56 protein-coding genes and 1 pseudogene (2 of these 57 running past the window's edge) are annotated in these 56,904 nt (G+C 55.0%); 29 read left to right on the forward strand and 28 right to left on the reverse strand.

The window, feature by feature from the left end; genetic code table 11:
* Window positions 1-182, forward strand: partial view of a bifunctional nicotinamidase/pyrazinamidase gene (pncA, locus tag SPH27_RS05650; protein WP_182071143.1) — the 3' end only. It extends 460 nt beyond the left edge of the window; only the last 182 of its 642 coding nucleotides appear in the window; its start codon lies beyond the left edge, outside the window; it ends in the stop codon at window positions 180-182.
* Between the two features lie 45 nt (window positions 183-227).
* Here the strand turns inward: pncA and SPH27_RS05655 are convergent, their stop codons facing one another.
* Together SPH27_RS05655 and msrB are read right to left on the reverse strand one after the other, a co-directional pair.
* Window positions 228-491 (reverse strand): YeaC family protein, encoded by a 264-nt coding sequence (locus tag SPH27_RS05655; protein WP_196238666.1) that lies wholly within the window; start codon window positions 489-491, stop codon window positions 228-230.
* Between the two features lie 56 nt (window positions 492-547).
* Complete coding sequence (msrB, locus tag SPH27_RS05660) at window positions 548-961, reverse strand: peptide-methionine (R)-S-oxide reductase MsrB (protein ID WP_008500710.1); 414 nt, start codon at window positions 959-961, stop codon at window positions 548-550.
* 340 nt (window positions 962-1,301) lie between these two features.
* Between msrB and gapA the strand changes: the two genes are divergently transcribed.
* The gene (gene gapA / locus SPH27_RS05665; RefSeq protein ID WP_023311257.1) at window positions 1,302-2,297 is read left to right on the forward strand and encodes a glyceraldehyde-3-phosphate dehydrogenase; all 996 of its coding nucleotides are present in this window, start codon (window positions 1,302-1,304) and stop codon (window positions 2,295-2,297) included.
* 74 nt (window positions 2,298-2,371) lie between these two features.
* Window positions 2,372-3,256 carry a D-hexose-6-phosphate mutarotase gene (locus tag SPH27_RS05670; RefSeq protein ID WP_182071142.1) on the forward strand — a complete coding sequence of 295 codons (885 nt, stop codon included), beginning with the start codon at window positions 2,372-2,374 and terminating at the stop codon, window positions 3,254-3,256.
* 78 nt (window positions 3,257-3,334) lie between these two features.
* Here the strand turns inward: SPH27_RS05670 and SPH27_RS05675 are convergent, their stop codons facing one another.
* A complete protein-coding gene (locus SPH27_RS05675) occupies window positions 3,335-4,081 on the reverse strand; it encodes a MipA/OmpV family protein (protein ID WP_032657936.1) in 747 nt (248 codons plus the stop codon).
* A gap of 431 nt (window positions 4,082-4,512) precedes the next feature.
* Here SPH27_RS05675 and yeaG point away from each other — a divergent pair, with 431 nt between their 5' ends.
* The 3 genes from yeaG (at window position 4,513) to SPH27_RS05690 (ending at window position 8,406) form a co-directional block, all read left to right on the forward strand.
* Window positions 4,513-6,447 (forward strand): protein kinase YeaG, encoded by a 1,935-nt coding sequence (yeaG, locus tag SPH27_RS05680; RefSeq protein ID WP_008500713.1) that lies wholly within the window; start codon window positions 4,513-4,515, stop codon window positions 6,445-6,447.
* 75 nt (window positions 6,448-6,522) lie between these two features.
* Window positions 6,523-7,806, forward strand: coding sequence for a YeaH/YhbH family protein (locus SPH27_RS05685; RefSeq protein WP_032651499.1), 1,284 nt, complete (start codon window positions 6,523-6,525; stop codon window positions 7,804-7,806).
* A 99-nt stretch (window positions 7,807-7,905) separates the two neighbouring features.
* Window positions 7,906-8,406 (forward strand): YbaK/prolyl-tRNA synthetase associated domain-containing protein, encoded by a 501-nt coding sequence (locus tag SPH27_RS05690; protein WP_023335328.1) that lies wholly within the window; start codon window positions 7,906-7,908, stop codon window positions 8,404-8,406.
* 21 nt (window positions 8,407-8,427) lie between these two features.
* On the opposite strand, the gene yoaI is transcribed toward SPH27_RS05690, so the two are convergent.
* Window positions 8,428-8,532 carry a small membrane protein YoaI gene (yoaI, locus tag SPH27_RS05695; protein ID WP_087822389.1) on the reverse strand — a complete coding sequence of 35 codons (105 nt, stop codon included), beginning with the start codon at window positions 8,530-8,532 and terminating at the stop codon, window positions 8,428-8,430.
* 146 nt (window positions 8,533-8,678) lie between these two features.
* Here yoaI and SPH27_RS05700 point away from each other — a divergent pair, with 146 nt between their 5' ends.
* Window positions 8,679-9,125 carry a DUF441 domain-containing protein gene (locus tag SPH27_RS05700; RefSeq protein ID WP_024908579.1) on the forward strand — a complete coding sequence of 149 codons (447 nt, stop codon included), beginning with the start codon at window positions 8,679-8,681 and terminating at the stop codon, window positions 9,123-9,125.
* Here the strand turns inward: SPH27_RS05700 and SPH27_RS05705 are convergent.
* The gene (locus SPH27_RS05705; RefSeq protein WP_047061599.1) at window positions 9,109-9,900 is read right to left on the reverse strand and encodes an AraC family transcriptional regulator; all 792 of its coding nucleotides are present in this window, start codon (window positions 9,898-9,900) and stop codon (window positions 9,109-9,111) included. The two genes, SPH27_RS05700 and SPH27_RS05705, sit on opposite strands and share 17 nt — an antisense overlap.
* Before the next feature lie 99 nt (window positions 9,901-9,999).
* Between SPH27_RS05705 and SPH27_RS05710 the strand changes: the two genes are divergently transcribed.
* Window positions 10,000-11,187, forward strand: coding sequence for a CynX/NimT family MFS transporter (locus SPH27_RS05710; protein WP_048975693.1), 1,188 nt, complete (start codon window positions 10,000-10,002; stop codon window positions 11,185-11,187).
* Window positions 11,188-11,219: 32 nt separating this feature from the next.
* Here SPH27_RS05710 and SPH27_RS05715 read toward each other — a convergent pair whose 3' ends face one another.
* Window positions 11,220-11,927 carry a CTP synthase gene (locus SPH27_RS05715; RefSeq protein ID WP_048975694.1) on the reverse strand — a complete coding sequence of 236 codons (708 nt, stop codon included), beginning with the start codon at window positions 11,925-11,927 and terminating at the stop codon, window positions 11,220-11,222.
* A gap of 101 nt (window positions 11,928-12,028) precedes the next feature.
* Here SPH27_RS05715 and SPH27_RS05720 point away from each other — a divergent pair, with 101 nt between their 5' ends.
* Window positions 12,029-12,373: a DUF488 domain-containing protein gene (locus SPH27_RS05720; protein WP_096151194.1), complete on the forward strand. Its 345-nt coding sequence runs from the start codon at window positions 12,029-12,031 to the stop codon at window positions 12,371-12,373.
* Here SPH27_RS05720 and SPH27_RS05725 read toward each other — a convergent pair whose 3' ends face one another.
* Both SPH27_RS05725 and SPH27_RS05730 read right to left on the reverse strand, forming a co-directional pair.
* Window positions 12,374-12,679 (reverse strand): hypothetical protein, encoded by a 306-nt coding sequence (locus SPH27_RS05725; RefSeq protein WP_023311247.1) that lies wholly within the window; start codon window positions 12,677-12,679, stop codon window positions 12,374-12,376.
* Window positions 12,680-12,759: 80 nt separating this feature from the next.
* Window positions 12,760-13,014: a DUF333 domain-containing protein gene (locus tag SPH27_RS05730; RefSeq protein WP_069302658.1), complete on the reverse strand. Its 255-nt coding sequence runs from the start codon at window positions 13,012-13,014 to the stop codon at window positions 12,760-12,762.
* Window positions 13,015-13,324: 310 nt separating this feature from the next.
* Between SPH27_RS05730 and SPH27_RS05735 the strand changes: the two genes are divergently transcribed.
* On the forward strand, window positions 13,325-14,353 hold the full coding sequence (locus SPH27_RS05735; RefSeq protein ID WP_182071283.1) for a sensor domain-containing diguanylate cyclase: 1,029 nt from the start codon (window positions 13,325-13,327) through the stop codon (window positions 14,351-14,353).
* Window positions 14,354-14,398: 45 nt separating this feature from the next.
* Window positions 14,399-14,497 (forward strand): YoaK family small membrane protein, encoded by a 99-nt coding sequence (locus SPH27_RS05740; protein WP_029739841.1) that lies wholly within the window; start codon window positions 14,399-14,401, stop codon window positions 14,495-14,497.
* A gap of 130 nt (window positions 14,498-14,627) precedes the next feature.
* On the opposite strand, the gene SPH27_RS05745 is transcribed toward SPH27_RS05740, so the two are convergent.
* The 3 genes from SPH27_RS05745 to SPH27_RS05755 form a co-directional block, all read right to left on the reverse strand.
* Window positions 14,628-14,876: a GlsB/YeaQ/YmgE family stress response membrane protein gene (locus SPH27_RS05745; RefSeq protein ID WP_006174788.1), complete on the reverse strand. Its 249-nt coding sequence runs from the start codon at window positions 14,874-14,876 to the stop codon at window positions 14,628-14,630.
* A 285-nt stretch (window positions 14,877-15,161) separates the two neighbouring features.
* Window positions 15,162-16,646 carry a diguanylate cyclase gene (locus SPH27_RS05750; RefSeq protein ID WP_404995702.1) on the reverse strand — a complete coding sequence of 495 codons (1,485 nt, stop codon included), beginning with the start codon at window positions 16,644-16,646 and terminating at the stop codon, window positions 15,162-15,164.
* A 113-nt stretch (window positions 16,647-16,759) separates the two neighbouring features.
* On the reverse strand, window positions 16,760-18,280 hold the full coding sequence (locus SPH27_RS05755; RefSeq protein WP_182071141.1) for a cyclic diguanylate phosphodiesterase: 1,521 nt from the start codon (window positions 18,278-18,280) through the stop codon (window positions 16,760-16,762).
* Between the two features lie 235 nt (window positions 18,281-18,515).
* On the opposite strand from SPH27_RS05755, the gene SPH27_RS05760 reads away from it, so the two are divergent.
* Complete coding sequence (locus SPH27_RS05760) at window positions 18,516-20,015, forward strand: cyclic diguanylate phosphodiesterase (protein WP_182071140.1); 1,500 nt, start codon at window positions 18,516-18,518, stop codon at window positions 20,013-20,015.
* Between the two features lie 290 nt (window positions 20,016-20,305).
* On the opposite strand, the gene SPH27_RS05765 is transcribed toward SPH27_RS05760, so the two are convergent.
* The 3 genes from SPH27_RS05765 to icd form a co-directional block, all read right to left on the reverse strand.
* On the reverse strand, window positions 20,306-20,551 hold the full coding sequence (locus tag SPH27_RS05765; protein ID WP_058840812.1) for a DUF2543 family protein: 246 nt from the start codon (window positions 20,549-20,551) through the stop codon (window positions 20,306-20,308).
* 74 nt (window positions 20,552-20,625) lie between these two features.
* Window positions 20,626-20,973, reverse strand: a complete 348-nt coding sequence (locus SPH27_RS05770; RefSeq protein WP_047061595.1) for a DUF1304 domain-containing protein — start codon at window positions 20,971-20,973, stop codon at window positions 20,626-20,628.
* A gap of 77 nt (window positions 20,974-21,050) precedes the next feature.
* A complete protein-coding gene (gene icd, locus SPH27_RS05775) occupies window positions 21,051-22,301 on the reverse strand; it encodes an NADP-dependent isocitrate dehydrogenase (RefSeq protein WP_032657958.1) in 1,251 nt (416 codons plus the stop codon).
* A 117-nt stretch (window positions 22,302-22,418) separates the two neighbouring features.
* Between icd and rluE the strand changes: the two genes are divergently transcribed.
* From rluE to SPH27_RS05815, 8 genes are all read left to right on the forward strand, one after another.
* Window positions 22,419-23,072: a 23S rRNA pseudouridine(2457) synthase RluE gene (rluE, locus tag SPH27_RS05780; protein WP_182071139.1), complete on the forward strand. Its 654-nt coding sequence runs from the start codon at window positions 22,419-22,421 to the stop codon at window positions 23,070-23,072.
* Between the two features lie 9 nt (window positions 23,073-23,081).
* Complete coding sequence (locus SPH27_RS05785; RefSeq protein WP_182071138.1) at window positions 23,082-23,555, forward strand: NUDIX hydrolase; 474 nt, start codon at window positions 23,082-23,084, stop codon at window positions 23,553-23,555.
* Between the two features lie 40 nt (window positions 23,556-23,595).
* Entirely contained in the window at window positions 23,596-24,708 is a 1,113-nt protein-coding gene (gene mnmA, locus SPH27_RS05790; RefSeq protein WP_032657963.1) for a tRNA 2-thiouridine(34) synthase MnmA, read from the forward strand.
* Window positions 24,709-24,734: 26 nt separating this feature from the next.
* Entirely contained in the window at window positions 24,735-25,364 is a 630-nt protein-coding gene (gene hflD, locus SPH27_RS05795; RefSeq protein ID WP_013097081.1) for a high frequency lysogenization protein HflD, read from the forward strand.
* A 19-nt stretch (window positions 25,365-25,383) separates the two neighbouring features.
* Window positions 25,384-26,754 carry an adenylosuccinate lyase gene (gene purB, locus SPH27_RS05800; protein ID WP_322435616.1) on the forward strand — a complete coding sequence of 457 codons (1,371 nt, stop codon included), beginning with the start codon at window positions 25,384-25,386 and terminating at the stop codon, window positions 26,752-26,754.
* A 123-nt stretch (window positions 26,755-26,877) separates the two neighbouring features.
* On the forward strand, window positions 26,878-27,549 hold the full coding sequence (gene phoP, locus SPH27_RS05805) for a two-component system response regulator PhoP (RefSeq protein WP_028019015.1): 672 nt from the start codon (window positions 26,878-26,880) through the stop codon (window positions 27,547-27,549).
* Window positions 27,550-29,013 carry a two-component system sensor histidine kinase PhoQ gene (phoQ, locus tag SPH27_RS05810; protein ID WP_033145232.1) on the forward strand — a complete coding sequence of 488 codons (1,464 nt, stop codon included), beginning with the start codon at window positions 27,550-27,552 and terminating at the stop codon, window positions 29,011-29,013.
* A gap of 92 nt (window positions 29,014-29,105) precedes the next feature.
* Window positions 29,106-30,227, forward strand: coding sequence for a cupin domain-containing protein (locus tag SPH27_RS05815; protein WP_048975705.1), 1,122 nt, complete (start codon window positions 29,106-29,108; stop codon window positions 30,225-30,227).
* Between the two features lie 41 nt (window positions 30,228-30,268).
* Here SPH27_RS05815 and pepT read toward each other — a convergent pair whose 3' ends face one another.
* The gene (pepT, locus tag SPH27_RS05820; protein WP_032665021.1) at window positions 30,269-31,492 is read right to left on the reverse strand and encodes a peptidase T; all 1,224 of its coding nucleotides are present in this window, start codon (window positions 31,490-31,492) and stop codon (window positions 30,269-30,271) included.
* Window positions 31,493-31,729: 237 nt separating this feature from the next.
* Between pepT and potA the strand changes: the two genes are divergently transcribed.
* From potA to potD, 4 genes are read left to right on the forward strand one after another with little or no spacing between them, the layout of a single operon-like run.
* Window positions 31,730-32,878, forward strand: coding sequence for a spermidine/putrescine ABC transporter ATP-binding protein PotA (potA, locus tag SPH27_RS05825; protein WP_172421426.1), 1,149 nt, complete (start codon window positions 31,730-31,732; stop codon window positions 32,876-32,878).
* Window positions 32,862-33,719, forward strand: a complete 858-nt coding sequence (potB, locus tag SPH27_RS05830) for a spermidine/putrescine ABC transporter permease PotB (RefSeq protein WP_182072550.1) — start codon at window positions 32,862-32,864, stop codon at window positions 33,717-33,719. Before potA ends, potB begins: the two co-directional genes overlap by 17 nt.
* A complete protein-coding gene (gene potC, locus SPH27_RS05835; protein WP_047061589.1) occupies window positions 33,716-34,507 on the forward strand; it encodes a spermidine/putrescine ABC transporter permease PotC in 792 nt (263 codons plus the stop codon). The genes potB and potC overlap by 4 nt, the downstream gene beginning before the upstream one ends.
* Entirely contained in the window at window positions 34,504-35,538 is a 1,035-nt protein-coding gene (gene potD / locus SPH27_RS05840; protein ID WP_182072548.1) for a spermidine/putrescine ABC transporter substrate-binding protein PotD, read from the forward strand. The genes potC and potD overlap by 4 nt, the downstream gene beginning before the upstream one ends.
* Before the next feature lie 46 nt (window positions 35,539-35,584).
* Here the strand turns inward: potD and SPH27_RS05845 are convergent, their stop codons facing one another.
* Entirely contained in the window at window positions 35,585-36,814 is a 1,230-nt protein-coding gene (locus SPH27_RS05845; RefSeq protein ID WP_182072546.1) for an EAL and HDOD domain-containing protein, read from the reverse strand.
* 236 nt (window positions 36,815-37,050) lie between these two features.
* Here SPH27_RS05845 and SPH27_RS05850 point away from each other — a divergent pair, with 236 nt between their 5' ends.
* Window positions 37,051-38,982, forward strand: coding sequence for a methyl-accepting chemotaxis protein (locus tag SPH27_RS05850; protein ID WP_039261923.1), 1,932 nt, complete (start codon window positions 37,051-37,053; stop codon window positions 38,980-38,982).
* Between the two features lie 45 nt (window positions 38,983-39,027).
* On the opposite strand, the gene cobB is transcribed toward SPH27_RS05850, so the two are convergent.
* Genes cobB through lolC form a run of 5 tightly spaced genes read right to left on the reverse strand, consistent with a single transcriptional unit; the run spans window position 39,028 to window position 43,966 of the window.
* Entirely contained in the window at window positions 39,028-39,849 is an 822-nt protein-coding gene (cobB, locus tag SPH27_RS05855; RefSeq protein WP_045888802.1) for a Sir2 family NAD+-dependent deacetylase, read from the reverse strand.
* Window positions 39,850-39,863: 14 nt separating this feature from the next.
* Window positions 39,864-40,775 carry an N-acetylglucosamine kinase gene (gene nagK, locus SPH27_RS05860; RefSeq protein ID WP_048979230.1) on the reverse strand — a complete coding sequence of 304 codons (912 nt, stop codon included), beginning with the start codon at window positions 40,773-40,775 and terminating at the stop codon, window positions 39,864-39,866.
* A 53-nt stretch (window positions 40,776-40,828) separates the two neighbouring features.
* Entirely contained in the window at window positions 40,829-42,073 is a 1,245-nt protein-coding gene (gene lolE, locus SPH27_RS05865) for a lipoprotein-releasing ABC transporter permease subunit LolE (protein WP_182072544.1), read from the reverse strand.
* Window positions 42,073-42,774, reverse strand: a complete 702-nt coding sequence (lolD, locus tag SPH27_RS05870; protein WP_008500772.1) for a lipoprotein-releasing ABC transporter ATP-binding protein LolD — start codon at window positions 42,772-42,774, stop codon at window positions 42,073-42,075. Before lolD ends, lolE begins: the two co-directional genes overlap by 1 nt.
* Window positions 42,767-43,966 carry a lipoprotein-releasing ABC transporter permease subunit LolC gene (gene lolC / locus SPH27_RS05875; protein ID WP_032668182.1) on the reverse strand — a complete coding sequence of 400 codons (1,200 nt, stop codon included), beginning with the start codon at window positions 43,964-43,966 and terminating at the stop codon, window positions 42,767-42,769. Before lolC ends, lolD begins: the two co-directional genes overlap by 8 nt.
* A gap of 256 nt (window positions 43,967-44,222) precedes the next feature.
* On the opposite strand from lolC, the gene SPH27_RS05880 reads away from it, so the two are divergent.
* The 3 genes and pseudogenes from SPH27_RS05880 (at window position 44,223) to ldtC (ending at window position 50,516) form a co-directional block, all read left to right on the forward strand.
* The gene (locus tag SPH27_RS05880; RefSeq protein ID WP_182072542.1) at window positions 44,223-45,296 is read left to right on the forward strand and encodes an acyltransferase family protein; all 1,074 of its coding nucleotides are present in this window, start codon (window positions 44,223-44,225) and stop codon (window positions 45,294-45,296) included.
* A 149-nt stretch (window positions 45,297-45,445) separates the two neighbouring features.
* Complete coding sequence (gene mfd, locus SPH27_RS05885; RefSeq protein WP_023311167.1) at window positions 45,446-48,892, forward strand: transcription-repair coupling factor; 3,447 nt, start codon at window positions 45,446-45,448, stop codon at window positions 48,890-48,892.
* A 657-nt stretch (window positions 48,893-49,549) separates the two neighbouring features.
* Window positions 49,550-50,516 (forward strand): annotated as a pseudogene (gene ldtC / locus SPH27_RS05890) (L,D-transpeptidase LdtC).
* Between the two features lie 75 nt (window positions 50,517-50,591).
* On the opposite strand, the gene bhsA reads toward ldtC, so the two are convergent.
* Entirely contained in the window at window positions 50,592-50,849 is a 258-nt protein-coding gene (gene bhsA, locus SPH27_RS05895) for a multiple stress resistance protein BhsA (RefSeq protein ID WP_023616599.1), read from the reverse strand.
* 244 nt (window positions 50,850-51,093) lie between these two features.
* On the opposite strand from bhsA, the gene SPH27_RS05900 reads away from it, so the two are divergent.
* On the forward strand, window positions 51,094-51,729 hold the full coding sequence (locus tag SPH27_RS05900; RefSeq protein WP_029739866.1) for a TetR/AcrR family transcriptional regulator: 636 nt from the start codon (window positions 51,094-51,096) through the stop codon (window positions 51,727-51,729).
* Window positions 51,730-51,789: 60 nt separating this feature from the next.
* Here SPH27_RS05900 and SPH27_RS05905 read toward each other — a convergent pair whose 3' ends face one another.
* From SPH27_RS05905 to lpoB, 6 genes are all read right to left on the reverse strand, one after another.
* Complete coding sequence (locus SPH27_RS05905) at window positions 51,790-52,329, reverse strand: glycine zipper 2TM domain-containing protein (protein ID WP_008500779.1); 540 nt, start codon at window positions 52,327-52,329, stop codon at window positions 51,790-51,792.
* 193 nt (window positions 52,330-52,522) lie between these two features.
* Entirely contained in the window at window positions 52,523-53,827 is a 1,305-nt protein-coding gene (locus SPH27_RS05910) for an NAD(P)/FAD-dependent oxidoreductase (protein ID WP_023335290.1), read from the reverse strand.
* Between the two features lie 238 nt (window positions 53,828-54,065).
* A complete protein-coding gene (gene ycfP / locus SPH27_RS05915; RefSeq protein ID WP_008500781.1) occupies window positions 54,066-54,608 on the reverse strand; it encodes an alpha/beta hydrolase YcfP in 543 nt (180 codons plus the stop codon).
* Window positions 54,609-54,642: 34 nt separating this feature from the next.
* On the reverse strand, window positions 54,643-55,668 hold the full coding sequence (gene nagZ, locus SPH27_RS05920) for a beta-N-acetylhexosaminidase (RefSeq protein ID WP_182072587.1): 1,026 nt from the start codon (window positions 55,666-55,668) through the stop codon (window positions 54,643-54,645).
* Window positions 55,669-55,679: 11 nt separating this feature from the next.
* Window positions 55,680-56,504 carry a thiamine kinase gene (thiK, locus tag SPH27_RS05925; protein ID WP_182072540.1) on the reverse strand — a complete coding sequence of 275 codons (825 nt, stop codon included), beginning with the start codon at window positions 56,502-56,504 and terminating at the stop codon, window positions 55,680-55,682.
* Window positions 56,485-56,904, reverse strand: the 3' portion of a protein-coding gene (gene lpoB / locus SPH27_RS05930; RefSeq protein WP_023311160.1) for a penicillin-binding protein activator LpoB. It continues 228 nt past the right edge of the window; the window shows 420 of its 648 coding nt (coding positions 229-648); its start codon lies beyond the right edge, outside the window — the gene reads right to left on this strand; its stop codon occupies window positions 56,485-56,487. The genes thiK and lpoB overlap by 20 nt, the downstream gene beginning before the upstream one ends.

Consider the following 56,904-nt stretch of genomic DNA (forward strand, 5'->3'; position numbering starts at 1 on the left):
ATTACTGCGTGAAGTTTACCGTGCTGGACGCGCTCCAGTTGGGGTATACCGTCAACGTCATCACCGACGGCTGCCGCGGGGTGAACATTCACCCGCAGGACAGCGCTCAGGCGTTTATGGATATGGCTGCGGAAGGCGCAACGCTGTATACGCTCGAAGACTGGCTGGAAACGCAGGCGTAGTCTTTTACGCCCTCTCCCTGTGGGAGAGGGTATCAACCTGCACCGTTATTGCATTTTCATCGTCGCAATCGGCTTCGGCGTGATGCCAAAGTCTTCTTTAAGCTCGCGCTTGCTCTTCATGACCATCTGGCCTTTGGTGTCGATCGTCATGTGCTGCGCGTCGGTGTTATTGCGCGCCTGCCACAGCATCACCAGCTGCAAACTGTTCTCTTTTTGCTCCGGCGTCAGCGCAACGCCGTCGGGCCATTTTCCCAGTTCTACGGCGGTCACCAGACGCTGATAAATCTCCGGCGTCATGCCGCTAATCATGTCATCAATATTCACTCTCGCGCCCTTTCAAAGGAATAATTTGCTGAATCGTTTTTTCAACCCTTAATCTGGTCACCGTTTTCATCATCGGTGAAGCTCATTGAGGCTGAATTTACGCAGAAACGCTCGCCCGTAGGCTGGGGGCCATCCGGGAAGACGTGCCCAAGGTGCGCATCGCAGTTGCCGCAGCGAATTTCCGTACGCACCATGCCGTGCGACGAGTCGGTCAGGTAGCGGATGGCCTCATCGCTCACCGGCTCGTAGAAACTCGGCCAGCCGCAGCCAGAATCAAATTTCGTTTGTGAATTGAACAGAGGCGCATCGCAGACCAGGCAGTGGTAGACGCCGTCTCGCTTGTTGTGCAGTAAACGCCCGGTGAACGGCGGTTCCGTTCCGTGATTCTGCGTCACGTAAAACTGCATTTCTGTGAGGTTTTTTTTCAAATCGTCAGGGTTACGTTGGTTCGACATATGCTTACATCTCGCTGTAGAAACAGACATCTTTCAACCCGGATTCTAACAAAACATTAACACCCTTGCGTGCACTTTTGATCTAAACTTATGTGTCGCAAATAAGCGGTCAGGCAATTGTGATCACGTTCACATTTTTATCCTGAGAGGACTTTAAAATCCCGGCTCAGCCCCCATATGGGTGCAAGCTCAAAGGGAAAGTGAGGCGAGTCAGTCGCACAAACGTTAGTCACAGGATTGATTTGTCGCAATGATTGACACGATTCCGCTTGACGCTGCGTAAGGTTTTTGTAATTTTACAGGCAACCTTTTATTCACTAACAAATAGCTGGTGGAATATATGACTATCAAAGTAGGTATCAACGGTTTTGGCCGTATCGGCCGTATTGTTTTCCGTGCTGCTCAGAAACGTTCTGACATCGAAATCGTTGGTATCAACGATCTCCTGGACGCTGAATACATGGCGTACATGCTGAAGTACGACTCAACTCACGGTCGTTTCGACGGCACCGTTGAAGTGAAAGACGGCCACCTGGTTGTTAATGGCAAAACCATCCGCGTTACTGCTGAAAAAGACCCAGCTAACCTGAAATGGAACGAAATCGGTGTTGACGTTGTTGCTGAAGCAACTGGTATCTTCCTGACCGACGAAACTGCGCGTAAACACATCACCGCTGGTGCGAAGAAAGTTGTTCTGACTGGTCCTTCCAAAGACAACACCCCAATGTTCGTTCGTGGTGCAAACTTCGAAACTTACGCTGGCCAGGATATCGTGTCTAACGCATCCTGCACCACCAACTGCCTGGCACCGCTGGCTAAAGTTATCAACGACAACTTCGGCATCATCGAAGGTCTGATGACTACCGTTCACGCGACTACCGCTACTCAGAAAACCGTTGATGGCCCGTCTCACAAAGACTGGCGCGGCGGCCGTGGCGCGGCTCAGAACATCATCCCATCCTCTACCGGTGCTGCTAAAGCTGTAGGTAAAGTACTGCCAGAACTGAATGGCAAACTGACTGGTATGGCGTTCCGCGTTCCAACTCCTAACGTATCCGTTGTTGACCTGACCGTTCGTCTGGAAAAAGCTGCTTCTTATGAAGAAATTAAGAAAGCAATCAAAGCTGCTTCCGAAGGCGCAATGAAAGGCGTTCTGGGCTACACCGAAGACGACGTTGTATCTACCGATTTCAACGGCGAAATCTGCACTTCAGTATTCGATGCTAAAGCAGGTATCGCACTGAACGACAACTTCGTGAAACTGGTTTCCTGGTACGACAACGAAACTGGCTACTCTAACAAAGTACTGGACCTGATCGCTCACATCTCCAAATAAGTTGAGATGAGTGTTTGATCCAAAAAGGCGACTTCGGTCGCCTTTTTTATTGTTTTTAGACAGAGGATTGCTTAATGACTAATAAAATTTTTGCACTTCCGGTAGTCGAACAACTTACCCCTGTGCTCTCCCGCCGTCAGATTGACGGCGCTGATGTCATCGTCGTTGACCACCCACGCGTTAAAGCGTCCGTAGCGCTCAACGGCGCCCACCTGCTCTCCTGGAAACCGGAAGGTGAAGCAGAAGGCTTATGGCTGAGCGATGCGACCTCCTTCAAAAAAGGGGCCGCAATCCGCGGTGGCGTACCGATCTGCTGGCCGTGGTTCGGCCCGTCCGCACAGCCGGGTTTGCCGTCTCACGGTTTTGCCCGCAACCAGCAGTGGACGCTGAAAGCGCATAACGAAGATGACAACGGCACAGTGCTGACCTTTGAGCTGCAGGCTAATGATGAAACCCGCGCCCTCTGGCCGCACGATTTCACCCTGTATGCTCGCTTCAAGCTGGGTAAAACCTGTGAAATCGAACTGGAAGCTCACGGCGAGTTCGAAACCACCTCTGCCCTGCACACCTATTTCAACGTGGGTGATATCAGCGCAGTGAAGGTGAGCGGGCTGGGCGATACCTATATCGACAAAGTGGATAACGCGAAAGAAGGCAAACTGAGCGACGGCGTTCAGGCATTCCCTGACCGTACCGACCGCGTTTACCTGCACCCGGAAGCGTGCAGCGTGATCCACGACGGCGCCCTGAACCGCGGCATTGAAGTGGTCCATCATCATCACAGCGACGTGGTGGGCTGGAACCCGGGCCCTGCGCTGTCCGTCAGCATGGCCGACATGACGGATGATGGCTACAAAACGTTTGTCTGCGTGGAAACCGCTTGCGTGAGCAACCCGCAAAAAGCGAGTGAGGAAAAACCGTCTCGTTTAGGGCAGACGATTCGCATTGTTAAGCGATAAATTCACTGCACCACGCTAAAGCAAACGGGGCGCAAGCGCCCCGTTTTGATGCAAAGATTGCACTGAATTAATGCACAATCAGAACTTGTAGCTCACGCCCACAGAGAAGATGCCTGCCCAGGACTTATCGACCATCGGGCTATCCTTCACTTCGTCGCTCAGACGCTCATAGCGGCCGGTACCGTACACGCTCCAGTCACCGAGGAAGTTGTAGCTCGCGGTCAGCTCCAGGTAAGGATCCCAGCCGTCATCTGCACTGTAGCTTTTCAGACCACTGCGGCGGGACTCATTTTTAGAGACGCCGTAATAGTAGTCGTTGTAGTTCTCGCTGTTGTACTGCACACCGATACCCGGCGTCAGGGTGAGCCCGCCGTTGGTGTAGCGGTACAACCACGCCAGATCCCAGATAAAGCCGTTGCTGTTATCCAGCGTGTCACCCGCCAGTGCCGTACGCAGGAAGCCATACTCGGTGTTATGTACATAAGAAAGCCCGGCCATCATGGTGCTTTTACGCTTGTCGAGCTGGCGAAGCGCATGGCTGTCGCTGTCACCCGGCTTGAAGTGCGTTGGATCGTAGTAGGCCATGATGGAAAGCTTATCGGCCTTATCGTTCCAGAGATAGTAGCCGCCGCCGAGCCCGCGGAACCAGACGTTGTCGCCTTCATAGGTGATAACGGGAACAGGATAAACATCACGGTCATACTGTTTATACGGGCTGTTAATGACGCCAACACCCGCGCCAACCGTCCACTGACTTTCCGCCTGCGCGGTGTTCACTGCGGTCGCGGCAAGGATGCCTAATGCCAGAAGTTTGAGTTTGGTCACAATCCATTCTTTCCTGTAGTCAAATAATCAGCGGATGAAGTGTAACCGCCATTCCCGTACATCCCAAAATTTTTTGCCTGCTAATCAGTCTGATTAACCCGTTATTTTTAACTTTTCAGATGACAACACGCTTTCATTTATATGACCACTGAATGAAAAACGTGCATTTGTCTTATAACGACAGTGGAAATTTTTGGATGAGTTATTGATATGTCATTGAAAGTAGATTTTCTGGGCATGCAAGTTTTGCAAATGCCATCTACGCTTTAATTAAAGAAGAGTTTTCCTGAACACCCTGCGGTTCTTAGCGTCTGACCTGGCACACAGGTTGCTGCTCTGGCAGTGAGGTGCGAGAGATTCTCTTCCGGGAGCCTCCACTACTCATACGAACGGCTCTTATCCTGTGCTAAAAAACGAAAGGACGGCATGCCATGAATATATTCGATCACTATCGCCAGCGCTATGAAGCTGCCAAGGACGAAGAGTTCACACTGCAGGAGTTTCTTACCATCTGTCGGCAAGATCGCAGTGCCTATGCCAATGCGGCAGAACGGCTATTGATGGCTATTGGTGAGCCAAACATGGTTGACACTGCCCTGGAGCCTCGGCTTTCCCGTCTCTTTTCGAACCGGGTGGTCGCCCGATACCCGGCGTTTGAAGAGTTCTATGGTATGGAAGATGCCATCGAACAGATTGTCTCCTATCTGAAGCATGCCGCTCAGGGTCTGGAAGAGAAGAAACAGATCCTCTATTTACTCGGCCCGGTGGGGGGCGGTAAATCCTCGCTGGCTGAACGCCTGAAGTCGCTGATGCAGCGCGTTCCTATCTATGTGCTGAGCGCCAACGGTGAACGCAGCCCGGTGAACGACCATCCGCTGTGCCTGTTCAATCCGCAGGAAGACGCGCAGATTCTGGATAAAGAGTATGGCATCCCGCGTCGCTACCTCGGCACCATCATGTCGCCGTGGGCGGCAAAACGCCTGCACGAGTTTGGTGGCGACATCACCAAATTCCGCGTGGTGAAGGTCTGGCCGTCTATCCTTGAGCAGATCGCCATCGCCAAAACAGAACCGGGTGATGAGAACAACCAGGATATCTCGGCGCTGGTGGGTAAAGTCGATATCCGTAAGCTGGAAAACTTCGCGCAAAACGATCCGGATGCCTACGGTTACTCAGGCGCGCTGTGCCGTGCGAACCAGGGGATTATGGAATTCGTCGAGATGTTTAAAGCACCGATTAAAGTGCTGCATCCTCTGCTGACGGCTACCCAGGAAGGCAACTACAACGGGACGGAAGGTATCTCCGCCCTGCCGTTTAACGGGATTATTCTCGCCCACTCGAACGAATCTGAATGGGTGACCTTCCGTAATAACAAAAACAATGAGGCCTTCCTTGACCGCGTGTACATCGTCAAGGTGCCTTATTGCCTGCGGATCTCCGAAGAGATCAAAATTTACGAGAAACTGCTTAACCACAGCGAGCTGGTGCACGCTCCTTGCGCACCGGGAACGCTGGAAACACTGTCGCGCTTCTCCATCCTTTCGCGTCTGAAAGAGCCGGAAAACTCCAGCATCTATTCGAAAATGCGCGTCTATGACGGTGAAAGCCTGAAAGATACCGACCCGAAAGCGAAGTCGTATCAGGAATACCGCGACTATGCCGGGGTTGATGAGGGGATGAACGGTCTGTCCACGCGCTTCGCGTTTAAGATCCTCTCCCGCGTCTTTAACTTCGACCATGCGGAAGTGGCGGCCAACCCGGTTCATCTGTTCTACGTGCTGGAGCAGCAAATCGAACGCGAGCAGTTCCCGCAGGAGCAGGCTGAACGCTACCTTGAGTTCCTCAAAGGTTACCTGATCCCGAAATACGCCGAGTTCATTGGCAAAGAGATCCAGACGGCCTACCTGGAATCCTATTCAGAATACGGGCAGAACATTTTCGACCGTTATGTCACCTATGCTGACTTCTGGATCCAGGATCAGGAGTACCGGGACCCGGATACCGGCCAGCTGTTTGACCGTGAATCCCTGAACGCGGAGCTGGAAAAAATCGAGAAGCCTGCCGGGATCAGCAACCCGAAAGACTTCCGTAACGAGATTGTGAACTTCGTCCTGCGCGCCAGAGCGCATAACAACGGGCGCAATCCGAACTGGACCAGCTACGAGAAACTGCGCACGGTCATTGAGAAGAAAATGTTCTCCAATACCGAAGAGCTGCTGCCGGTGATCTCGTTTAACGCCAAAACCTCAACCGATGAGCAGAAAAAACACGACGACTTTGTCGACCGTATGATGGAAAAAGGCTACACCCGCAAGCAGGTCCGTCTGCTCTGCGAATGGTATCTGCGCGTGCGTAAATCGTCTTAAAAACAAGTGCCCGGTGGCGGTTAGCGCTGACCGGGCCTACAAAATGCAAGTTGGCAAATGCAGTACGGGGGGTATATGACCTGGTTTATTGACCGGCGTCTTAACGGCAAAAACAAGAGCACGGTGAACCGCCAGCGCTTCTTGCGTCGTTATAAAGCGCAAATTAAACAGTCTATCTCCGAGGCCATCAACAAACGCTCGGTGACCGACGTCGACAGCGGCGAGTCTGTCTCCATCCCCACCGATGACATCAGCGAACCGATGTTTCATCAGGGGCGAGGCGGCCTGCGCCATCGCGTACATCCAGGTAATGACCACTTCGTTCAGAACGACAGAATTGAGCGTCCTCAGGGCGGCGGCGGTGGTTCAGGAAGCGGTCAGGGACAGGCCAGCCAGGACGGTGAAGGTCAGGACGAATTTGTCTTCCAGATTTCGAAAGACGAATATCTCGACCTGCTGTTTGAAGACCTGGCGCTGCCGAATCTGAAAAAGAATCAGCATCGTCAGCTTAATGAATACAAAACCCATCGCGCGGGCTATACCGCCAACGGCGTGCCCGCCAATATCAGCGTCGTGCGTTCGTTGCAGAATTCGCTGGCGCGACGAACGGCCATGACGGCGGGCAAACGGCGCGAACTGCGCGAGCTGGAGAGCAGCCTGAAGGTCGTGGAAAACACGGAACCGGCGCAACTGCTGGAAGAGGAGCGTCTGCGTAAAGAGATTGCGGAACTCAGAGCGAAGATCGAACGGGTACCGTTTATAGACACCTTCGACCTGCGCTACAAGAATTACGAAAAACGCCCTGAGCCCTCCAGCCAGGCGGTAATGTTCTGTCTGATGGACGTTTCCGGCTCGATGGACCAGGCCACGAAGGATATGGCGAAGCGTTTTTATATTCTGCTCTACCTGTTCCTGAGCAGAACCTATAAGAACGTGGAGGTGGTCTATATTCGTCACCATACTCAGGCGAAAGAAGTAGATGAACATGAGTTTTTCTACTCGCAGGAGACCGGCGGGACCATCGTGTCAAGCGCTCTGAAGCTGATGGATGAAGTGGTCAAAGAGCGTTACGACCCGGCGCAGTGGAACATTTATGCCGCGCAGGCGTCCGATGGCGACAACTGGGCCGACGACTCACCGCTGTGTCACGAGATTCTGGCGAAGAAAATTCTGCCGGTGGTGCGTTACTACAGCTATATCGAAATTACCCGTCGCGCGCACCAGACCCTGTGGCGGGAGTATGAACATCTGCAAGCAATGTTCGATAATTTTGCCATGCAGCATATCCGTGACCAGGATGATATTTATCCGGTGTTCAGGGAGCTGTTCCACAAGCAATCTGCTACCAGCAACGCATAATCCAACAGCCAGCTAACGCGCTGGCTGTTTTCTTTCGACCCCGTTCATCCCGTGCTAATGTAGAAAGCTGCATACTGGATTATCACCGGGAAAATCGTTATGACTGACGACGTTATTGGAACAGGAACCCACCAGCAGCTCATTACCTTACTTACCGAGCAAGGCGCGCGTTTTCGCGTCATGGAGCACGAGGCGGTTGGGAAATGCGAAGCGGTAAGTGAAATTCGCGGAACCGATCTGCGGCAAGGCGCGAAAGCTCTGGTCTGCAAGGTGAAGGGAAACGGCGTAAAAAAACACGTTCTGGCGATCCTCGCCGCCGATCTGCAGGCCGACCTGAGCCAGCTTGCCAGCCATTTTGGCGGGCTGAAGGCCTCCCTCGCCAGCCCGGCCGAGGTCGATACCCTGACCGCCTGCGTTTTCGGCGCTATCCCGCCCTTTAGCTTCCATCCTGATTTGGCGCTGGTTGCCGACCCGCTGCTGTTCGAGCGCTTTGACGAAATCGCCTTTAACGCCGGTTTACTGGAGAAATCCGTGATTATGGATACCCAGGATTACCTGCGCATCGCCCGTCCTGAGCTGGTGACCTTCCACAAAGCGTAACCGCGATGGCTGACGCCCCTGTCAGCCTTTTCTTTCCAGAAACAGCACGGAGGCGACGAGAATAATGGCAATAGCGAAAAACGATGAGGAGATAATCAGCGTTTCAACAAACATGTGATCGTTCATGATGGCGACCCCTTTTGCGATATCTGCCTTCGTTTTTAATCCGCGTAAATGACAAGGTTATGACAGCAATATAATCTTTTTAAAACTGTCCTCCGCCGCGTTTGCGCGTACAGTAAGCAAGTTGATTATTTTGGCAAGGATTCCCTATGTTTGACCCTACTCTGCTCATTCTTCTGGCACTCGCCGCGCTCGGCTTTGTCAGCCATAACACCACCGTCGCCATCTCAATTCTGGTGCTGATTATTGTTCGCGTGACCCCGTTAAATACCTTCTTCCCGTGGATAGAAAAACAGGGCCTCACCATCGGGATCATCATTTTAACCATCGGGGTAATGGCGCCCATCGCCAGCGGCACGCTTCCCGCCTCAACCCTGCTGCACTCGTTTGTAAACTGGAAATCGCTGGTGGCGATCGCGGTGGGGATTTTTGTTTCGTGGCTGGGCGGGCGCGGCGTTACGCTGATGAGCAGCCAGCCCTCGCTGGTGGCGGGTCTACTGGTGGGCACCGTGCTGGGCGTGGCGCTCTTTCGCGGCGTTCCTGTGGGGCCGCTGATTGCGGCTGGCCTTGTCTCTCTGTTTATCGGGAAGTCGTAGTCAGGCTGGCCATATAACGCGCCGGCGTCTGGCCCAGTCCCTTTCTGAACATGGTGATAAACGCGGTGGTAGAGTCGTAGCCGAGTGTCTGTGCCACCTGCTGTACCGATTTCCCACCGATCAAATGCTGTAACGCCACGATCAGCTGCAGCTGATGACGCCAGCGGCGAAAGCTTAAACCGGTCTCTTTCACTACCAGCCGCGCCAGGTTGCGTTCGCTCATGGCAAAGTGGCTCGCCCACTGCGTCAGCGTCTGCCAGGCGGCGGGCTCTTCCGCCATTTTCTCGCTCATCAGCCGAATTTTAGGATGGGGCGAGACGGGCAGCTGCAGATGCTCCTGACGCTGGAGCGGCAGCTCGTCAAACAGAACGTCTACCAGGCGCGACGTGGCCGCAAGAGAGAGTTGTTCACGCGATTTTTCCGCCAGGGATAAAATCAGCTCCCGCACCAGAGGGGAGATTTTCAGGGTGCAGCAGCGGTCGGGCAAGCTTGCCGCCCCCGGTTCAATGAACAAAAAGCAGAGCTGCGCGCCCGGGGTGGCCCTGTTGCTGTGCGGCATCTGGCCGGGGATCCAGACGGCGTACTGGGGCGGAACCATCAGCATGGCATTTTCCACTTCGCAGGTGATCGCGCCGCCGAGGGCCAGAATCAGCTGCCCCTTACGGTGATGATGCCGGGGAATATACTGTTCCTCCGCCACCACGCGGATGCGAAATGCGACGGCCGCGTCGTGCTGGCTATCGGGATCATAGCCGTCCAGTCCCAGACCAATCATCAGTTTGTCCGATTTTAGCGATAAACTGTCATTTTAGCCTGATTTAAACCGCCGCGAAAATCGGTATTGTGTGCGCTCGCTTGAACGTATGAGAACATAATGACTACTGCTATTCGCACCTCAGGAAAACACGGCGCGCTGTTGATTGCAGGCATCCTGATGATTGCCACTACGCTTCGCGTCACCTTTACCGGCGCAGCTCCGCTGCTCGACACTATTCGTCTTGATTATGGCTTAAGCACGGCGCAAACCGGTCTGCTGACTACCCTGCCCCTGCTGGCTTTCGCCCTTGTCTCGCCGCTCGCCGCAGGCGTTGCCCGACGTATCGGCATGGAGCGCAGCCTGTTTGTCGCCCTGCTGCTGATTTGCGCCGGAATTGCACTTCGCTCGCTGCCTTCCGCCGCGCTGCTTTTCATCGGAACCGCGGTCATCGGCTGCGGAATTGCGCTCGGGAACGTGCTGTTACCCGGATTAATTAAGCGTGACTTCCCGGGCCAGGTAGCCCGACTCACCGGGGCCTATTCCCTGACGATGGGCGTCTCGGCGGCGTTTGGCTCAGCGATGATTGTTCCCCTGGCGCAGGGTAGCGCAGGCTGGCATGGCGCGCTGCTGATGCTAATGGCGTTTCCGCTGGTCGCGCTGCTGCTCTGGCTGCCGCAGTGGCGCCAGAAACACGTTGCGACGGTAACGGGCGCTGGCGCGCTGCATAACCGCGCCATCTGGCGCTCGGCCCTCGCCTGGCAGGTAACGCTCTTTTTGGGGATTAACTCGCTGATTTACTACGTCATCATCGGCTGGCTGCCGGCGATATTGCTCAGCCACGGCTACAGCGAAGCGCAGGCCGGCTCGGTGCACGGACTGTTGCAGCTGGCCACGGCCGTGCCGGGGCTTGCCGTTCCGCTGATCCTCCACCGTCTGAAAGACCAGCGGGGGATCGCCGGCGCGGTGGCGCTGATGTGCGCGGTAAGCGCGGCGGGGCTATGGTTTATGCCTGACATGGCGGTGATGTGGACGCTGGTGTTTGGCTTTGGCTCTGGAGCAACGATGATCCTCGGCCTGACGTTCATCGGTCTGCGCGCCAGCTCCGCGCACCAGGCTGCGGCGCTGTCCGGCATGGCGCAGTCGATTGGCTATCTGCTCGCCGCCTGCGGCCCTCCGCTGATGGGGAAAATTCACGATAGCGCGGGAGACTGGCAAATCCCGCTTCTGGGCTGCGCTCTGGCCGCCGTGATAATGGCGCTCTGCGGCGTGCTTGCCGGGCGAGACCGCGAGATCGCGCCCCGTTAAAGACTCTGGCAGACCATCGGGTCTGCCTTTTCCTACCCGCGAGCCGCGCGCAGCATCGCCTGCACCAGCACGACCGGGCGGCCTTCCAGCGCGGCACGCTCATGCTGGAATAAGGTGATCACGAAGAACGGGTGCGTAACCAGTTCTGCGGCGCGAATTTCCCCCTGTTCGTCCCAGCCCGTAACATGCATATCACCGCTTTCCAGCGCCTGGGAAAACGCCGGCGACACGCCATAGTTACAGTGATAACCCTCTTCTATTTCCGGCTTGCCGTACGCTTTCGCGATCAGCGTATTTTTGCGCAGCTCAATGGCATCGGTTTTTTCCACCAGCGAGCAGGTCAGCGGCGCAATCACCATGGTGCCTTCGGTATCCGTCTCGGCATGTGCCGCATCGGCCCAGCCCAACACATTGCGGGCATACTCAATCAGCGCGTGCTGGAATCCGCCGCAGGTGCCCAGGAACGGTACGCCGTTTTCACGGGCGTAGCGCGCGGCGATAAAGGCCGCCTCGGTGTTTTTATAGGGGCTGGCAGGCACCAGCCAGATGGCATCGTAGCCCACCAGATCTTCAGGGCTCGTCAGCTCCGTGGTGGCAAGCCAGTCGTAATCGGCGGTGAGGTCAAGGACTGCGGCGGCGTCGTCAATCGCCAGCGGGATCGCCTGATGCGCAATAACACTGGGATTGTAATCGCCAACCAGCGCAATGCGCAGCGTCGTTTTAACCGGGAGGTGTTCCATGAAAGGTTCCTTATGCCAGAGTATTATCAGATAACATAAGGAACCTCAGACTACCGATCTTCTGCAATTATCACAATACCTTAAATTGGGAGGGTGGAATTATGATTCAATGCAAACGCGTATACGAGCAGGCTGGCCCGGACGACGGCTATCGGGTGCTGGTGGACAAGCTGTGGCCGCGCGGGATTAAAAAAACGGACCTCGCCTATGATGAATGGTGTAAAGCACTCACGCCCTCGAATGAATTACGTAAGGCCTTTCATAGCGAAACCATTGATTTCGCCGCCTTCATTAAGGCCTATAGGGAAGAGCTGGCGCAGCATGCTGACGAGGGAATGCGTCTGGCGACGCTGGCGAACAGGCAGACCGTCACCCTGCTCTACGCTGCAAAAGACACAAAGCAGAATCACGCCCTGGTATTAGCCGACTGGCTGCGCCATCTCTGATCAGCCGATCGCCAGCTCGTCAAGCATTTGCGGCGCTTCATCGGGGGTGAGCGGCATCAGATGTTCGGCGCGGACAAAGGCAAAGCCGTGCTGATTGTCAAAGGCGTAAACATCACCTGTCACCAGCCAAAGCGCGCGATCGGCGGTAGCGGGTAATTGCGTCATCACGCCGTTGACCGGGTTAACGAAACGCAGGCCGGGCTGACACAGGCCAAACAGCTCAACAGATTTACCAATATTGCGACGGCCTGACGCCGTGCGGGCACCGATGATCATCGCCATGCTGCCCGGTTTAAGCTGAAACATACTTCTCTCACGGTAACGGTAGCCAGGGACTGGCTAAGAATAATCCTAAAGAGAAGTGTATCGCAGGCAATATACGTCTGTCACCTGGTGGGTTGCGGACGATCGCGACGGTAGAGCGTCCATTCATCAATCACTTCGCCCCCCGGTAGTTTGCACTCCGTGCGTACGCCCTGCGGGCTTTGAACCGGGATCTGTTCCCCGCCTTTCTCCAGGCAGTACACGGAGGCCGGGTTCGCCATACCGATAGCGTGCGGTGGTTTCGGGGCATCGGGTGGGGTTGTTTTTGCGGTGCAGGCCACCAGGGGAAGCGCCAGCGCCAGAAGCAGAAATCTCATCTCATTGATCCTCGTGACATCATGACAGTCTAAGGGTAACGGGTCATCGCCGCTTTCTCCATGATTTCTCCATTTTAACTGCACTTTTCAACACTATAGTGTTGCATGTTCTCGATATGACCAGAGAACATCATTCCGTAATCAAGATGTCTTTGCCCCGGTCTCAACAACGGGGCCTTTTTTTCTCTGCTGCTGCCCTCTCCCTGCATATATTAAATTTTTTATATTCATGTTTTACTATGCCTGAAGTCTAAAAACTCAGCATAACATGCAGATGCAGACGTCTTCTGCCTGGGAGTCATTCTACGTCATGTCGGATATTATCCTTGCCCGTGTTTCAGAAACCCTCGCCACTGAACAATCCCTTGAAGGTCTCGTTCGCCAGCTGCTGGAGATGCTGGAGATTGTGACTGACATGGAGTCGACTTACCTCACCAAGGTAGATATCGAAGCCCGACTGCAGCATATCCTCTACGCCCGCAACAGCAAGCAGATGACAATTCCTGAGGGGCTGAGCCTCCCGTGGGATGAAACACTGTGCAAGCGCGCGCTGGATAGCGATATCGTATTCAGCAACGACGTTCCCGAACGCTGGCCGGAGTGCGAGGCGGCGAAAGCGCTCGGCATTACGACCTACATGAGTATTCCTGTCCATCTTGCGGATGGTTCACTCTACGGAACGCTTTGTGCCACCAGCACGGCCAGAAAGCCGCTTAGCGAGCGCGGTGAACAGGTCCTGAAGTTATTCGCCGGGCTGATTGCCCAGTCCATTCAGAAAGAGTCGCTGGTAACCCAGCTTCGCGAAGCCAATGCGGCCCTCATCGCGCACTCTTACACGGATGCCCTTACCGGTTTACCCAACCGTCGCGCCATTTTTGAAGATCTGACCACGCTGTTTTCCCTGGCGCGGCATCTTAAACGTAACACCGTCATCGCGTTCATCGATCTGGATGATTTCAAGCTGATTAACGATCGCTACGGCCACGAGGCTGGCGACCAGTTCCTGATTGAAGTGGGCAAGCGTATGACGGAAGAAAAACAGCAGGACGATATCATTGGCCGGCTGGGCGGCGATGAGTTTCTGGTGGCGTCGTTGAGCACATCCCACAGCGAAGGAGATAACGCGCAGGTCACGCTGCTCAAAACGCGCCTCAGCGCCTGTATTGCCGGTGAATACTGGCTGGGTAGCGTCAACCTCATTTACCCCGGAGCCAGCGTCGGCGTTATCGAAGTGGACCCTCGGGTAACCGATCCGGACGGCGCATTACGCGATGCGGATGTCGCGATGTATCAGGATAAGAAAGGAAAAAGCAAAACACGCTTTCTCACTATGGATTAACCCCGTACACTCTACGGCGTTACAAAAACCGAAACAGGTGATGATATGAGAATAGGGATCCTCTTCCCGGTCGTTATTTTTATAACGGCGGTGATTTTTTTAGCATGGTTTTTTGTCGGTGGTTACGCGGCGCCTGGGGCATAAATGAGAAAAACGACCCTCGTTATGCTGATCGTTGCCATCGCGGCGTTTGCCGGCACGCAGCTTGGCTGGTGGTAAACGCCACTACGTAAAAAGGCCGCCATCTGGCAGCCTTTTTTCACGCTTGTAAGCCTTAGCTTTTGATTTTTCTGTAGATAAACAGAACAACCAGCGCACCGATGACCGCGACGGCAAAGCTGCCGAAGTTAAAGCCATCGACTTTGCCAAAACCGAACAGCGTACTGATCCAGCCGCCGACTACCGCGCCGATAATACCCAGTATTACGGTGACGATAAACCCACCGCCATCTTTGCCCGGCATGATCCACTTCGCCAGAATACCCGCAATAAGCCCAAAGATAATCCAGGATAAAATTCCCATAACTTTCCTCTCTGTATGGTTTTTGTCATTAAATCAACGACACAAAAAAGAATAGCACAGGATTTCAGAAAGGAAATTTGTGATAGGCATCACAATGAGAGAGTGCGCAATTATTCATCAACAAAAAGGTCCAGCCGCATAAACTGTGGGGTTGCATCTTTTGTTGAGAAAGATTATCTTTCTCAACACTGAATAGTTGAGCGTAACACTCAGGTATTTAGTACGACATTGCTCACATTGCTTCCAGTATTTCTTGCCCACTCCTGAGTGGGCTTTTTTTTCTGTTCATACCCCAACAAACGCGTACCGGTTACGTCCCGCGCGTTTTGCCTGGTAGAGCGCCTGGTCAGCGGCAATAATAATATTCTGCTGGCTGCCCGCGATGTCGACCGCACGCGCGGTAGAAATCCCGACGCTTACCGTCACCCGCCCGAAGGGGCTAAAATCATGCGCGATTTGCAGGGAGAACACGTTGCGAATGATCGTCTGCGCCAGTCGAAGCGCCTCCTGAATATCCGTATCAGGCAATATCAGCGCAAACTCCTCTCCGCCGTAGCGCGCCACAATCTGATTATCACGGGTAAGGCTCTCCCTGAGACTGTTTCCCAGCAGCGTCAGACACCGGTCCCCTTCCGGATGGCCGTAGTTATCGTTGTATTTTTTGAAGTAGTCCACGTCCACAATCAGTATCGAAATTGCTGCGTCATGCGCGGCACAAGTCGCGATTTCCGAGAGGATTCTTTCATCAAAAATGCGACGGTTATACAGCCCGGTCAACGCATCCTCGGAAGCGATAATCTTCAGCGCCTTATTATCTCTGGTTTTTCTGGATAAGTCGGAATACAGGAAGTATGACGCGACGATAAGTATCGCAGTGAAAACGAAAATGAGCAGCGCCAGCTGAATAGCCTGCTTGCGCCACGGTGTGAGGGCTTCATCAATGCTGACGGCCACGGTGGTCACCAGCCCGTAGCGTCGGTTTTTCTCATAGGCGTAAATGCGTTCGATTTTATCAAACCGCGAAACGGAACTGGCTATCCCGGTATTCTGTACCTTTAGGTATTTCCTGAAGAGGGGTGAATCAGAAAAAATCGTGCCGACGTAGGTATTTTTAAAGGGGTGACGGACCAGCAGCACGCCGGATTGCGTCGTTAAGCCAATGACGCCCAGGTGACCAATATTAATCTGCCCGTAAAGCGCGAGAAAATTCTCGATACCCAGCGTCACCACCACGACACCGTTAAATGCCCCGGTGTGGGTTTCAAGGCGACGACTAATGGTAATGACCCATTTGCCATTGGTTCTGCTTACCACGGGCTCACCAATAAAAATCTGCTGATTTTTATTTTCCTTGTGATAGATAAAAAATGACCTGTCCGATCCTTTGCGTGGGCCTGTAAAAGTTTCATGCAGCGCGGTAAAGATATCGCCCTGAGCGTCGTAAACAACCACATTATTAATCTGGGTAAGAAGATTATCCTGATTATTTATCATCCGCTGAATATTGGTCGCCTGTTGCGGCGTCATGCCATAAATTTCGATTATGTCGGAAACGGTAGTAATTAACATTTCGCTTTGGCGCATGATCCCCTCGGTGTAGACATCAAGGGTATGGCTCAGGTTAGCAACGCTGGTATTAATTTGCTGAATTGACTGCTGTCTGGACGTGGCAATTTGGACGGCAAGCGACAGCGAGATGATCAATGAGACAATGATGACGGTAATGGTTGTTGTGTAAAAAGTATTTTTCACATGCACGAGCTTTTCCACCTTATCACGCCTGACATCCCTGGCTGACAACTCTTGTCACTGTAACAAAGCTCGGGATAAGAGGAAAATGAATTGCACTTAAGCATACAACAGAAGCTCGTCTTTATTTCGTTTTACAAACTAACGGTCTCCCTGGGTTTAGATAAAATGACTTTAATAAAATCGATATAGGAGACGGGCTTACCAAAATAATATCCCTGTAACAGGGTTATCTCATTACGGTTGAGATACTCCAGTTGCTCTTTTGTTTCTACGCCTTCAGCGACAATGCGCAAAGAGAGTTTTTTCGCCAGGTCAATGACGCAGTCCAGCAGGATCGTTGAGTCCTTTTCCTCTGAAACCCGGTTCACAAAGCTTTTATCAATTTTAATATAATCAATGGCAAGCGCATTAAGGCATGACAGCCCGGAATAACCCGTACCAAAATCATCCAGGGCAATAACAAAGCCGGCGTTATGCAGCATGTTAAGGTTCTCCACGAGGTGAGGATTATCGATCAGCGGTTCACGCTCGGTCACCTCGAGAACCAGTTTGACCTCTTTACCCTGAAACCCGTTCCCGAATACGCGACAGTCACCGATGAATGAAGGCGCATTAATATGTCTGGCGCTGATGTTCACCCCGATATGAAACCCGTCCGGTAGCTTAGGCAAAAGCGGCTTAAGCTGGGTCACCACTTTCGCCATCAATCCTTTGGTCAGCGGGATAATCAACCCGCTACGTTCGGCAATTGGAATAAAGACATCCGGCGGGATAAACCCTGACTTTGGATGCTTCCATCTTGCCAGGACCTCAACGCCGTACAGCCCGCCAGTATCGCCGTTCACGATCGGCTGGTAATAAGGCTCGATCTCCCCCTGCAAAATCGCTTTACGCAAATCGTCTTCAAATGAGGTGCTTTTCCCTTTGTATCGACGGATCAAAATGCCTACCGCCACCGATAGCGCGAGAATAAGCAGTATCAGGCTCCATCCCTGTTGCAAAAGCCGCGTCAGGCTAAAAAAGGCAGGAGGTTGCCAGGTCAGGCTAAAAGGAAATAGCGTTGACGCCGTAAGCGCCCCCGTCCAGGAGGCCGCTTTCCAGCCCCTCACATCGCCGTTGCGAACAAGCATGCTTTCGCCGACAACCAGCCCCAGATCCACGCTGTTCGATGCGCTTGCAATGACGTCCTGCAAATGCGCGTCACTGATGCTGACAATGACGCGCCCTCCCGCGATGGGCATCTGGAAGATAAGCACCGGAATGCCGTTCACCAGTCGATTGCCGGGTAACAGCATCAATTTTTCGGCAGGTAACGTCTCAGGATGAATAATCAACACGCCATTCCCGGGAAGGGAAGTACAGATGATTTTACCCTGCAGCTCGATCATGATGGCTCGCAGATGCGGTTTTAGCGCTGCCTCTGTCCCCAGCGCCAGCTGTCCGCTACTGGTACACCCTTCGGCCGCAACGCGCTTTGCCGCGCTGGCCGCACTGACGGCTTCAGCCAGAATGTTTTCTATTTTTTGGGTGCTGGCCGTGGCGGTATGGCTATTACTCAGCTTCGCCATCTGCCATAGCTGCCAGTTAATAATCAAAATGCCGCTCAGAAAAAGAAACAAAGCGCTAAGAATAGGGATCATCACGTTGCGCACGATGTTTTCCTTAATAGAAAAAACAAGCATGGATGTTCTGGTAGAAGAGCCTGTGCTAACCCGGTATTGCTTATAACAATGAAAATAGCTTAGCTGAGAATTGTCTTAAAAAACTGATACTTTCGTATGAGTTCACCTGCCGGCATTTACTCACATGACGTGACTATCAGGCTTGTTCCTTGCCCTGGCTGTGTTAAGATTTGGGAAATCAGGGAGCGGACTGGATATCTGGAAAATGAAAAAGCTCATTGCCATTGCTATCGTTTCGACGCTTCTGGTCTTCCTGTCTCTTTATGCGGTCAATGCTGTAATCATTGGTCAGCAGAAGAGCAAACAGCGTGAAATATCCCGTACCCTTTTACATTATTCAGAAGACGTGTCCCAAAGCGTGGCGCTGGGTCTCAAAAGCATCACGACGCAGGGATGCGATAAAACCAGCCTCGATCGCTACAGACAAATTAAGCTTAATAATCTTTATTTTGCCGATATCGGCTTTATTGAGAAGGGAAAAATAGTCTGTACCGCTTTTTGGGGGAAACTCGCGACGCCCGTTGCACTTCCTGCAGAACTGCATAAAACGCCGAGGGGCTTTCTCCTGGCCCAGTTTTCGAGAAAAGACTTTTTCACGGGCAATGCGGCAATTTATAATAATATTATTATCTTCACCTCCCGCTATGCTTACGATAAATTCACCCCGGTCACCGCAAGCTATTCGCTTAGTGCTACCACCAAAGACTTCGGCAGAGTCTTTTTTTCGGCCGCCACGAAGCTAAATCAGCAGAGCTGGCTGCATTCGACGTTGTTTACCCTGACTCTGACACAGTGCAGCGCCTTCTGGGACCTGTGCGTCATCGTGAAGCATCACGACGCCGGGCTGGCCTCGCTACCTCCGTTTATCTTTGCGCTTCTTGCGGTTATTCTCTGTTTTATCTGGATTGCGATAACGTTATTTATCTTCCGTATCTATGAAGACCGTTTTTCTCTGGAACGTACGCTGATAAAAGCCGTCCTCACGAATACCATCAGCGTTAACTATCAGCCCATTATTCGCATTCACGATCAAAAAATCGTGGGTGTAGAAGTTCTGTCGAGATGGCGCGACCAAAAACACGGGGACGTCTCTCCGGAGCTGTTTATCCCATTAATTAAGAAGATCGGTCTGTATAAAAAATATTACAGTAATATTATCGAAAAATCCCTTTCCGAAATTGCCCCTCTGGCGATAAAACACCAGCTGATAGTCTCAATAAACGTTGGGCACAAGGAAATTGAAGATGGACAGTTCATTACCATTTTGCGTCGTGCGTGTTTTGCCAATCACCTTCCCCTTTCCCTGATGAAGGTCGAACTTTCTGAGAAAGCCGTTTCCACGGCAGATATCCTCGAGGGATTCTGTCAGGAGCTGAAATCGCTCGGCGTTAAAATATCAATAGATGATTTTGGCGTGCAAAACTCCAATCTCGCCCGCCTGTCGCTGCTTGAATATGATGAAATCAAAATTGATAAGTCGCTGGTGGACGGCATTAGCGAGCATTATAAGCAAAACATCTTTGTAATCTTCAGCGATGCCCTTGCAAGATTGAATAAAACGCTTGTTTTCGAGGGTGTGGAAAATGAAATTCAATATCGCTTTATTGCAAGCAGATATCCCGATGCGCTGATTCAGGGATGGTATTTTTCAAAAGCACTCACCCGAAGCGAGCTGGCGAAGCGACTCACCGGGGTCGCACCGTAACCCGAAGCCTTGCGCGTCCGTTTTTTTCCAGTCGGGCATTTCTATTTTTTACGCAAAAACATATAGTCGTCACATTCAGCCGGTAGATTACCCTGAAGCACACTCATATTTTGGTTAAAAACGTGAAATTATCCTTACTATTCCCATTGGTACTCTTTTGTCTGACCGTTATTTTCGCGCTGTTTATCGACGCTCCCGCTTCGCATATTCTGCGGAAAAAATGCATGTGGTCCGATAGCGTGATGCTGAGCTGTATCGCAAAGCATCAGCATAACGGTTTTTGAAGCAGACTATTCATTTCCCCACTGATTGAGGAAGTTCGCAATATCATCAACGCGACCCGCACGGATCCCGGCCTCAGTGGCCATATCCTGCTGGGCTTCCTCGCTAATCTCCTCATTATTCGATAAACGGGTGAGCAGCAGCTGGAAATAATGTGCCAGCGCGTCGCGCTCTGACTCAGCGACCTGTTCAGCGGCTTCCGTCGCGTACTCATCGGCAATGTCATAATATTTCAGTGGGATATCGTTGTTCATAACTGTCTCGTCGCTAATTTTTACGGGTAAAGCCATCAGTATATCGGACGCCTAATCTCAACCAAAGCATTGCTTCAGATGAGTAACGCAAGCAGCGCTGCGAGAGCAGGCGCGGCCTGTACATACAAAATTTTTCGGCTGGCGGTGGCTGCGCCAAAGAGGCCGGCGATCAGCACGCAGGCCAGGAAGAAGATGGCCACCTGAATCCCCTTTTCCCCGAGCCAGAGGCTCCAGAGCAGACCAGCCGCCAGAAAACCGTTATACAGCCCCTGATTCGCGGCCAGCACGCGGGTCTCGCGCGCAAAATCAGGACGCAGATTAAAGGCCTTATGCCCTGTTTTGGTATTCCACAGGAACATTTCCAGCACAAGAATATAAAGATGGATGAATGCAACGACAGCGATAAGGACGGTGGCTAACATCGTGTTGTCTCCCGCAGGCAGAGGCAAAAAAAACGGGAACCCTCAGGCCCCCGCTCTTGTTTAACCCAGAATCTGGATTACATGTTCGCGATAATCGCGTCGCCAAACTCTGAGCATTTCAGCAGCTTAGCGCCTTCCATCAGACGTTCGAAGTCATAGGTTACGGTTTTCGCGTTGATCGCGCCTTCCATACCCTTAACGATCAGGTCTGCGGCTTCGAACCATTCCATATGACGCAGCATCATCTCTGCGGACAGGATGATAGAGCCTGGGTTCACTTTGTCCTGGCCCGCGTATTTAGGTGCAGTACCGTGGGTCGCTTCGAACAGGGCGCACTCGTCACCGATGTTCGCGCCAGGGGCGATACCGATACCACCAACCTGAGCAGCCAGGGCGTCAGAGATGTAGTCACCGTTCAGGTTCATACAGGCAATTACGTCGTATTCTGCAGGACGCAGCAGGATCTGCTGCAGGAACGCATCGGCGATCACATCTTTAATGATGATCTCTTTGCCGGTGTTCGGGTTCTTGATCTTCTGCCACGGGCCGCCGTCGATCAGCTCACCGCCGAACTCTTCTTTCGCCAACTGGTAGCCCCAGTCTTTGAACGCCCCTTCGGTGAACTTCATGATGTTGCCTTTGTGAACCAGAGTCACAGAGTCACGGTCGTTGGTGATCGCGTATTCGATGGCCGCACGCACCAGACGTTTAGTACCGTCTTCAGAGCATGGCTTGATGCCGATACCGCAATGCTCAGGGAAGCGAATCTTCTTCACGCCCATCTCTTCGCGCAGGAATTTAATCACTTTTTCTGCGTCAGCAGAGTCCGCTTTCCATTCGATACCCGCGTAGATGTCTTCTGAGTTTTCGCGGAAGATAACCATATCGGTCAGTTCAGGGTGCTTAACCGGGCTTGGGGTGCCCTGATAGTAACGAACCGGACGCAGACACACGTACAGGTCCAGCTCCTGACGCAGTGCCACGTTCAGGGAACGGATACCGCCGCCAACTGGCGTCGTCAGTGGGCCTTTAATAGCAACGCGGTAGTCGCGGATCAGGTCCAGCGTTTCTGCTGGCAGCCAGACGTCCTGGCCATAAACTTGAGTAGATTTCTCACCGGTGTAAATTTCCATCCAGGAAATTTTACGCTCGCCTTTGTAGGCTTTCTCAACAGCGGCATCAACCACTTTCAGCATCGCCGGGGTAACGTCTACACCGATACCGTCACCTTCGATGAACGGGATAATCGGATTGTGAGGAACGTTAATCTTGCCGTTTTGCAGGGTGATCTTTTTACCTTCCGCCGGAACAACTACTTTGCTTTCCATTAACCTCTCCTTCGAGCGCTTCTGGTTGTTACTGATCTTATGTTAATAAATTGTAATGAGCCCTTCGATAGTACCTGATTGTCCTGCGCCATGAAAGGTCTTCGTTATTAGGCTATAATGCGGCAATTGATAACGCCTGAAAATACCATGAAGAAAACTTCTTTTACAAAACACCGGGTTGAGCGATTCAGCTCGCGACAAGCCGCCAGAAGACCGCAGGAAACCCAGCCGAAGCGGGTTATTTTGTTCAATAAACCCTACGATGTTTTGCCGCAGTTTACCGATGAAGCCGGGCGCAGCACGCTGAAGGACTACATTCCTGTTCAGGGCGTCTACGCGGCCGGGCGCCTGGACCGCGACAGCGAAGGCCTTCTGGTCTTAACCAACGACGGCGCGTTGCAGGCAAAGCTCACGCAGCCGGGCAAACGCACCGGCAAAATTTACTTCGTCCAGGTGGAAGGCGAGCCGGATGACGCGACACTAGAAGCACTACGCAGCGGCGTGACGTTGAACGACGGCCCAACCCTGCCCGCAGGTATTGAACGCGTGAATGAGCCGGAGTGGCTGTGGCCGCGCAACCCGCCGATTCGCGAACGTAAATCCATTCCGACAAGCTGGCTCAAAATCACCCTTTATGAAGGCCGCAACCGCCAGGTTCGCCGCATGACCGCACACGTCGGCTTCCCTACCCTGCGTCTCATTCGCTACGCCATGGGCAGCTACACCCTGGAAACGCTGGCAAACGGCGAATGGCGCGACGTCACCTCTTAAGGAGTCACTATGTTTAAACCTCATGTCACGGTTGCCTGCGTGGTCCACGCCAGGGGTAAATTCCTTGTTGTTGAAGAGAGCATTAACGGCAAAGCGCTGTGGAACCAGCCTGCCGGACACCTTGAAGCCAATGAAACCCTGCTGCAGGCAGCAAAACGCGAGCTGTGGGAAGAGACCGGCATTCACGCTGAGCCCCAGCACTTCATCCGTATGCACCAGTGGATCGCGCCGGATCACACCCCGTTTCTGCGCTTTTTATTCGCCGTTGAGCTTAGCGAAACGTGCGCCACAGAGCCGCAGGATGACGATATCGATCGCTGTATCTGGGTCACCGCCGACGAGATCCTGAACGCGCCAAACCTGCGCTCGCCGCTGGTTGCGGAAAGCATTCGCTGCTGGCAGTCTGCTGGCCGCTTACCGCTGGACGTCATCGGCGCATTTAACTGGCCGTTTACAGAGGGTGTCAATGGTGGGGGGGCGTGATAGAATACGCCGCCTTGAAGTTCAATGTCGTGAGTATTCCATGTCAGATAACAGCCAGAAAAAAGTGATCGTCGGCATGTCCGGCGGTGTCGATTCCTCCGTTTCCGCCTACCTGTTACAGCAACAGGGCTATAAGGTGGAGGGCCTGTTCATGAAGAACTGGGAGGAAGATGATGGCGAGGAATACTGCACCGCCGCTGCGGATCTCGCCGACGCGCAGGCCGTATGCGATAAGCTCGGCATTGAGCTGCACACCGTTAACTTTGCAGCAGAATACTGGGACAACGTTTTTGAACTGTTCCTGGAAGAGTACAAAGCGGGCCGCACGCCGAACCCGGATATTCTGTGCAACAAAGAGATCAAATTTAAGGCCTTCCTGGAGTTCGCCGCGGAAGATCTGGGCGCTGACTACATCGCGACCGGTCACTACGTGCGTCGCGCAGACGTCAATGGCAAAAGCCAGCTGCTGCGCGGTCTGGACGGCAACAAAGATCAAAGCTACTTCCTCTATACGCTGAGCCACGAGCAAATCGCCCAGAGCCTGTTCCCGGTCGGCGAGCTGGAAAAGCCGCAGGTGCGTAAAATCGCCGAAGAGCTGGACCTGATCACCGCGAAGAAAAAAGACTCTACCGGCATTTGCTTCATCGGCGAGCGCAAATTCCGCGATTTCCTGGGACGTTACCTGCCTGCTCAGCCGGGTAAAATTGTCACCGTCGACGGGGAAGAGATTGGCCAGCATCAGGGGCTGATGTACCACACGCTCGGCCAGCGTAAAGGCCTGGGTATTGGCGGGACCAAAGAAGGTAGCGAAGATCCGTGGTATGTTGTCGACAAAGACGTCGAAAACAATATTCTGGTTGTTGCCCAGGGTCACGATCATCCGCGTCTGATGTCCGTTGGCCTTATTGCACAGCAGCTGCACTGGGTCGATCGTGAGCCGCTGAAAGGCACCCTGCGCTGCACGGTGAAAACACGCTACCGTCAGACCGATATTCCTTGCACCATTACCGCGCTCGATGACGATCGCATTGACGTGCGTTTCGACGAGCCGGTCGCCGCCGTCACCCCGGGTCAGTCTGCTGTCTTCTACAGCGGTGAGATCTGCCTGGGCGGCGGGATCATTGAACAGCGCCTGCCGCTGCCTGCTGTTTAATACGATTCACACATAAAGGAGACCGTGTGGCGAAGAACTACTATGACATCACCCTGGCGCTGGCGGGAATTTGCCAGTCAGCCCGTCTGGTGCAACAGCTGGCGCATCAGGGTCATTGCGACGCAGATGCCCTGCACGTTTCACTGAACAGCGTTATCGATCTCAACCCCGGCTCGACCCTGGGCGTGTTCGGCGGCAGTGAAACCAATCTTCGTCTCGGTCTTGAAACCCTGCTCGGCGTGCTTAACGCCAGCAGCCGTCAGGGATTAAACGCGGAGCTGACCCGCTACACGCTGAGCCTGATGGTGCTGGAGCGTAAGCTGAGCGCCGCAAAAGGCGCGCTCAATACCCTGGGCGATCGTATTGCCGGGCTGCAGCGCCAGCTCGATCATTTTGACCTGCAGTCGGAAACGCTGCTGAGCGCTATGGCCGGTATTTATGTTGACGTCATCAGCCCGCTGGGCCCGCGTATTCAGGTCACCGGATCCCCTGCCGTGCTGCAAAGTCCGCAGGTACAGGCAAAAGTGCGCGCGTCCCTGCTGGCAGGTATCCGCGCCGCCGTGCTGTGGCACCAGGTGGGCGGTGGCCGCCTGCAGTTAATGTTTTCTCGTAATCGCCTGACCACTCAGGCAAAACAAATTCTTGCTCATTGTTAACCTCCCGGAGTTGCGAATTATGGAATTATCCTCACTGACCGCCGTATCCCCTGTCGATGGACGCTACGGCGATAAAGTCAGCGCGCTGCGCGGGATCTTCAGCGAATATGGTTTGCTGAAGTTCCGTGTTCAGGTTGAAGTACGCTGGCTGCAAAAGCTGGCCGCCCAGGCAGCAATCAAGGAAGTTCCTGCTTTTGACGAAAAGGCAAACGATTACCTTGATAAAATCGTTGCCGGGTTTAGCGAACAAGACGCCGCGCGCATTAAAACCATCGAACGCACCACCAACCACGACGTGAAAGCGGTTGAGTACTTCCTGAAAGAGAAAGTGGAAAGCGTCCCTGCGCTGCATGCCGTGTCTGAGTTCATTCACTTCGCCTGTACCTCTGAAGACATCAACAACCTGTCTCACGCGCTGATGCTCTCCACCGCGCGTAAAGAGGTGGTGCTGCCTTACTGGCGTAAAATCATCGACGCGGTAAAAGCGCTGTCCGTGGAATACCGCGACATTCCGCTGCTCTCCCGTACCCACGGCCAGCCGGCCACCCCATCCACGATGGGTAAAGAGATGGCGAACGTCGCGTACCGTATGGAGCGCCAGTACCGTCAGCTGGAGCAGGTTGAGATCCTCGGCAAAATCAACGGCGCGGTCGGTAACTATAACGCCCACATCGCCGCTTACCCGGAGGTGGACTGGCACCAGTTCAGCGAAGAGTTCGTGACCTCTCTGGGCATTCAGTGGAACCCGTACACCACGCAGATTGAGCCGCACGACTATATCGCCGAACTGTTTGACTGCATCGCGCGCTTCAACACCATCCTGATCGACTTCGATCGTGACGTGTGGGGCTACATCGCCCTGAACCACTTCAAGCAGAAAACCATCGCCGGTGAAATCGGCTCTTCCACCATGCCGCACAAAGTGAACCCAATCGACTTCGAAAACTCCGAAGGCAACCTGGGCCTGGCGAACGCCGTGCTGCAGCATATGTCAAGCAAACTGCCGGTATCCCGCTGGCAGCGCGACCTGACCGACTCCACCGTACTGCGTAACCTGGGCGTGGGCATTGGCTACGCGCTGATCGCGTACCAGTCCACCCTGAAAGGCGTGAGCAAACTGGAAGTGAACCGTGACCGTCTGCTGGACGAGCTGGATCACAACTGGGAAGTGCTGGCGGAGCCAATCCAGACCGTGATGCGCCGTTACGGTATCGAAAAACCGTACGAGAAGCTGAAAGAGCTGACCCGCGGCAAACGCGTTGACGCCGAAGGCATGAAGCAGTTTATCGACGGTCTGGCGCTGCCGGAAGAAGAGAAAACGCGCCTGAAGGCGATGACCCCGGCGAACTACATTGGTCGCGCTATCACCATGGTCGACGAGCTGAAGTAACGCCCCTCTCCCCCTTTTCGCCCGAAAAGGGGGATGCTTTTCCCCGGTTTACTCAATGTTTATCCCCACAACAACATAATCAGCGTTAAACTATTCATACCAATTATTTAGGGAGAAGAGATGATGCGCGTACTGGTTGTTGAGGATAACGCATTGCTACGCCATCACCTGAAGGTTCAGCTTCAGGAGATGGGACATCAGGTGGACGATGCTGAAGATGCAAAAGAAGCCGATTATTATCTCAATGAACACCTGCCGGATATCGCCATTGTCGATTTAGGGTTGCCTGACGAAGACGGTCTGTCGTTAATTCGCCGCTGGCGCAGCCACGATGTCTCCCTGCCGGTTCTGGTTCTGACCGCCCGTGAAGGCTGGCAGGATAAGGTCGAAGTGCTCAGCGCGGGTGCAGACGATTACGTCACCAAGCCGTTTCATATTGAAGAGGTGGCGGCGCGCATGCAGGCGCTGTTACGCCGCAACAGCGGGCTGGCTTCACAGGTTATTTCCATCCCACCATTCCAGGTCGATCTCTCCCGCCGGGAATTAGCAATCAATGATGAAGTGATTAAGCTCACCGCCTTCGAATACACCATTATGGAAACGCTGATCCGTAACAATGGCAAAGTGGTGAGCAAAGATTCCTTAATGCTCCAGCTTTATCCTGATGCTGAACTGCGCGAGAGCCATACCATTGACGTGCTGATGGGCCGTTTGCGTAAGAAAATTCAGGCGCAGTATCCGCAGGATGTGATTACCACCGTCCGTGGCCAGGGCTACCTGTTCGAATTACGCTAAATGAGAGGGATTTTACGCCACATTCTGCCCCTCTCGCTGCGGGTTCGTTTCTTACTGGCAACAGCCGCCGTCGTGCTGGTGCTGTCGCTCTCCTACGGCATGGTCGCCCTGGTGGGCTACAGCGTCAGCTTTGATAAAACCACCTTTCGACTGTTACGCGGCGAAAGCAATCTGTTTTATACCCTGGCGAAATGGGAAAATAACCGAATCACCGTTGAAATGCCGGAAAACCTCAACCAGCAGAGCCCAACGCTGGCCCTGATTTATAACGAAAAAGGGAAATTACTGTGGGCGCAGCGTGATATCCCCTGGCTGGTTAAAAGCATTCGTCCGGACTGGCTCAAAACCAACGGGTTTCATGAAATTGAAGCCGATCTCAACACCACCAGCTCGCTGATCCGTGAAGATCGCTCCCTGCAGCAAAAGCTGAACGAGATCCGCGCCGACAACGCCGAAACGGAGATGACGCACTCCGTCGCGATTAACCTCTATCCGGCGACGCTGAACATGCCGCAGCTGACCATTGTGGTGATCGACACCATTCCGGTCGAGCTGAAGCGTTCTTATATGGTCTGGAGCTGGTTCATCTACGTTCTGGCTGCGAATCTCCTGCTGGTGATCCCGCTGCTGTGGGTAGCGGCGTGGTGGAGCTTGCGCCCCATTGAGTCACTGGCGAAAGAGGTTCGTGAGCTGGAAGAACATCATCGCGAGAAGCTGAACCCGGAAACCACCCGTGAGCTCACCAGCCTGGTGCGTAACCTCAACCGCCTGCTGAAAAGTGAACGCGAACGCTACGATAAATACCGTACCACCCTTACCGACCTGACCCACAGCCTGAAAACTCCGCTGGCCGTCATGCAAAGTACCCTGCGTTCAATGCGCAGTTCGAAGCTGAGCGTCGATGATGCCGAGCCGGTGATGCTGGAGCAGATCAGCCGTATTTCCCAGCAAATTGGCTATTACCTGCATCGTGCCAGCATGCGTTCCGGCAGCGCGCTTCTGAGCCGCGAGCTGCACCCGGTAGCCCCGCTTCTGGATAACCTCACGTCCGCCCTCAACAAGGTGTATCAGCGTAAAGGGGTGAACATCAGCCTCGATATCTCGCCAGAGATAAGCTTTGTGGGTGAAAAAAATGACTTCATGGAAGTGATGGGTAACCTGCTGGATAACGCCTGCAAATACTGCCTGGAGTTCGTGGAAGTGTCAGCGCGTCAGACGGAAACCGAACTGCATATTATCGTTGAGGATGATGGCCCGGGGATCCCGCGAAATAAACGAGATGTGGTGTTCGATCGCGGTCAGCGCGCCGATACGCTACGTCCTGGCCAGGGCGTAGGATTGGCCGTCGCCCGTGAGATTGTCGACCAGTACGACGGGAAAATCGAAACCAGCGAAAGCCTGCTGGGCGGCGCCAGAATGGAGGTTATTTTTGGCCGCCAGCAGCCCACATTGAACGATAGTTAACCCGTTATGTGAAAAATGCGAGGATCTCGCAGCCGGGGGGCTGAGCTTCCGTTATAATCCGAGTCAGTAAGAGCCTGCGGAATAAAAAAATTATGGATTATCACTTAACGCTTAACTGGCCCGAGTTTATTGAACGTTACTGGCAAAAACGCCCGGTGGTTCTGAAACGCGGATTCAGCAATTTTGTCGACCCTATCTCGCCTGACGAGCTGGCTGGTCTGGCCATGGAAAACGAAGTCGACAGCCGTCTGGTGAGCCACCAGGACGGGAAATGGCAGGTTAGCCACGGTCCTTTCGAAAGCTACGATCACCTCGGTGAAAACAACTGGTCGCTGCTGGTGCAGGCGGTCAACCACTGGCACGAGCCCACTTCTGCCTTAATGCGCCCGTTCCGCGCCCTGCCCGACTGGCGCATGGACGATCTGATGATCTCCTTCTCCGTGCCGGGCGGCGGCGTAGGTCCACACCTTGACCAGTACGACGTGTTCATCATTCAGGGTACGGGCCGTCGCCGCTGGCGCGTGGGCGAAAAAGTGCCGATGAAGCAGCACTGCCCGCATCCTGACCTGCTTCAGGTTGACCCCTTTGAAGGGATTATCGACGAAGAGCTGGAGCCGGGCGATATTCTCTATATTCCGCCGGGATTCCCTCACGAAGGCTACTCCCTGGAAAACTCACTCAACTACTCCGTGGGGTTCCGCGCGCCAAGCGGCCGCGAGATGATCAGCGGATTTGCCGACTATGTTCTGCAACGCGAGCTCGGCAGCTATCGTTACAGCGATCCTGATGTGCCTGCGCGCGAGCATCCGGCGGATATTCTGCCAGAAGAACTCGATAAGCTGCGCGGGATGATGCTGGATCTCATCAACGAGCCGGAGCACTTCAAACAGTGGTTTGGTGAGTTTATCAGCCAGTCTCGTCATGAGCTGGACGTTGCGCCGCCGGAGCCGCCGTATCAGGCTGACGAAATTTATGATGCGCTTCAGCAGGGCGACAAGCTGACGCGTCTGGGCGGGTTGCGCGTGCTGCGCATTGGTGAAGAGGTGTTCGTCAACGGCGAGAAGCTGGACTCTCCGCACCGTCCGGCGCTGGAAGCCATTGCCAGCCATCTGGTGCTCACCGCCGACACCTTTGGCGATGCGCTGGAAGATCCTTCCTTCCTCGCGATGCTGGCCGCGCTGGTCAACAGCGGGTACTGGTTCTTTGAGGACTAAGTCGCCTTAATGCCCGGTGGCGCTTCGCCACCGGGCTTTTCTTACCGCTTCGCGGTCAACTCTGCTATCCGCACTATCACCTTCACCGCTTTTTCCATCCCCTCCAGCGTCACAAACTCATGCTTGCCATGGTAGTTGTAGCCACCGGTAAACAGGTTCGGGCACGGCAGCCCCATAAACGACAGCTGAGAACCGTCGGTGCCGCCGCGAATCGGCTTCAGCTGCGGTTCAATATCGCAGTCGCGCATCGCCTGCTGGGCGATATCGAGAATATGCGGATGCGCCATCACCTTCTCGCGCATGTTGTAATAGCTGTCTTCAATGATCAGCTCAATATAGCAATCAGGGTGTAACCCTTTACCGACCTTCTTGGCGATCTCCATCATCTTGCGCTTGCGCGCCTCAAAGGCTTTGCGGTCGAAATCGCGGATAATGTAGTGCATCTGCGCGCTGTCCACGGTGCCTTTAATGCTGGTCAGGTGATAGAAACCTTCATACCCTTCGGTCTGTTCAGGGCTCTCTTCCGCCGGGACTTCTGCATGAATTCTGGATGCCAGCGACAGCGCGTTCACCATGACGCCTTTCGCCGAGCCGGGGTGAACGTTGTTGCCGACAATTTTGATCGTGACGGACGCGGCATTGAAGTTTTCATACTCCAGTTCGCCGACGCCACCGCCGTCGACGGTATAAGCCCACTGCGCGTTAAAAGCTTCCACGTCGAAGTGCTTCGCGCCCTTGCCGACCTCTTCATCCGGCGTAAAGGCCACGCGGATATCGCCGTGCGGGATATTTTTGCCCTTCAGCACTGCCAGCGCGGTCATAATTTCCGCAATGCCCGCCTTGTCATCCGCCCCCAGCAGCGTTTTACCGTCGGTGGTGATCAGCGTCTGGCCCAGCAGCTGGTGCAGCACGGGGAACATCACCGGCGAGAGCACCTCGTCGCCAATGCCCAGCGCAATATCGCCGCCGCGGTAATTTTCCACAATCTGCGGGTTCACATGTTTACCGCTAAAATCCGGAGAGGTGTCGACATGGGAGATAAAGCCAATCGCCGGAATATCACCCTGGACATTCGCCGGCAGCGTTGCCATCACAGTGCCTTTTTCGCTTAACGTGACGTTGACCAGCCCCATGGCGTCAAGCTGCTCTTTAAGCAGGTTTAATAACTTCCACTGGCCTTCGGTGCTCGGCACCTGGCGAACACCCGGTTTAGATTGGGTATCCAGCGAAACGTACTGTAAAAAACGCTCAAGTAATTTATCCATGCAGTCACCCTCACTTTTCGTGACAACATTATCAGTAAGCATCAAAACGCAAATATTGCGTCAGGTCACTTTTATCCCGCAAACGAGAATATTTTCCGTTTATATGGTTATGCGTTAGTAAATGTAGCTTATGAATCAGTGACAAGGTTTGGCGTTCGCAGGGGATTGCCGTAGAATGTCCGCCCTCATTACGAGTCACCAAGGTGGTTACACACAAACCCCGCTTCAGTCTGCTGCCTGAGGCGTCTATATGGGACAGCGCAAAAATTGAATACACAATCCCGTTCACGTTCACCGCTGGTGCAACTGGAACGAATTCGTAAAAGTTTTGATGGTAAAGACGTTATTTCCGACCTCACTCTGACCATCAATGACGGTGAGTTTCTGACGCTGCTTGGCCCCTCGGGCTGCGGCAAAACAACCGTACTGCGCCTTATCGCCGGGCTGGAAAGCGTCGATAACGGCCATATCCATCTTGAAAACCAGGACATCACCCAAGTTCCTGCCGAAGATCGCCACGTCAACACCGTCTTTCAGAGCTACGCCCTGTTCCCGCACATGACCGTGTTTGAAAACGTGGCGTTTGGCCTGCGGATGCAAAAAACGCCGGCGAATGAGATCGAACCGCGCGTCACCGACGCCCTGCGCATGGTGCAGCTTGAGACGTTTGCCCAGCGTAAACCCCATCAGCTTTCCGGCGGCCAGCAGCAGCGTGTAGCCATCGCACGCGCCGTGGTCAACAAGCCGCGCCTGCTCCTGCTGGATGAATCCCTCTCCGCGCTGGATTACAAGCTGCGCAAGCAGATGCAGAACGAGCTTAAAGCCCTGCAGCGCAAGCTCGGCATTACCTTTGTCTTCGTCACCCACGATCAGGAAGAGGCCCTGACCATGTCCGACCGCATCGTGGTGATGCGCGACGGCAAAATCGAGCAGGACGGCACGCCGCGCGAAATCTACGAAGAGCCGAAGAATCTGTTTGTCGCCAGCTTCATTGGCGAGATCAATATCTTCGACGCCACGGTGATTGAGCGTCTGGACGACCAGCGCGTGCGCGCCAGCGTCGAAGGACGCGAGTGTAATATCACGGTGAATTTCCCCGTCGAAAAGGGACAAAAACTCAACGTTCTGCTGCGCCCGGAAGATCTGCGCGTCGATGAAATTCACGGCAATACCGAGGCCGAAGGGTTAATTGGCTATATCCGCGAGCGCAACTACAAAGGAATGACGCTGGAGTCCGTCGTCGAGCTGGAGAACGGCAAGATGGTGATGGTCAGCGAATTCTTTAACGAAGACGACCCTGACTTCGACCACTCTCTCGACCAGAAAATGGTTATCAACTGGGTAGAAAGCTGGGAGGTTGTGCTGGCTGATGAAGAACACAAGTAAATTCCAGAATGTGGTGATTGCCACGATCGTCGGTTGGCTTGTGCTGTTTGTCTTTTTGCCCAACCTGATGATCGTTGCCACCAGCTTTCTGACCCGCGACGACGCTAGCTTCGTTTCGCTGGTCTTTACGCTGGACAACTACGTGCGCCTGCTCGATCCGCTCTATTTTGACGTGCTGCTGCACTCGCTCAACATGGCGCTGATTGCCACCCTTGCCTGTCTGGTGCTGGGGTATCCCTTCGCATGGTTCCTCGCGGGCCTGCCGCAAAAGGTGCGGCCTCTGCTGCTGTTTTTACTGATTGTTCCCTTCTGGACCAACTCGTTAATCCGCATCTACGGGCTGAAAATCTTCCTTAGCACTAAAGGCTATCTCAACGAGTTTCTGCTGTGGCTGGGGGTGATTGATACGCCGATCCGCATCATGTTTACCCCGAGCGCGGTGATTGTCGGCCTGGTCTACATCCTGCTGCCGTTTATGGTGATGCCGCTCTACTCCAGCATCGAGAAGCTGGATAAACCGCTGCTGGAGGCGGCAAAAGATCTGGGCGCTAACAAGCTGCAGACCTTCATCCGCATTATTATCCCGCTGACCATGCCGGGCATTATCGCGGGCTGTCTGCTGGTAATGCTCCCGGCGATGGGTTTGTTCTACGTGTCGGATCTGATGGGCGGCGCGAAAAACCTGCTGATCGGTAACGTAATCAAGAGCCAGTTCCTGAACATCCGCGACTGGCCGTTCGGGTCCGCCACCAGCATTACGCTGACGGTGGTCATGGGCCTGATGCTGCTGGTCTACTGGCGCGCCTCACGCTTGCTGAATAAAAAGGTGGAACTCGAATGATCGGTCGACTGCTTCGCGGCGGTTTTATGACCGCCATTTATGCCTGGCTCTATATCCCGATCGTTATTTTGATCGTGAACTCGTTTAACAGCTCACGCTTCGGGATTAACTGGCAGGGCTTTACCACCAGCTGGTACAGCCTGCTGATGAACAACGACAGCCTGCTGCAGGCCGCGCAGCACTCGCTGACGATGGCGATCTTCTCCGCCACCTTCGCGACGCTGATTGGCTCGCTCACCGCCGTGGCGCTGTACCGCTATCGCTTTCGCGGCAAACCGTTCGTCAGCGGCATGCTGTTTGTGGTGATGATGTCGCCGGACATCGTGATGGCCATTTCGCTGCTGGTGCTGTTTATGCTGCTGGGCGTACAGCTTGGCTTCTGGTCGCTGCTGTTCTCGCACATCACCTTCTGCCTGCCGTTTGTGGTGGTGACCGTTTTCGCGCGCCTGAAAGGGTTCGACGTGCGCATGCTGGAGGCGGCGAAAGATCTGGGTGCCAGCGAGATGACCATCCTGCGCAAAATCATCCTGCCGCTGGCGATGCCCGCCGTGGCGGCCGGATGGCTACTTAGCTTCACCCTGTCGATGGATGACGTGGTCGTGTCCTCCTTCGTCACCGGTCCGAGCTATGAAATTCTGCCGTTGAAGATCTATTCAATGGTGAAAGTCGGCGTCTCACCGGAGGTGAACGCGCTGGCGACCATTCTGCTGGTGTTTTCGCTGGTTCTGGTGATCGCCAGCCAGGTTATTGCTCGTGATAAAACAAAATCTCAGGGGACAATGAAATGAAAAAAATGCTCGCCGCTGCGGCGCTGGTGCTTGGCATGGGTGCCGCGCACGCTGATGACAGCAAAACGCTCTACTTCTACAACTGGACCGAATACGTGCCGCCGGGCCTGCTGGAACAGTTCACAAAGGAGACGGGCATCAAGGTGATCTACTCGACCTACGAGTCGAATGAAACCATGTACGCCAAGCTGAAAACCTACAAAGACGGCGCGTACGATCTGGTCGTACCTTCCACCTACTTTGTCGACAAAATGCGCAAAGAGGGCATGATCCAGAAGATCGACAAAACGAAGCTAACCCATTTTTCAAACCTCGATCCAGAGATGCTCAACAAGCCGTTCGACCCGAATAACGACTACTCCATTCCATACATCTGGGGAGCAACCGCGATTGGCGTGAACAGCGAGGCCGTCGATCCGAAAACGGTGACAAGCTGGGCCGATCTCTGGAAACCAGAGTACAAGGGTAGCCTGCTGTTAACCGACGACGCGCGTGAGGTGTTCCAGGTCGCGCTGCGCAAGCTGGGCTACTCGGGCAACACCACGGATCCCAAAGAGATCGAAGCGGCATATACCGAACTGAAGAAGCTGATGCCTAACGTGGCGGCGTTCAACTCTGATAACCCGGCAAACCCGTATATGGAAGGCGAAGTGAATCTGGGGATGGTGTGGAACGGCTCCGCGTATGTCGCCCGCCAGGCCGGGACGCCGCTTGAGGTGGTCTGGCCGAAAGAAGGGGGGATCTTCTGGATGGACAGCCTTGCGATCCCCGCCAACGCGAAAAACGCTGAAGGGGCGCATAAGCTGATTAACTTCCTGCTGCGCCCGGACGTGGCGAAACAGGTTGCCGAGACGATTGGCTACCCGACGCCAAACCTCGCCGCACGCAAGCTGCTGAAACCTGAAGTGGCTAACGATAAATCGCTCTACCCGGATGCCGAAACCATCAGCAAAGGTGAATGGCAGAACGATGTTGGTGACGCCAGCCGCCTCTACGAAGAGTATTACCAGAAATTAAAAGCGGGCCGGTAACGGTATCGCGTTCTTCCTCACGCCGCCTGTACGGCGTGAGGAAGGATTAACTGACCGCATTCTCACCCGCCCAGATTGTCGCCTTTCTCATCGCCTCAACCACATCCTCATCCGACAGACCCAGCGCCTGACGAACCCGGATCGCCTCGTCCCACTGCTGCTGTTCATAGTAACGGCACAGGCTCACCATATCGGCTAACCGTCCCTCCTGGTGGCACAGGGCATTGCTCACGCTCTGCGGGACCGCAATTTGCTTCATCAACTCGGCCATCGGCTGTTCGAGGAGGGTATCTAGCAGAGAAAACAGGCCGCACATGAAGGCATTTTCAGCCAGCGCCGGTTCGTTCATCGTCCCGGCTATCAGCTCGCAGAACTTGCCGCGCATCATACTCAATGGGTAAAGCTCGCTGACGGTGTCATTGCCCGCGCTCGCCAGGACCACCACGGCAACAAACCGTCTCAGCTGATTTTCTCCAAGGTATCTGAGGACTTCACTCAGGGTTAACTTGCTGAAATTACAGGCACCGATATGTTTAAATGCGGTGTGTTTCATGTAGCGCATGATTTTCCAGGACAGCGTGAGATCGGTTTTAATCAACGACTCGACGATCCGAAAATCAGGCTTATTGCGCCCAACCTCCATTTGCAGCCGAAAAATTGCCAGCTGATTTTGCGATAGCCGTTTATATTTAATGACCTCCGGACGGCAGAAAAAATAGCCCTGAAACAGCGAGAATCCCTCTTCCCTGTATTGGCTGAATTCCTCTTTAGTCTCAATTTTTTCAGCGAGATATTTAATATGCCCGGTTAAATGTTTACGCTCTTTCAGATACTGTTTAATTTGCGCTAAGGTATAATTTCTGACGTCAAATTTCAGTATTGAAATATAGGGTAAAAAAGCATCCCATTCTGGAGCAAGGGTGAAATCATCAAGCGCAAACTGATACCCATCCGCACTCATCTCCCTGACGGCCTGCAACAGCTCCGCTCCCGGCACAGCATCTTCCAGGATCTCAATGACCACGCTCTCTTTATCCAGCGCTTCTCCACTGCGGTCTATGACCATCCGCGACGGGAAATTAATAAACGACGTATGTGCCCCGGCGATGCGCTGGGACGGCACGCATAAAAACTGATCTGATATCATCCTGGAGGTGGCATATTCCGCCGACACATCCGGAAAACGGTTTGTCATCCCATCTCTGAAGAGCAGTTCATAGGCCACCGTCTTCATCTCAGGGTTAAAAATGGGTTGTCGCGCAATAAATCCGTACATATCCCATCCTCCTCTACAACTTTATATTTATTAGCATCCTCTTTCTACACGACGATAACGAGCTTTATCGAGCACTATTTTGATTGAATGCACAAAATAAAAGCATCCACACTAATTAACCGGATTTACAAATCAAATTTTAAATTAAATATCCCTGGCGCTCTACAGAAAGAGGAGAAAATATCCGATAAGGAATATGTGCCTGCCCGACATGCACGATATTACGGGAGATGAGAATGAAAGACGCCGTGGTCCAAAGAAAAAAAATAAGAGTCAAGACGTTGATGCTATTGTCCATTTTCCTCACCGTAACGGTGGGCTTTACGGCAACGATCGGGTTTATGATGTGGCAGTGGATGGCACAGCAGGAGGTTCTGGCCAAAAAACATATCCGCCAGATTGCTGAAGTGCAAGCGTTGCAGGTCAGCAAACAGCTGGATTCTGCCCTGACTGCCGCCCGGGATATGGGCAACAGCGCCCTGGCGCTGCGCGAGGCGGGCGTGACCGATCGCCAGAGCCTGAACCAGCTGCTCATCCACTACCTTTCGGCTCACCCGCAGTTTCTCTCCATGTCGATGGCCTTTGAGCCTAACGCGTTCGACGATAAAGATGCCGTCTGGGCCGGTCAAAGCGGTGAAGATCCTGCCGGGCGCTACGCCCGCTATGTCGACCGGGACGCCACCGGCAAACCGGCATTACACCTGCTGACGGACATCGAAACGCCCGGCAGCGGCGATTATTATCTGCTGCCGAAACAACGCCATAAAGATGTGATCATCGAACCCTATATCTATCCCTACAACGGCGTGGACGTGATGCTCACCTCGATTGCCGCCCCCATCATGCGTGACGGTCAGTTTCTGGGCTCGGTCACCTCTGACTTCTCCCTCGCCACGCTGCAATCGACGATCGGCGCGATTAAACCGTGGAATGGCACGGGCTATGCCCTGCTCCTCTCCGCAGGTCATAACGTGGTGTCCAGCCCGGACAAGCGCGCGGCGGGCAAGCCTTACGCCGGTCAGATTGCCGGTCATGACGTCACCCGCATTAACGATCCGCTGCTGAAGGAGGACGTGTTTATCACCTGGCAGGACATCGCCGTCGGTAACAGCCAGACGCCGTGGAAACTTGCCATTATCACGCCGGTCAGCGAAGTGATGGCCGAAGCGCGCGCATTTTTACTGAAAGCCATCATCATGATGGTGCTAAGCATCGTGGCGGTTAGCCTGGTCATGGCACAGATCTTCACCCGCAAAGTTGACCGTCCGGTTGGGGGAGAACCTTCTGAGGCCGCCGGGATCGCTCTGGCCGTTGCCCGGGGAGACCTGAACAACACCATCCCGGTGCGTTCCGGAGATACCCACAGCATTTTTTACGCCCTGCACACCATGCAGATGCAGCTCAAGCGCATCGTCGACAATATCAGCGAAGCCAGCCACTCCGTGCACGGCGGCACCAGCGAAATTTCGGCGGGCAACCTGGACCTCGCCTCGCGAACCGAGGAACAGGCGGCTGCGATTGTTGAAACGGCAGCCAGCATGGAAGAGATTTCGGTCACGGTGAAGAATAACGCCGACAACGCCCACAAGGCGACCACGCTGACCGATCGCGCCGCGAACCTCGCCGGGCATGGCGAAACGCTGGTGAACGACGTGGTCGTGGTGATTGGGGAGATTGATGAGAGCGCGCGTAAGATCGGCGAGATTAACAGCATCGTCGACGGCATCGCCTTCCAGACCAATATCCTGGCGCTGAATGCTGCCGTTGAAGCGGCACGGGCAGGCGAACAGGGGCGCGGCTTCGCAGTTGTCGCTGGGGAAGTGCGCAATCTTGCCCAGCGAAGCGCTAACGCGGCAAAAGAGATCTCTCAGCTGATTGCCGAGTCCTCAGGGCGCGTCAGCAAAGGCGTTGAGCTGGTCAATGAAACCGGGGTGATGATGAAACAGGTGATTGAAGCAGTATCGCATGTGCATCTGGTCATCAACGATATCGTTCAGGCGCTGGACGAGCAAAATCGCGGGATTAGCCAGGTCAGCACCGCCGTTAACCAGATGGACAGCACGACCCAGCAGAACGCCTCGCTGGTTCAGCAGATCTCTGCGGCGGCGCTCTCGCTGGATGAGCAGGCTAAATCGCTCGAGAAGACGCTGGCGTTCTTCCACTCATAAATAAAAAGGCACCCGTCCAGCGGGTGCCTTTTCACGCGATTGCCGTTACAGCCCTTTCAGCAGCTTGTCGACAAACTCCGGGACGACCGTGCTTGCCAGACCGTAGTGTTTCTCTTCAAACTCGCTGCCCACCTGGCTTGGCTCAAGATTGAGTTCTACCGTATGCGCACCGTGCAGGCGCGCTTCGTGGACAAACCCCGCCGCCGGATAAACATGACCGGATGTGCCGATGGCGATAAACACGTCGGCCATCGCCAGCGCGCTGTAGATATCATCCATTCCCAGCGGCATTTCGCCGAACCAGACCACGTGCGGACGCAGGCGCGACGGGAACTGGCAGCAGTGGCACTTATCCTCTGGCAGCACGTCCTCTTGCCAGTCCAGCACCTGACCGCTCCAGGCGCAGCGAACCTTGAGCAGCTCGCCGTGCATGTGGATGATATTCTTGTTACCGGCCCGCTCGTGCAGGTTATCGATATTCTGCGTCACCAGCAGAAAACGATCGCCGAGCGCCTCTTCGAGCTTCGCCAGCGCCAGATGCGCCGCATTCGGCGCGACGTCAGGCTGCTGAAGCTGACGACGGCGGGCGTTGTAAAACGCCTGGACGAGATCCGGATCGCGGGCAAAGCCTTCCGGCGTGGCTACATCCTCCACGCGGTGCTCTTCCCACAGCCCGTCCGCCGCGCGGAAGGTTCGAATTCCTGACTCGGCGGAGATCCCCGCCCCGGTCAGCACCACCACTCTGGGTTTATCCATCGCTTCTGGCATTATTCTGTCTCTGAAAAAAATCCGCTGGCGCAAGCGCTCACGCAAGCGGCGTTTGTTTTTGCGAAAACGGCTGAGTCGACCCTGGCGACGCGACAGCATAGAAACCTCGTAAACTAATCGGTGAGATGAAGGAATGCGGCTCCGCGCATGCCTCCTGCGTCCCCGTGTCGCGCGCGTTCAATACGCGGCACGCGGGCAACCGGCAATAAATGTCGGGGCAAACGCCCGGACAACCGTTCCGTAATCGCGGTAAAGTTTGAAAGCCCTCCCCCGATCACCAGCAGATCCGGGTCGACGATGGTGAGAATATTTCCCAGACACACCGCCAGCAGATCCAGATAACGCTCGACGTGCTCACGCGCCTGCGCATCCCCTTGCTCCCACAGGGTAATGATTTGAGGAGCCTCAAGTTTCTGATGATAGAAGTGTTCGTAAAGCCATGCAAACCCGCGGCCGGAGAGGTAGTTCTCAATACAGCCGTGCTGGCCGCAGCCGCAGCGGGTCAGCGGGAAATCGCGCCCCACTACCTCCAGGGCATCCACCGGGAGACGGATATGACCAAACTCGCCGGTGATGTAGCTGCGCCCGGTGATTGGCTTCCCGTTGATCACAATTCCCCCGCCGACGCCGGTACCGAGGATCAGCCCCATCACCAGCGGATACTGACGGAACTCATCGTCCCAGGCTTCGGAGAGCGCAAAGCAGTTAGCATCATTGTCTAAACGCACGTCGCGTTCAAGGAGGGCAGAGAGATCGGCGCGGAGCGGTTTACCGCTGGCGGCAGGCACGTTGGCAGCATACAGCGTGCCGTCGTCGGTTTCGGGCATACCCGGAATGCCGATGCCGACGCTGCCTTTCACGCCAAAGCGTTCATCGGCCTGCGCCACCAGCGCGGCAATCGCGGTTAAAAATTCGTCGTAGCTTTCGCGCGGCGTGGGAACGCGGGTTTCCCACTGTAGTTTGAGGTCTTTATCAAACACGCCGAGCGCAATCTTGGTGCCGCCAATATCAAATCCGTAATACATAACGCATTCCTCTTTTAACCTGGCGGCCCGAAAGCCGCTAGATCATGACGTAATTACTGGCCACTTAATACCCTCGCCGGATCAATTCGGCTTGCGCGACGCGCCGGATACCAGCTTGCCAGCAGACTCAGTAAAAGTGCTGTAACCAGCACATAAAAAACGTCCAGCCAGTGCAGTTCAGACGGCAGGAAGTCAATAAAGTAGATATCACCCGACAGGAACTGGTGACCAATAAGCTTTTCGATCCCGTTGATAATCGGCGTCAGCTGCAGGGAAACCACCACGCCAATCACCACGCCGCAAAGGCTACCGAACAGCCCCGCCAGCAAACCGTACCAGACGAAGATGGCGCGAATAAGACCGTCTTTCGCCCCCAGCGTACGCAGCACGGCGATGTCGCCGCTCTTGTCCTTGACCGCCATCACCAGCGTCGAGACGATATTAAAGCACGCCACACCAATCACCAGCACCATCGCCAGATACATGATGGCGCGGATCATCTGGATATCACGGTACATATAGCCGTAAGTGCCGATCCAGCTTTTGATGTAGACATAGTTATTGGTCACGCTGCCCGCGTCGCGAACCAGTTTGTTGGCGTTAAAGACGTCGTTCACCTTAATGGCAATGCCCGTCACGCTGTCAGGCATGTCGAGATACTGGCGCGCATCCTCCATCGGCACCATCGCAAAGCTATGGTCAAGCTGACCGCTCAGCTGAAGAATACCGGTGACGTGCAGGCGCACGCGCTTAGGCTGCTGCAGTTTGTGGTCGGCGCTGGCGTTCGGGATCATGATCGACACCCAGTCGCCCTGCTTCACCTTCAGGGCATCGGCCACGCCTTTACCCATGATGATCTGCTGCTCGCCGGCCTTAAAGTTGGCCCACGCGCCGTTCTGCACATAGTTTGGCAGCGCGCTGAGACGCGCTTCCTGGGCGGGGTTAACCCCCTTTACCTGAATGGCGCGCAGGTTTACCCCGCTCTCCACCAGCCCGGTAAAGTTAATGTAGGGCGCGGCCGCGGCAATGCCCGGCACCTTTTCGACTTTGGCGAGCGCATCGCTCCAGTTCGTCCACGGCTGGTTAACCGGCTCGATCTCCCCGTGCGGCACTACCGCCAGAATGCGGTTATTCAGCTCGCGCTCAAAACCGTTCATGGCGCTCAAGCCGACAATCAGCACCGCCACACCGAGCGCAATACCGATGGTCGAGATGACGGAGATCAGCGACACCATGCCGCCGCGACGGCGGCCGCGGCTAAAACGTAAACCGATGAGTAACGATAACGGTGACGCCATTACTCTGCTCCCATCAGGGTCAGTTCCGCGTTCAGATGGCCGTCGCGCATCTCAAGCTGACGCCCCATGCGTTTTGCCAGCTGCAGATCGTGGGTTACGACCAGAAACGCGGTGCCCTGCGAGGCGTTCAGCTCGCCGAGAAGCTGGAAAATACTGTCCGCATTGCGGGCATCCAGGTTACCGGTAGGCTCATCCGCCAGCACCAGACGCGGGTTGTTGACCAGCGCACGGGCAATCGCCACGCGCTGGCGCTCGCCGCCGGAAAGCTCAGAGGGACGATGGTTACCGCGATGGCCCAGCCCTACCGCTTTCAGCATGTCGCTGGCGCGGGCGTTAATTTCTGCCGGTTTCTTTTTGCCAATCAGCAGCGGCATCGCCACGTTTTCCAGCGCCGTGAAATCCGGCAGCAGGTGGTGGAACTGGTAGATAAAGCCCAGCTCGCGGTTACGCAGCTCTGCCTTCGCCGCAGAGGACATTTTGCTCATCGGCTGGCCGGAGAAAATCACGTCGCCGTTAGTTGGCGTATCCAGCCCGCCCAGCAGATGCAGCAGCGTGCTTTTACCCGAGCCGGAGCTGCCGACAATCGCCATCATCTCGCCTTCGCCCACGCTGAAGCTCACATTGTGCAGCACGTCGGTTTGCACAGTGCCTTCCTGATAGCGTTTGGACAGGTTGTCGCATTGCAACAGGATCTTATTCATAACGTAAAGCCTCAGCGGGTTGAGTGGCGGCAGCGCGCCAGGAAGGATAAAGCGTAGAAAGCAGCGCAATGGCCATCGCGGCCAGCGCAATACCGACCACCTGCAGCGGCTCGATAGCCACCGGCAGCGCCGCGCCGTCGAGAAGAGCGCCGATGATCGGCATTAAGTTATTAAGCTGGCTGGCAAGCAAGGCCCCCAGCACGGCGCCGAGCAGCGCGCCAATGATGCCTGCGCTGGCACCCTGCACCATAAACACCGCCATAATCTGGCGCGGCGTGAGCCCCTGGGTTTGCAGAATGGCGACTTCGCCCTGCTTCTCCATCACCATCAGGCCCAGCGAGGTAATGATGTTAAATGCGGCCACGGCCACGATCAGGCTCAGCAGCAGCCCCATCATATTTTTTTCCATCCGCACGGCCTGGAACAGTTCGCCTTTACGCTCGCGCCAGTCCTGCCATTTGGTGCCGTCCGGCAGTTTTTGCTGGCTGAGGGTATCGACCTTCAGCGGCGCGTCGAGCCACAGGCGCCAGCCGGTGATATTCCCTGCCGGGTAGCGCATCAGGCGTGAAGCGTCCTGGATATTTACCAGCATCTGATAGCCATCGACTTCGCTGTTGGCGGCAAAGGTACCAATCACGTTAAACAGGCGCTGGCTCGGCAGGCGTCCCATCGGCGTAAACTGGCTGGCAGAGGGCACCATCACGCGCAGCTGGTCACCGCGGTTGACGCCAAGCTGTCCGGCAAGCTGTTCACCCAGAATCACGTTGTATTTTCCGGCTTCCAGATCGGTCTGCTTCACGTTAACCAGATACGGCGTCAGCGGATCGTTTTGCGCCGGGTCAATACCCAGCATCACGCCGACCGCCACGCTGCGGGCGCTTTGCAGCACCACGTCGCCGGTCGTCAACGGCGCAACGCGCGTGACGCCCTGTAACTTCGCCGCGCTTTCCGGCAGCTGTTGCGGATTAACCGAACCGTTGGATGATGAGAGAACGGCCTGCGGCATCAGCCCCAGGATGTTGTTTTGCAGCTCGCGTTCGAAGCCATTCATGACGGAAAGCACCGTCACCAGTGCCATCACGCCAAGCGTAATGCCAATAGTCGAAAGCCAGGAGACAAAGCGACCGAAGCGGTCCGCGGCGCGCCCACGCATGTAACGTAAGCCTATGAAGAGTGCGACAGGTTGATACATGAAATCCGTCTGTTTGCTGATAGCAGACCCACGAGTATATAAGCGAATCCGTTAAGCGTAAATGACTGAAACAGTAAGCTTTGGTAATCATTCTTCCGAAAAATTCAGATAAATCAGGGTGCTATTGTCTGAATACTCACCTCGCAACCTCCACCTTTTCCGAAAAACCACCGGATACAGACTGTTACCCATTACATCCCGGCTTCGTTTTACAACAATTGCTCGTTCGTTTATGGCAATAAGGTAGTGGCGAACAATGAAGCAAAAAGCATTATGGATTAACCAGATAAAAGGGCTGTGTATCTGCCTGGTGGTTATCTATCATTCGGTTATCACGTTTTATCCGCATCTGATCGGGCTGCAACACCCACTCTCCGGCCTTCTCGCCAAATGCTGGGTCTATTTTAACCTCTATCTCGCACCGTTTCGTATGCCGGTCTTCTTCTTTATCTCCGGCTATCTGATCCGTCGTTATATTGACGAAGTGGACTGGCGAACCAGTCTCGACAAACGGATCTGGAGCATTGTCTGGGTCCTGGCGCTGTGGGGCGTCCTGCAATGGCAGGCGTTGACCCATCTGAACGCCTGGCTGGCGCCCGAGCGTGAGCTTGCCACCGCGTCGAACGCGGCCTACGCCGACTCGCTCTCAGGGTTTGTACGGGGTATGCTGACCGCCAGCACCAGCCTGTGGTATCTGTATGCTCTGGTGGTCTACTTCACGCTGTGTAAACTGCTGAGCCGCTGGAAGCTGCCGGTACTGGGACTGCTGGCGCTGGCAAGCATCGCGATTAACTTCCTGCCGCTGCCGTGGTGGGGAATGAACAGCGTGGTCCGCAACATGATCTACTACAGCCTCGGGGCGTGGTATGGCGCAGAGCTGATGGCGTGGATGAAAAGCGTCAACCTGCGCCGCATCTGGCTGGCAACCGGCGCTTTCGCCGCCGTCTCCGTGGTGCTGTGGTTTGCTAACGTTCCGCTGCTGCTCTCATTGCTGTCGATTGTGCTGATCATGAAGCTGTTCTACAGCCTTGAGCAGCGCTACGCCGTTCACCCGAACAATCTGCTGAACGTGATTGGCTCAAACACCATTGCGATTTATACCACCCACCGCATCCTGATTGAGGCCTTTAGCCTGTTCCTGATTGGCGAGATGAATGCCGCCTCGTGGCCGGTCTGGGCAGAGCTCACCCTGGTGCTGGTCTACCCGTTTGCCAGCCTGCTGATCTGCACCCTTGCCGGGCTCGGGGTGCGTAAAATCTCCACCTCGCTGTTTGGGGACGTTTTCTTCTCTCCTCCGTCTACGCTGACCCTGTCACCTTCGACGCGTTAACGCCCTCTCCGCCCCCGTTTTGGGGGCGTTTAGCCCTGCCGTGCGGTTACGATTTGCTTATGTAAAACGATCGAGGATAATAAAGACATTGCGTATCAGTGATATGCCCCAATACTGTTGGTATATCCATAAGAGACTCTGACATAGCCATGCCTGAACACTATCGTTATTCCTTGCCTGTCAAAGCGGGCGACCAGCGCCAGCTGGGTGAACTCACGGGCGCGGCGTGCGCCACGCTGGTGGCGGAAATCGCCGAGCGTCATCCAGGCCCGGTGATTCTGGTTGCCCCGGATATGCAAAACGCCCTGCGCCTGCACGATGAAATTCGCCAGTTCACCGATAGCCTGGTGTTCAGCCTGGCCGACTGGGAGACGCTGCCGTATGACAGCTTCTCTCCGCATCAGGAGATCATCTCCTCGCGCCTGTCGACGCTCTATCAGCTGCCGACTATGCAGCGCGGCGTGCTGATTGTGCCGGTGAACACCCTGATGCAGCGCGTCTGTCCGCACAGCTATCTGCACGGTCACGCGCTGGTGATGAAAAAGGGCCAGCGCCTCTCCCGTGACGCCCTGCGCGCGCAGCTTGACGGTGCCGGCTATCGCCACGTCGACCAGGTGATGGAACACGGGGAATACGCGACTCGCGGCGCGCTGCTCGACCTTTATCCGATGGGCAGCGACCAGCCGTATCGTCTGGATTTTTTTGATGATGAAATCGACAGCCTGCGCGTATTCGACGCCGACACGCAGCGCACGCTGGAGGAAGTAGAGTCCATCAATTTACTACCCGCGCATGAGTTCCCAACGGACAAAACCGCTATCGAGCTGTTCCGCAGCCAGTGGCGCGATAAGTTCGAGGTGAAGCGCGACGCGGAACATATTTATCAGCAGGTCAGTAAAGGCACGCTTCCAGCCGGGATCGAATACTGGCAGCCGCTGTTCTTCAACGAGCCGCTGCCTGCCCTGTTCAGCTACTTCCCGGCGAATACGCTGATTGTCAACACCGGGGATATCGACGCCAGCGCCAGCCGCTTTGAGAGCGAAACCCGCGCGCGCTTTGAAAACCGTGGCGTTGATCCGATGCGTCCGCTGCTGCCGCCGGAAGCGCTGTGGCTGCGCACCGACGAGCTCAACGCCGAGCTGAAGCGCTGGCCGCGCATGCAGCTGAAAACCGATTCGCTTGCCGATAAGGCCGCCAATACCAACCTCGCCTTCCGGACGCTGCCGGACCTGGCCGTTCAGGCGCAGCAGAAATCTCCGCTGGATAATCTGCGCAAGTTCCTGGAGTCCTTCACCGGCCCGGTGGTGTTCTCCGTTGAGAGTGAAGGCCGCCGCGAAGCGTTAGGTGAGCTGCTGGGACGCATCAAAGTGGCGCCGAAGCGCATCCTGCGTCTGAGCGAAGCGACCGGAAACGGTCGTTACCTGATGATTGGCGCCGCCGAGCACGGGTTCATCGACACGCTCAACAACCTGGCGCTGATTTGCGAAAGCGACCTGCTGGGCGAGCGCGTCGCGCGTCGCCGTCAGGACAGCCGTCGGACCATCAACCCGGACACGCTGATCCGTAACCTGGCCGAGCTGCATCCCGGCCAGCCGATTGTTCACCTGGAACACGGCGTTGGGCGCTATCAGGGGATGACCACGCTGGAAGCGGGTGGCATCAAAGGTGAATACCTGATGCTGACCTACGCTAACGACGCCAAACTGTATGTTCCAGTATCGTCCCTGCATCTGATCAGCCGCTACGCGGGCGGTGCCGAAGAGAATGCGCCGCTGCACAAGCTGGGCGGCGACGCCTGGGCGCGCGCGCGCCAGAAGGCGGCGGAAAAAGTACGCGACGTGGCCGCCGAGCTGCTGGATATCTACGCCCAGCGCGCGGCCAAACAGGGCTTCGCCTTTAAGCACGATAAAGAACAGTACCAGTTGTTCTGCGACAGCTTCCCGTTTGAAACCACGCCGGATCAGGCCCAGGCCATCAACGCCGTGCTGAGCGACATGTGCCAGCCGCTGGCCATGGACCGCTTAGTCTGCGGCGACGTCGGCTTCGGCAAAACCGAAGTGGCGATGCGCGCCGCCTTCCTTGCGGTGGAAAACAACAAGCAGGTGGCGGTGCTGGTGCCGACCACCCTGCTCGCTCAGCAGCACTTCGATAACTTCCGCGACCGTTTCGCCAACTGGCCGGTACGTATCGAGATGCTCTCGCGTTTTCGCAGCACCAAAGAACAGACGCAGATCCTCGAACAGGCCAGCGAAGGCAAAATCGATATTCTGATCGGCACCCACAAGCTGCTGCAAAGCGACGTGAAGTGGAAAGATCTGGGGCTGCTGATCGTCGACGAAGAGCACCGCTTCGGGGTGCGTCATAAAGAGCGAATCAAAGCGATGCGCGCCGACGTCGATATCCTGACTCTGACCGCGACGCCGATCCCGCGAACCCTCAACATGGCGATGAGCGGCATGCGCGATCTGTCAATTATCGCCACGCCGCCTGCGCGCCGTCTGGCGGTGAAAACCTTTGTCCGCGAGTACGATAATCTGGTGGTGCGTGAGGCCATTCTGCGTGAAGTGCTGCGCGGAGGTCAGGTCTACTACCTCTACAATGACGTGGAAAACATCCAGAAAGCGGCGGACAGGCTGGCGGAGCTGGTGCCGGAAGCGCGCATCGCTATCGGTCACGGGCAGATGCGCGAGCGCGAGCTGGAGCGGGTAATGAACGACTTCCACCACCAGCGCTTTAACGTGCTGGTGTGTACCACCATCATTGAGACCGGGATCGACATTCCGACGGCAAACACCATCATCATTGAGCGTGCGGATCACTTTGGTCTGGCGCAGCTTCACCAGCTGCGCGGCCGCGTCGGGCGTTCGCACCATCAGGCCTACGCCTGGCTGCTGACGCCGCATCCGAAAGCGATGACCACCGACGCGCAAAAGCGTCTGGAAGCCATCGCCTCGCTGGAAGACCTGGGCGCTGGCTTTGCGCTGGCGACGCACGATCTCGAGATCCGCGGTGCCGGCGAACTGCTGGGTGAAGACCAGAGCGGCTCCATGGAAACCATCGGCTTCTCGCTCTATATGGAGCTGCTGGAAAACGCGGTTGATGCCCTGAAGGCCGGACGCGAGCCGTCGCTGGAAGATCTTACCAGCCAGCAGACCGAGGTCGAGCTGCGTATGCCTTCCCTACTGCCGGACGATTTTATTCCGGACGTGAATACCCGACTGTCGTTCTACAAGCGCATCGCCAGCGCGAAGAAGGAGAACGAGCTGGAAGAGATCAAGGTGGAGCTGATCGACCGCTTTGGTCTGCTGCCCGATCCGGCGAGAAATTTGCTGGATATCGCGAGGCTGCGCCAGCAGGCGCAAAAGTTGGGGATCCGCAAGCTTGAAGGCAATGAAAAAGGCGGCGTGATTGAATTCGCCGAGAAGAATCACGTCAACCCGATGTGGCTGATCGGCCTGCTGCAAAAACAGCCGCAGCATTTCCGTCTGGATGGTCCAACACGTCTCAAATTTACCCAGGAGCTGACGGAGCGCAAAACCCGTATGGACTGGGTGCGTAACTTTATGCGCCAGCTGGAAGAGAACGCGATCGCATAACCTCCCTTCCCCCTGTTAGCTGAGGAATTTCATGTAGTTTATTAACCGGAAGCGATGAAAGTTGCTTCCGGGAATGAACAGCTTACAGCGCCCCCCTGGTCCGGCTGTAAATCGCTGAGGCGTTTCCTGCAGGCCGGGGCGAGGCGCAGGGATGCGCCGGGAGGGCGGGCTTTACAGGGATGTTACCTCCGCCCGTCCCCGAAAAGCCGGAAGGAATAAGCCGAAGACAAAATTGCCGGGAGCAATTTTGGACAGCGCTTGCGCTGGCCCCGAAGGGGTGAGCCCCAGGGATGGGGCGAACAATCCGCGAAGCGGCGATTTACCGCCGGGAGCCCGGGTCACCAGGGTGGTGGCGATTGAGCCACCCTGGCTCGTTCACCGGTTATGTCGTTAAAGAGTAGCAAGGAACATGAAGTGAACGGAATGACCACCAGAGCCGTATGTTCCCCCTCACCCCAACCCTCTCCCTCAAGGGAGAGAGGGTCGTCCGTTCAGGCATTATTTTATGGGGATCCCTTCCCCCTGTTAGCCCGGCGCTACGGGGGACAATTTACAAACTCTTTGCACTTCACCCGATCTTCCCGACACACCCATTCGCCATAATTATGTTTAACGCCTTACAAAACAATAACCTTATCATTTACATGGATTATGGTGATGATGACCTCTTCGCGTTTTACTCGCTGGATGACTCTGTTTGCGCTGGCAGCCACCGTCGCGGTTGCGCTTCCCGCTCGGGCAAACACCTGGCCCCTTCCCCCTCCCGGCAGCAAGGTCGTGGGTGAAAACCGCTTTCATGTGGTTGAAAATAATGGCGGTTCGCTGGAAGCGATTGCCAAAAAATATAACGTCGGTTTTCTGGCCCTGCTGCAGGCGAACCCCGGCGTCGACCCGTACGTCCCGCGCGCGGGCAGCGTACTGACCATCCCGTTACAGACTATCCTGCCGGATGCCCCGCGCGAGGGGATGGTGATAAACCTGGCCGAGCTGCGTCTGTACTATTACCCGCCGGGTAAAAACGAAGTGACGGTCTACCCTATCGGTATTGGTCAGCTGGGCGGCGACACGCTGACGCCGACGATGGTCACCACCGTCTCGGATAAACGCGCGAATCCAACCTGGACCCCGACGGCCAACATTCGTGCCCGCTATAAGGCCCAGGGGATCGATCTTCCTGCCGTGGTGCCGGCAGGTCCGGATAACCCGATGGGGCACCACGCGATACGCCTCGCGGCATACGGCGGCGTCTACCTGCTGCACGGAACGAATGCGGACTTTGGCATCGGCATGCGCGTCAGCTCCGGCTGTATTCGTCTGCGCGATGACGATATCAAAACGCTGTTTAACGTCGTTACGCCGGGAACCAAAGTGAATATTATCAATACGCCGATTAAAGTTTCAGAGGAGCCCGGCGGCGTGCGGCTGGTTGAGATCCATCAGCCGTTATCGAAAAACATTGGCGACGATCCGCAGACGCTGCCCATTAACCTGAATGCCGCGATGGTAAGTTTCAAAAACGAATGCGAATACCAACAGCGTGGTGATGGAGCGTGCGATGGAAGCCCGGTCAGGCATGCCGACCGATGTCACCCGGCATCACGATGTCGTCCCGCAGTCGATGTAAATCAGAAATAAAAAAACGCCCTGCTGAGCAGGGCGTTTTTTATTGCAGTGGCATAAATGAGGGTTTATGCACGGCTTATTTGTAGATGACCGCCGTGCCGTGCAGGGTGTTAGGACCGGTCACTGAGGTGATGCGGTAAGATTTTGCACCCATCTCTTGCGCTTTTTGCGCCAGCTGATCTTCCAGGGAACCCAGGTTAGTACCTGCAGACGCAGAGATTGTCCCGACTTTATGCTGGTCAGCAGGGGTGGATTGTACCTGTACAGCAGCAAAGCTTGCGAAAGAGAGTGAACTCAGGACAGCGGCAGCGATGAGGGTTTTTACGTTTTTCATGTTGTTTACCTTTAGCAGATGAATTTGGAGGTCGTTAATCATTTAGTTAACGATCGATAGGTAAATCATAAATGTGATCCAGGTCACGCGTCAACATAATTTTATAACGAGCGTTAACTAAATTTTAAAATTGTTATTTTTCATACATATATGATTAATTTATTTTTAAGCATTCTGCACTGGTGGTGGGTTGCGTTTATTTTTATAATGGTCATTCACCAAACCAACAGAGGACCAACGGCAAATGACAACCGATGTCACGAGTTGTGCGAAGAAAAGCCGTGGCCGACCAAAAGTGTTTGACAGGGATGCAGCGCTTGATAAGGCCATGACTCTCTTCTGGCAACATGGGTATGAAGCAACCTCGCTTTCCGATCTGGTAGAAGCCACCGGAGCCAAAGCGCCGACGCTGTATGCCGAATTTACCAATAAAGAGGGGCTGTTCAGGGCGGTGCTGGACAGATACATTTCGCGCTTTGCGGCGAAACACGAAGCCCAGCTGTTCTGCGAAGAGAAAAGCGTTGAACAGGCACTTCGGGACTATTTCACCGCCGTCGCAACCTGTTTCACCAGTAAAGAAACGCCTGCGGGCTGCTTTATGATTAACACCTCTGCCACCCTTGCGGCGTCCTCTAAAGAGATTGCCAATACGGTGAAATCACGGCATGCCATGCAGGAGGAGACCCTCAGCGCATTTCTGGCTCAGCGCCAGCAGCGCGGTGAAATCCCCGCGCAATGCAACCCTCAGCTGCTGGCGCAATACCTGAGCTGTATTTTGCAGGGGATGTCGATCAGCGCCCGCGAAGGGGCCACGCTGGAAAAACTGCAGCATATTAGCGAAACCACGCTGCGGCTGTGGCCTGAGCTACTGAAAATCTGAAGCAAAAAAAAAGCTCCTCAGCCTGAGCGCATGAGGAGCTAAATTCAGAGAACATCTTTTTTACACTTTGTTATTCAGAACCAGCTGGCCGTTTCCATCCAGTGGAATTTGCGTGCCCGGGTCTTTATCCATGCGGATTTTGCCCTGCTGATCGCCAATTTTGTAGGTCACGTCATAGCCCAGCATTTTTTCCGACTTGTCATAGACGGTTTTGCAGCGTTGCTGAGTCGTGGTGTAGGTATCATTATCCTGCATCGCGCCCTGCACCTGGTTACCGGCATAGCCGCCACCCAGCGCGCCGACCACAGTCGCCACGTCTTTACCCCGGCCGCCGCCAAACTGGTGACCAATAACGCCACCCGCTACTGCACCCAGAACAGAACCGGCAATGCGGTTTTCATCCTGCACCGGACGACGGTGCGTCACGGAGACGTTACGGCACTCCTGACGAGGCGTTTTTACGGTTTCTTTAATCGGTGTAGCAGAAACCACCTGTGCATACTGCGGGCCGCGATCTAATACGTTGAGACTGGCAACGGCAGCCACACCTAACGCAGCCGCGACGCCAATCCCTATACCCGCCAACATTGATTTATTCACGGGACTTCCTCCTTTGTTGCTATTGGTAACAATTTTGCAATGGAGGCACGGCTTCGCCAATAAGATAAAGGATCAAAAAAGGGGCGTTGAGAGGAGATATATTGTATTTAGGAGAACTCTTAAGCAGTCAAACTGTGATCTACAGCATGAAATGCTAAAAACTCCCTCCGGAGGGCCCGGAGGGAGTGAAAGATTAGTGCAGCTTCAGACGCGGACGGATCACGCGGTTGATTCTGCCCACCAGCATCATCAGCCCGGTTTTGAAGTAGCCGTGCAGCGCAATCTGGTGCATGCGGTACAGGGAGATATACACGAAGCGGGCAATGCGCCCTTCTACCATCATTGAGCCGCGCATCAGGTTGCCCATCAGGCTGCCGACGGTAGAGAAGTTTGACAGTGACACCAGTGAACCGTGGTCTTTGTAGACATAGGCTTTCATTGGCTTGCCTTTGTACTGCGCCAGAATATTGTGCAGCACCAGGCTTGCCATCTGGTGAGCGGCCTGCGCGCGCGGCGGCACGAATCCACCTTCAGGACGCGCGCAGGAGGCACAGTCACCGATGGCAAAGATTTCAGGATCGCGCGTGGTTTGTAGCGTTGGCTCCGTAACCAGCTGGTTAATGCGGTTGGTTTCCAGACCGCCGATCTCTTTCATAAAGTCAGGCGCTTTGATACCAGCCGCCCAGACCATCAGATCCGCTTTGATATACTCGCCGTCTTTGGTGTGCAGGCCGCCTTCGTCGGCGCTGGTCACCATGGTCTGCGTCAGCACCCGCACGCCCAGTTTGGTGAGCTCATTGTGCGCCGCACCGGAAATACGCGGAGGCAGCGCAGGCAGGATACGTTCACCGGCTTCAACCAGCGTGACGTTCAGCGCTTCGTTAGTTAACCCTTTGTAACCGTAGCTGTGCAGCTGCTTCACCGCATTGTGCAGCTCCGCTGACAGCTCAACGCCCGTCGCGCCGCCGCCGACAATGGCGATATTCACCTTACCGTTCGCACCCATATTGCTGGTGTACTTCAGGAACAGGTTCAGCATTTCCTGATGGAAACGGCGCGCCTGGTGCGGGTTATCGAGGAAGATACAGTGCTCTTTCACGCCCGGCGTGTTGAAGTCGTTGGAGGTACTGCCCAGCGCCATGACCAGCGTGTCGTACGCCAGTTTACGCTCGGGAACCAGCAGCTCCCCTTTTTCATCGCGCAGCTCTGCCAGGGTGATGGTTTTGCTTTCACGGTTGATGTCCACCACCGAGCCCAGCTGGAACTGGAAATGATGGTTGCGCGCGTGCGCCAGATAGCTGAGCGCGTCCACGCCCTCATCCAGAGAACCGGTCGCCACTTCGTGCAGCAGCGGTTTCCACAGGTGGCTGTGGTTACGATCCACCAGCGTAATTTTGGCTTTTTTACCGCGACCCAGCTTCTTGCCCAGCTGTGTAGCCAGCTCCAGCCCGCCAGCACCACCGCCTACAATCACTATCTTTTTCAATGGCGTAGTCAACGTGACCCCCTCAAATTATTAACCAATTGTTAATTAAAAGTTATAAAAATAACCCTTAATTAACAACAGGTTACAGCACTGAAACCATTCAGGTGCATTGAGAATACCACGTCAGGCGCATTGGTCATACCAAAATTGATATGCATCAAGTTTTGATGGCTTAAAAGTAGACAATTCTGGTCAAAAAGAAAGCCCGGTACGCTTTCGCGGCCGGGCTTTGATGCATGCGGGTAATTGATTAACCCAGCGTTTTAAACGCTTTGATACGCTGCAGATGCGGAGAGATGTTTTTGAACTTGTGGGTCTGTTCTTCGTCCCAGACGATCTCATAGTAATGATGCAGGAGCTCTGCTGCCCGATGGCTGTTGAGCGCTTCATCATTACGGGAAAGGATCACCAGACAGCGGTCGCGGTTTTTCTCACGGAAGTTGCTCACGCACTTGGTCGCAATATCGACATACTCTTCCGGACGGTCAATTTTGCCTTCCATGTTCTCGTTCGGGAACAGGTTAGGATTGAACACCACCTGGCGAATGTCGCACAGGAAGCCAATCCGCTCCGCCCAGTAGCCGCCCAGCCCTACGCCGCAAATCAACGGGCGATCGTCGACGTTGAGCTGCAACATCTTGTCCACCTCTTTGAGCAGATGCTGCATATCATGCTTCGGATGACGCGTGCTGTAGCTGATCAACCGTACATCCGGATCGATAAACTGCAGCTGCAGCACCTTCTCATGATTGCCAGGACTGTTTGAGTCAAAACCGTGTAAATAGATGATCATCGTCTTCTCACCACGCTACGCCTTCCGGGAGGGTTTACAGGCTGGCTTTATGTGCCTGCCAGCGCTCATTCAGGTCTTCAAGCCGGGCGTTGACCGTCTTCCAGCGCGCCGAATCCATCAGCTCCTGACGGCTAAATGAACCTTTATGATACAATTGTGTAACACGCTCTGCATTGATCGGCGACAGGTTATCCAGCACGCTAACGGCACCTTTACGATTATTGCAGACCAGGATCATATCGCAACCTGCATCCAGCGATGCCTGACCGCGTTCAGCGTAGCTGCCCATGATCGCGGCCCCTTCCATCGACAAATCGTCAGAGAAAATCACGCCGTTGAAGCCCAGTTCCTGACGCAGAACGGTTTTCAGCCAGTGCGCAGAACCGCTGGCAGGACGCGGGTCGACGTCGCTGTAAATCACGTGCGCGGGCATAATGGCATCAAGCTTGTTATCGGTGATAAGCGACTGGAAAACCGACATATCTTTGGCGCGAATTTCCGCTTCCGGGCGCGGATCGCGCGGGGTCTCTTTGTGAGAATCCGCCGTCACCGCCCCGTGACCCGGGAAGTGTTTCCCGGTGGTTTTCATGCCTGCGTCGTGCATGCCGTCGATGAACCGGGTGGCCATTGCCAGCGCAATACACGGGTCTTCATGGTATGAGCGCTCGCCAATGGCAGCGCTGATATGCCCTACATCCAGCACCGGGGCAAAGCTGATGTCGATATCCATGGCAATCATTTCGCTGGCCATCAGCCAGCCGGCCTCCTGCGCCAGTTTTCCACCCTCTTCCGTGCCGAGCAGCGCGGCGAATGACTGGGCTGCGGGCAGGCGGGTAAAACCGTCGCGGAAACGCTGCACGCGCCCGCCTTCCTGATCGACGGCCACCACCAGATGATTGCGCGACGCGGCGCGGATCTGACGCACCAGCTCGCGCAGCTGCGCCGGATCGTGATAGTTGCGAGTAAACAGGATCAGGCCACCCACCAGCGGATGCGCCAGAATTTCACGCTCCTCCGCATCCAGCTCAAACCCTTCAACATCCAACATGACTGGACCCACATCCACCTCTCTTATCCTTTAGTTTGTAACTGACGCCAGGCATCGTCTGCCAGCGCAATAAATTGTTTGTCTCTGGACTGCCGATAGCGCATTTCAAACCAGCCAGCCATTAACATGACGACCCAGGGTCGCCAGCGCCTGACCTGACGCCTCAGCGCGTCGGGGTCAATATGTGCCACCCGGGCGTAGCCCCTGATGAGCATCTGCCGCGCGGCTTCACTCTCCGTCCAGACGGCCGCCAGCTCCAGCGCCACATCGCCATCTCCGGCATACTCCCAGTCGATAAGCCTGATGCCCGCTGGCGTATGAACAATATTCCCGGCATGAACATCCATATGCAGCGGCGCGAGCCGAATCGGCTGCGGCTCGCCCGTTTTACGCAGCCGCCTGAGATGTGCCAGCCACACTGGAGTACGTCTGTCAGGCAGGGCTTGCTGCCAGTAATGTTCAAGCAGCGGGAATAACGTAATTCGCCATCCCAGACGTGGCTGCCGGTGCAGATGATACAGCACCGCCGCAAGCTCCGGCGTGTCCGGCAGCGCGCTTTTAACTTCACCTTCCAGATAGTCGACGGCCATCCAGCCCTGTCTGAAAAAACGAGGGGCAGGTACGAGATCCGCCGGAAGACGTCTCAGGGCACGAAACTGACGACGGAAATGGGAGGCAGGCGCGTCGGGGTCGTGATTTTGCCGCAAGACCAGACGTCGTTCGCCCTGTTCTATAATGCAACTCGCGCCGCCAAGCCCGGAATGGGCCTGCGGCGCGATAAGGCGGTACTGAGGAAAATAGCGCGTCAGAATCTCTTCACGCGTGCCGTCATTGTTGCGTAACCGCACCTTTACCTGACCAGATAATTTCGCCTGTCTGAACCAGCATCAGCTGCATCTGCAGGGCTGGGGTATTCACGTTACCGGTGGCGTTAGAGTACAGCACATACTGTGCGCCAACGTTACGGGCAATGCCGATCGCCTTGCTGCGGGTACCGAGGCTATCCTGCGGCGACAGGCCCAGCTGCTGTTTGGCGACCGCGAGCTGCTGAGCCGAGACCAGCGTAAACTTGCCGTTGTTAGCCAGAGCATTGCGCAGGGTTTCCGTGGCTTCACCCGCGTTCAGCGAACCGTTGGTACGGTTGTTCACGCTGTCGACCAGCAATACGCTGCCCGCCGTCACGCCCTGCGCCTGCAGCATTTTGCCTACCATCGGCTGCATCGCCCCGTTCCAGTCGTAATGGCGCAC

Origin of the sequence: Enterobacter sp. A103 (assembly GCF_034427535.1) — a bacterium.
GTDB classification, from domain to species: Bacteria; Pseudomonadota; Gammaproteobacteria; order Enterobacterales; family Enterobacteriaceae; genus Enterobacter; species Enterobacter asburiae_B.

Excerpts from the sequence above, each read along its gene's own strand:
- SPH27_RS05655 (WP_196238666.1), bottom strand. The coding sequence starts at position 491 with ATGATTAGCGGCATGACGCCGGAGATTTATCAGCGTCTGGTGACCGCC.
- msrB (WP_008500710.1), bottom strand. The coding sequence starts at position 961 with ATGTCGAACCAACGTAACCCTGACGATTTGAAAAAAAACCTCACAGAA.
- gapA (WP_023311257.1), top strand. The coding sequence starts at position 1,302 with ATGACTATCAAAGTAGGTATCAACGGTTTTGGCCGTATCGGCCGTATT.
- SPH27_RS05670 (WP_182071142.1), top strand. The coding sequence starts at position 2,372 with ATGACTAATAAAATTTTTGCACTTCCGGTAGTCGAACAACTTACCCCT.
- yeaG (WP_008500713.1), top strand. The coding sequence starts at position 4,513 with ATGAATATATTCGATCACTATCGCCAGCGCTATGAAGCTGCCAAGGAC.
- SPH27_RS05685 (WP_032651499.1), top strand. The coding sequence starts at position 6,523 with ATGACCTGGTTTATTGACCGGCGTCTTAACGGCAAAAACAAGAGCACG.
- SPH27_RS05690 (WP_023335328.1), top strand. The coding sequence starts at position 7,906 with ATGACTGACGACGTTATTGGAACAGGAACCCACCAGCAGCTCATTACC.
- yoaI (WP_087822389.1), bottom strand. The coding sequence starts at position 8,532 with ATGAACGATCACATGTTTGTTGAAACGCTGATTATCTCCTCATCGTTT.
- SPH27_RS05700 (WP_024908579.1), top strand. The coding sequence starts at position 8,679 with ATGTTTGACCCTACTCTGCTCATTCTTCTGGCACTCGCCGCGCTCGGC.
- SPH27_RS05705 (WP_047061599.1), bottom strand. The coding sequence starts at position 9,900 with ATGATTGGTCTGGGACTGGACGGCTATGATCCCGATAGCCAGCACGAC.
- SPH27_RS05710 (WP_048975693.1), top strand. The coding sequence starts at position 10,000 with ATGACTACTGCTATTCGCACCTCAGGAAAACACGGCGCGCTGTTGATT.
- SPH27_RS05715 (WP_048975694.1), bottom strand. The coding sequence starts at position 11,927 with ATGGAACACCTCCCGGTTAAAACGACGCTGCGCATTGCGCTGGTTGGC.
- SPH27_RS05720 (WP_096151194.1), top strand. The coding sequence starts at position 12,029 with ATGATTCAATGCAAACGCGTATACGAGCAGGCTGGCCCGGACGACGGC.
- SPH27_RS05725 (WP_023311247.1), bottom strand. The coding sequence starts at position 12,679 with ATGTTTCAGCTTAAACCGGGCAGCATGGCGATGATCATCGGTGCCCGC.
- SPH27_RS05730 (WP_069302658.1), bottom strand. The coding sequence starts at position 13,014 with ATGAGATTTCTGCTTCTGGCGCTGGCGCTTCCCCTGGTGGCCTGCACC.
- SPH27_RS05735 (WP_182071283.1), top strand. The coding sequence starts at position 13,325 with ATGTCGGATATTATCCTTGCCCGTGTTTCAGAAACCCTCGCCACTGAA.
- SPH27_RS05740 (WP_029739841.1), top strand. The coding sequence starts at position 14,399 with ATGAGAATAGGGATCCTCTTCCCGGTCGTTATTTTTATAACGGCGGTG.
- SPH27_RS05745 (WP_006174788.1), bottom strand. The coding sequence starts at position 14,876 with ATGGGAATTTTATCCTGGATTATCTTTGGGCTTATTGCGGGTATTCTG.
- SPH27_RS05760 (WP_182071140.1), top strand. The coding sequence starts at position 18,516 with ATGAAAAAGCTCATTGCCATTGCTATCGTTTCGACGCTTCTGGTCTTC.
- SPH27_RS05765 (WP_058840812.1), bottom strand. The coding sequence starts at position 20,551 with ATGAACAACGATATCCCACTGAAATATTATGACATTGCCGATGAGTAC.
- SPH27_RS05770 (WP_047061595.1), bottom strand. The coding sequence starts at position 20,973 with ATGTTAGCCACCGTCCTTATCGCTGTCGTTGCATTCATCCATCTTTAT.
- icd (WP_032657958.1), bottom strand. The coding sequence starts at position 22,301 with ATGGAAAGCAAAGTAGTTGTTCCGGCGGAAGGTAAAAAGATCACCCTG.
- rluE (WP_182071139.1), top strand. The coding sequence starts at position 22,419 with ATGCGGCAATTGATAACGCCTGAAAATACCATGAAGAAAACTTCTTTT.
- SPH27_RS05785 (WP_182071138.1), top strand. The coding sequence starts at position 23,082 with ATGTTTAAACCTCATGTCACGGTTGCCTGCGTGGTCCACGCCAGGGGT.
- mnmA (WP_032657963.1), top strand. The coding sequence starts at position 23,596 with ATGTCAGATAACAGCCAGAAAAAAGTGATCGTCGGCATGTCCGGCGGT.
- purB (WP_322435616.1), top strand. The coding sequence starts at position 25,384 with ATGGAATTATCCTCACTGACCGCCGTATCCCCTGTCGATGGACGCTAC.
- phoP (WP_028019015.1), top strand. The coding sequence starts at position 26,878 with ATGCGCGTACTGGTTGTTGAGGATAACGCATTGCTACGCCATCACCTG.
- phoQ (WP_033145232.1), top strand. The coding sequence starts at position 27,550 with ATGAGAGGGATTTTACGCCACATTCTGCCCCTCTCGCTGCGGGTTCGT.
- SPH27_RS05815 (WP_048975705.1), top strand. The coding sequence starts at position 29,106 with ATGGATTATCACTTAACGCTTAACTGGCCCGAGTTTATTGAACGTTAC.
- pepT (WP_032665021.1), bottom strand. The coding sequence starts at position 31,492 with ATGGATAAATTACTTGAGCGTTTTTTACAGTACGTTTCGCTGGATACC.
- potB (WP_182072550.1), top strand. The coding sequence starts at position 32,862 with ATGAAGAACACAAGTAAATTCCAGAATGTGGTGATTGCCACGATCGTC.
- potC (WP_047061589.1), top strand. The coding sequence starts at position 33,716 with ATGATCGGTCGACTGCTTCGCGGCGGTTTTATGACCGCCATTTATGCC.
- potD (WP_182072548.1), top strand. The coding sequence starts at position 34,504 with ATGAAAAAAATGCTCGCCGCTGCGGCGCTGGTGCTTGGCATGGGTGCC.
- SPH27_RS05845 (WP_182072546.1), bottom strand. The coding sequence starts at position 36,814 with ATGTACGGATTTATTGCGCGACAACCCATTTTTAACCCTGAGATGAAG.
- SPH27_RS05850 (WP_039261923.1), top strand. The coding sequence starts at position 37,051 with ATGAAAGACGCCGTGGTCCAAAGAAAAAAAATAAGAGTCAAGACGTTG.
- cobB (WP_045888802.1), bottom strand. The coding sequence starts at position 39,849 with ATGCTGTCGCGTCGCCAGGGTCGACTCAGCCGTTTTCGCAAAAACAAA.
- nagK (WP_048979230.1), bottom strand. The coding sequence starts at position 40,775 with ATGTATTACGGATTTGATATTGGCGGCACCAAGATTGCGCTCGGCGTG.
- lolE (WP_182072544.1), bottom strand. The coding sequence starts at position 42,073 with ATGGCGTCACCGTTATCGTTACTCATCGGTTTACGTTTTAGCCGCGGC.
- lolD (WP_008500772.1), bottom strand. The coding sequence starts at position 42,774 with ATGAATAAGATCCTGTTGCAATGCGACAACCTGTCCAAACGCTATCAG.
- lolC (WP_032668182.1), bottom strand. The coding sequence starts at position 43,966 with ATGTATCAACCTGTCGCACTCTTCATAGGCTTACGTTACATGCGTGGG.
- SPH27_RS05880 (WP_182072542.1), top strand. The coding sequence starts at position 44,223 with ATGAAGCAAAAAGCATTATGGATTAACCAGATAAAAGGGCTGTGTATC.
- mfd (WP_023311167.1), top strand. The coding sequence starts at position 45,446 with ATGCCTGAACACTATCGTTATTCCTTGCCTGTCAAAGCGGGCGACCAG.
- bhsA (WP_023616599.1), bottom strand. The coding sequence starts at position 50,849 with ATGAAAAACGTAAAAACCCTCATCGCTGCCGCTGTCCTGAGTTCACTC.
- SPH27_RS05900 (WP_029739866.1), top strand. The coding sequence starts at position 51,094 with ATGACAACCGATGTCACGAGTTGTGCGAAGAAAAGCCGTGGCCGACCA.
- ycfP (WP_008500781.1), bottom strand. The coding sequence starts at position 54,608 with ATGATCATCTATTTACACGGTTTTGACTCAAACAGTCCTGGCAATCAT.